Source organism: Limnohabitans sp. 2KL-17, assembly GCF_003063415.1.
GTDB lineage: Bacteria > Pseudomonadota > Gammaproteobacteria > Burkholderiales > Burkholderiaceae_C > Limnohabitans_A.
On the sequence record NZ_NESK01000006.1, the window covers coordinates 56,411 to 112,737 of the forward strand.

The 56,327-nt window shown below is 60.0% G+C and carries 51 protein-coding genes, 2 pseudogenes and 1 riboswitch (1 of these 54 cut by a window edge); of the genes and pseudogenes, 16 read left to right on the plus strand and 37 right to left on the minus strand.

Annotated features, from left to right (window positions below):
• From B9Z45_RS04060 to B9Z45_RS04095, 8 genes are all read right to left on the minus strand, one after another.
• Positions 1-904, minus strand: the 5' portion of a protein-coding gene (locus B9Z45_RS04060; RefSeq protein WP_233252066.1) for an ABC transporter permease. 821 nt of this gene lie to the left of the window's left edge; 904 of the gene's 1,725 nt are visible here — the first part of the coding sequence; the start codon lies at positions 902-904; its stop codon lies off the left edge, out of view.
• A gap of 5 nt (positions 905-909) precedes the next feature.
• Positions 910-2,136, minus strand: coding sequence for an ABC transporter substrate-binding protein (locus B9Z45_RS04065; protein WP_108406014.1), 1,227 nt, complete (start codon positions 2,134-2,136; stop codon positions 910-912).
• Positions 2,137-2,246: 110 nt separating this feature from the next.
• Positions 2,247-2,975 (minus strand): cytochrome c biogenesis CcdA family protein, encoded by a 729-nt coding sequence (locus tag B9Z45_RS04070; RefSeq protein WP_108405955.1) that lies wholly within the window; start codon positions 2,973-2,975, stop codon positions 2,247-2,249.
• Between the two features lie 32 nt (positions 2,976-3,007).
• Positions 3,008-3,403, minus strand: a complete 396-nt coding sequence (locus tag B9Z45_RS04075; RefSeq protein WP_108405956.1) for a thioredoxin family protein — start codon at positions 3,401-3,403, stop codon at positions 3,008-3,010.
• Between the two features lie 33 nt (positions 3,404-3,436).
• Positions 3,437-3,940 (minus strand): DoxX family protein, encoded by a 504-nt coding sequence (locus tag B9Z45_RS04080; protein ID WP_108405957.1) that lies wholly within the window; start codon positions 3,938-3,940, stop codon positions 3,437-3,439.
• Complete coding sequence (locus B9Z45_RS04085) at positions 3,937-4,671, minus strand: DUF2063 domain-containing protein (RefSeq protein ID WP_108405958.1); 735 nt, start codon at positions 4,669-4,671, stop codon at positions 3,937-3,939. Before B9Z45_RS04085 ends, B9Z45_RS04080 begins: the two co-directional genes overlap by 4 nt.
• A complete protein-coding gene (locus tag B9Z45_RS04090) occupies positions 4,671-5,573 on the minus strand; it encodes a DUF692 domain-containing protein (RefSeq protein WP_108405959.1) in 903 nt (300 codons plus the stop codon). Before B9Z45_RS04090 ends, B9Z45_RS04085 begins: the two co-directional genes overlap by 1 nt.
• A 104-nt stretch (positions 5,574-5,677) precedes the next feature.
• The gene (locus B9Z45_RS04095; RefSeq protein WP_108406015.1) at positions 5,678-6,004 is read right to left on the minus strand and encodes a hypothetical protein; all 327 of its coding nucleotides are present in this window, start codon (positions 6,002-6,004) and stop codon (positions 5,678-5,680) included.
• A gap of 184 nt (positions 6,005-6,188) precedes the next feature.
• Here B9Z45_RS04095 and B9Z45_RS04100 point away from each other — a divergent pair, with 184 nt between their 5' ends.
• Both B9Z45_RS04100 and B9Z45_RS04105 read left to right on the plus strand, forming a co-directional pair.
• On the plus strand, positions 6,189-6,749 hold the full coding sequence (locus B9Z45_RS04100; RefSeq protein ID WP_233252067.1) for a sigma-70 family RNA polymerase sigma factor: 561 nt from the start codon (positions 6,189-6,191) through the stop codon (positions 6,747-6,749).
• Positions 6,746-7,384 carry an NrsF family protein gene (locus B9Z45_RS04105; protein ID WP_158270374.1) on the plus strand — a complete coding sequence of 213 codons (639 nt, stop codon included), beginning with the start codon at positions 6,746-6,748 and terminating at the stop codon, positions 7,382-7,384. The genes B9Z45_RS04100 and B9Z45_RS04105 overlap by 4 nt, the downstream gene beginning before the upstream one ends.
• A gap of 12 nt (positions 7,385-7,396) precedes the next feature.
• Here the strand turns inward: B9Z45_RS04105 and B9Z45_RS04110 are convergent, their stop codons facing one another.
• Together B9Z45_RS04110 and B9Z45_RS04115 are read right to left on the minus strand one after the other, a co-directional pair.
• On the minus strand, positions 7,397-8,581 hold the full coding sequence (locus B9Z45_RS04110; RefSeq protein WP_108405961.1) for an FAD-binding oxidoreductase: 1,185 nt from the start codon (positions 8,579-8,581) through the stop codon (positions 7,397-7,399).
• A gap of 101 nt (positions 8,582-8,682) precedes the next feature.
• A complete protein-coding gene (locus B9Z45_RS04115; protein WP_108405962.1) occupies positions 8,683-9,693 on the minus strand; it encodes a LysR family transcriptional regulator in 1,011 nt (336 codons plus the stop codon).
• A 192-nt stretch (positions 9,694-9,885) separates the two neighbouring features.
• Between B9Z45_RS04115 and B9Z45_RS04120 the strand changes: the two genes are divergently transcribed.
• The 4 genes from B9Z45_RS04120 to B9Z45_RS04135 all read left to right on the plus strand — a co-directional run bounded on the left by B9Z45_RS04120 (position 9,886) and on the right by B9Z45_RS04135 (position 15,003).
• Positions 9,886-10,857 (plus strand): TAXI family TRAP transporter solute-binding subunit, encoded by a 972-nt coding sequence (locus B9Z45_RS04120; protein WP_108405963.1) that lies wholly within the window; start codon positions 9,886-9,888, stop codon positions 10,855-10,857.
• Positions 10,854-11,345 carry a DUF1850 domain-containing protein gene (locus B9Z45_RS04125; RefSeq protein ID WP_108405964.1) on the plus strand — a complete coding sequence of 164 codons (492 nt, stop codon included), beginning with the start codon at positions 10,854-10,856 and terminating at the stop codon, positions 11,343-11,345. The genes B9Z45_RS04120 and B9Z45_RS04125 overlap by 4 nt, the downstream gene beginning before the upstream one ends.
• A 10-nt stretch (positions 11,346-11,355) precedes the next feature.
• Positions 11,356-13,536, plus strand: a complete 2,181-nt coding sequence (locus tag B9Z45_RS04130) for a TRAP transporter permease (protein WP_108405965.1) — start codon at positions 11,356-11,358, stop codon at positions 13,534-13,536.
• A gap of 84 nt (positions 13,537-13,620) precedes the next feature.
• Complete coding sequence (locus B9Z45_RS04135; protein ID WP_108405966.1) at positions 13,621-15,003, plus strand: formimidoylglutamate deiminase; 1,383 nt, start codon at positions 13,621-13,623, stop codon at positions 15,001-15,003.
• A 27-nt stretch (positions 15,004-15,030) separates the two neighbouring features.
• On the opposite strand, the gene B9Z45_RS04140 is transcribed toward B9Z45_RS04135, so the two are convergent.
• Both B9Z45_RS04140 and metH read right to left on the minus strand, forming a co-directional pair.
• Positions 15,031-16,101 (minus strand): DUF6352 family protein, encoded by a 1,071-nt coding sequence (locus B9Z45_RS04140; protein WP_108406017.1) that lies wholly within the window; start codon positions 16,099-16,101, stop codon positions 15,031-15,033.
• 5 nt (positions 16,102-16,106) lie between these two features.
• Complete coding sequence (metH, locus tag B9Z45_RS04145) at positions 16,107-18,857, minus strand: methionine synthase (protein ID WP_370445803.1); 2,751 nt, start codon at positions 18,855-18,857, stop codon at positions 16,107-16,109.
• 16 nt (positions 18,858-18,873) lie between these two features.
• Positions 18,874-18,974: riboswitch (S-adenosyl-L-homocysteine riboswitch) on the minus strand.
• Between the two features lie 137 nt (positions 18,975-19,111).
• Between metH and B9Z45_RS04150 the strand changes: the two genes are divergently transcribed.
• Positions 19,112-19,852 (plus strand): tyrosine-protein phosphatase, encoded by a 741-nt coding sequence (locus tag B9Z45_RS04150; RefSeq protein WP_108406019.1) that lies wholly within the window; start codon positions 19,112-19,114, stop codon positions 19,850-19,852.
• Between the two features lie 20 nt (positions 19,853-19,872).
• Here B9Z45_RS04150 and B9Z45_RS04155 read toward each other — a convergent pair whose 3' ends face one another.
• Together B9Z45_RS04155 and B9Z45_RS04160 are read right to left on the minus strand one after the other, a co-directional pair.
• Positions 19,873-20,919, minus strand: a complete 1,047-nt coding sequence (locus B9Z45_RS04155; RefSeq protein WP_108405967.1) for a homocysteine S-methyltransferase family protein — start codon at positions 20,917-20,919, stop codon at positions 19,873-19,875.
• 199 nt (positions 20,920-21,118) lie between these two features.
• On the minus strand, positions 21,119-21,490 hold the full coding sequence (locus tag B9Z45_RS04160) for a nuclear transport factor 2 family protein (RefSeq protein ID WP_108405968.1): 372 nt from the start codon (positions 21,488-21,490) through the stop codon (positions 21,119-21,121).
• Positions 21,491-21,612: 122 nt separating this feature from the next.
• Between B9Z45_RS04160 and B9Z45_RS04165 the strand changes: the two genes are divergently transcribed.
• A complete protein-coding gene (locus B9Z45_RS04165; RefSeq protein ID WP_158270375.1) occupies positions 21,613-22,554 on the plus strand; it encodes a LysR substrate-binding domain-containing protein in 942 nt (313 codons plus the stop codon).
• Between the two features lie 27 nt (positions 22,555-22,581).
• Here B9Z45_RS04165 and queC read toward each other — a convergent pair whose 3' ends face one another.
• Entirely contained in the window at positions 22,582-23,295 is a 714-nt protein-coding gene (gene queC, locus B9Z45_RS04170) for a 7-cyano-7-deazaguanine synthase QueC (protein WP_108405970.1), read from the minus strand.
• Positions 23,296-23,360: 65 nt separating this feature from the next.
• Between queC and recQ the strand changes: the two genes are divergently transcribed.
• Positions 23,361-25,241, plus strand: coding sequence for a DNA helicase RecQ (gene recQ / locus B9Z45_RS04175; protein WP_108405971.1), 1,881 nt, complete (start codon positions 23,361-23,363; stop codon positions 25,239-25,241).
• Here recQ and soxA read toward each other — a convergent pair whose 3' ends face one another.
• The 11 genes from soxA to B9Z45_RS04230 form a co-directional block, all read right to left on the minus strand.
• Positions 25,242-26,030 (minus strand): sulfur oxidation c-type cytochrome SoxA, encoded by a 789-nt coding sequence (gene soxA / locus B9Z45_RS04180; protein WP_108405972.1) that lies wholly within the window; start codon positions 26,028-26,030, stop codon positions 25,242-25,244.
• A gap of 5 nt (positions 26,031-26,035) precedes the next feature.
• Entirely contained in the window at positions 26,036-26,371 is a 336-nt protein-coding gene (gene soxZ / locus B9Z45_RS04185; RefSeq protein WP_108405973.1) for a thiosulfate oxidation carrier complex protein SoxZ, read from the minus strand.
• A complete protein-coding gene (locus B9Z45_RS04190; RefSeq protein WP_108405974.1) occupies positions 26,368-26,853 on the minus strand; it encodes a thiosulfate oxidation carrier protein SoxY in 486 nt (161 codons plus the stop codon). Before B9Z45_RS04190 ends, soxZ begins: the two co-directional genes overlap by 4 nt.
• Complete coding sequence (soxX, locus tag B9Z45_RS04195) at positions 26,850-27,284, minus strand: sulfur oxidation c-type cytochrome SoxX (RefSeq protein ID WP_108405975.1); 435 nt, start codon at positions 27,282-27,284, stop codon at positions 26,850-26,852. Before soxX ends, B9Z45_RS04190 begins: the two co-directional genes overlap by 4 nt.
• Positions 27,281-29,449, minus strand: a complete 2,169-nt coding sequence (locus B9Z45_RS04200; RefSeq protein ID WP_158270376.1) for a xanthine dehydrogenase family protein molybdopterin-binding subunit — start codon at positions 29,447-29,449, stop codon at positions 27,281-27,283. Before B9Z45_RS04200 ends, soxX begins: the two co-directional genes overlap by 4 nt.
• Positions 29,446-29,904 (minus strand): (2Fe-2S)-binding protein, encoded by a 459-nt coding sequence (locus tag B9Z45_RS04205; protein WP_199221842.1) that lies wholly within the window; start codon positions 29,902-29,904, stop codon positions 29,446-29,448. The genes B9Z45_RS04200 and B9Z45_RS04205 overlap by 4 nt, the downstream gene beginning before the upstream one ends.
• Positions 29,905-30,120: 216 nt before the next feature.
• Positions 30,121-31,209, minus strand: a complete 1,089-nt coding sequence (gene hppD, locus B9Z45_RS04210; protein WP_108405977.1) for a 4-hydroxyphenylpyruvate dioxygenase — start codon at positions 31,207-31,209, stop codon at positions 30,121-30,123.
• Positions 31,210-31,426: 217 nt separating this feature from the next.
• On the minus strand, positions 31,427-32,407 hold the full coding sequence (locus B9Z45_RS04215) for a tripartite tricarboxylate transporter substrate binding protein (RefSeq protein ID WP_108405978.1): 981 nt from the start codon (positions 32,405-32,407) through the stop codon (positions 31,427-31,429).
• 57 nt (positions 32,408-32,464) lie between these two features.
• Positions 32,465-33,664: a CaiB/BaiF CoA-transferase family protein gene (locus B9Z45_RS04220; protein WP_108405979.1), complete on the minus strand. Its 1,200-nt coding sequence runs from the start codon at positions 33,662-33,664 to the stop codon at positions 32,465-32,467.
• Positions 33,661-34,626: a hydroxymethylglutaryl-CoA lyase gene (locus B9Z45_RS04225; protein WP_108405980.1), complete on the minus strand. Its 966-nt coding sequence runs from the start codon at positions 34,624-34,626 to the stop codon at positions 33,661-33,663. Before B9Z45_RS04225 ends, B9Z45_RS04220 begins: the two co-directional genes overlap by 4 nt.
• A 139-nt stretch (positions 34,627-34,765) precedes the next feature.
• On the minus strand, positions 34,766-35,023 hold the full coding sequence (locus B9Z45_RS04230; protein ID WP_108405981.1) for a DUF3297 family protein: 258 nt from the start codon (positions 35,021-35,023) through the stop codon (positions 34,766-34,768).
• A 316-nt stretch (positions 35,024-35,339) separates the two neighbouring features.
• Between B9Z45_RS04230 and B9Z45_RS04235 the strand changes: the two genes are divergently transcribed.
• Positions 35,340-36,593: an Hsp70 family protein gene (locus B9Z45_RS04235; RefSeq protein ID WP_108406021.1), complete on the plus strand. Its 1,254-nt coding sequence runs from the start codon at positions 35,340-35,342 to the stop codon at positions 36,591-36,593.
• A gap of 108 nt (positions 36,594-36,701) precedes the next feature.
• On the opposite strand, the gene B9Z45_RS04240 is transcribed toward B9Z45_RS04235, so the two are convergent.
• Positions 36,702-38,939: an NADP-dependent isocitrate dehydrogenase gene (locus tag B9Z45_RS04240; RefSeq protein WP_108405982.1), complete on the minus strand. Its 2,238-nt coding sequence runs from the start codon at positions 38,937-38,939 to the stop codon at positions 36,702-36,704.
• A gap of 288 nt (positions 38,940-39,227) precedes the next feature.
• Between B9Z45_RS04240 and B9Z45_RS04245 the strand changes: the two genes are divergently transcribed.
• Together B9Z45_RS04245 and B9Z45_RS04250 are read left to right on the plus strand one after the other, a co-directional pair.
• Positions 39,228-39,941, plus strand: a complete 714-nt coding sequence (locus B9Z45_RS04245) for a YebC/PmpR family DNA-binding transcriptional regulator (RefSeq protein WP_108405983.1) — start codon at positions 39,228-39,230, stop codon at positions 39,939-39,941.
• A gap of 90 nt (positions 39,942-40,031) precedes the next feature.
• Positions 40,032-40,532 carry a cyclic nucleotide-binding/CBS domain-containing protein gene (locus B9Z45_RS04250; protein WP_108405984.1) on the plus strand — a complete coding sequence of 167 codons (501 nt, stop codon included), beginning with the start codon at positions 40,032-40,034 and terminating at the stop codon, positions 40,530-40,532.
• A 15-nt stretch (positions 40,533-40,547) separates the two neighbouring features.
• Here the strand turns inward: B9Z45_RS04250 and B9Z45_RS04255 are convergent.
• The 8 genes and pseudogenes from B9Z45_RS04255 to B9Z45_RS04285 all read right to left on the minus strand — a co-directional run bounded on the left by B9Z45_RS04255 (position 40,548) and on the right by B9Z45_RS04285 (position 49,578).
• Positions 40,548-42,155 (minus strand): annotated as a pseudogene (locus tag B9Z45_RS04255) (type I restriction-modification system subunit M).
• A 22-nt stretch (positions 42,156-42,177) separates the two neighbouring features.
• A complete protein-coding gene (locus B9Z45_RS04260; RefSeq protein WP_108406022.1) occupies positions 42,178-43,221 on the minus strand; it encodes a UPF0149 family protein in 1,044 nt (347 codons plus the stop codon).
• A gap of 21 nt (positions 43,222-43,242) precedes the next feature.
• On the minus strand, positions 43,243-44,484 hold the full coding sequence (locus B9Z45_RS04265) for a restriction endonuclease subunit S (protein WP_108405985.1): 1,242 nt from the start codon (positions 44,482-44,484) through the stop codon (positions 43,243-43,245).
• Complete coding sequence (locus tag B9Z45_RS17020) at positions 44,481-44,651, minus strand: hypothetical protein (RefSeq protein WP_158270377.1); 171 nt, start codon at positions 44,649-44,651, stop codon at positions 44,481-44,483. Before B9Z45_RS17020 ends, B9Z45_RS04265 begins: the two co-directional genes overlap by 4 nt.
• A complete protein-coding gene (locus B9Z45_RS04270) occupies positions 44,648-45,004 on the minus strand; it encodes a hypothetical protein (protein ID WP_108405986.1) in 357 nt (118 codons plus the stop codon). The genes B9Z45_RS17020 and B9Z45_RS04270 overlap by 4 nt, the downstream gene beginning before the upstream one ends.
• Entirely contained in the window at positions 45,001-45,381 is a 381-nt protein-coding gene (locus tag B9Z45_RS17230) for a helix-turn-helix domain-containing protein (protein ID WP_199221843.1), read from the minus strand. The genes B9Z45_RS04270 and B9Z45_RS17230 overlap by 4 nt, the downstream gene beginning before the upstream one ends.
• Entirely contained in the window at positions 45,371-48,433 is a 3,063-nt protein-coding gene (locus tag B9Z45_RS04280) for a type I restriction endonuclease subunit R (protein WP_108405987.1), read from the minus strand. Before B9Z45_RS04280 ends, B9Z45_RS17230 begins: the two co-directional genes overlap by 11 nt.
• A 62-nt stretch (positions 48,434-48,495) precedes the next feature.
• Positions 48,496-49,578 (minus strand): 3-deoxy-7-phosphoheptulonate synthase, encoded by a 1,083-nt coding sequence (locus tag B9Z45_RS04285; RefSeq protein ID WP_108405988.1) that lies wholly within the window; start codon positions 49,576-49,578, stop codon positions 48,496-48,498.
• Between the two features lie 46 nt (positions 49,579-49,624).
• Between B9Z45_RS04285 and B9Z45_RS04290 the strand changes: the two genes are divergently transcribed.
• Complete coding sequence (locus B9Z45_RS04290; protein WP_108405989.1) at positions 49,625-50,092, plus strand: DUF3237 domain-containing protein; 468 nt, start codon at positions 49,625-49,627, stop codon at positions 50,090-50,092.
• Here B9Z45_RS04290 and B9Z45_RS04295 read toward each other — a convergent pair whose 3' ends face one another.
• Positions 50,093-50,548, minus strand: coding sequence for an Lrp/AsnC family transcriptional regulator (locus B9Z45_RS04295; RefSeq protein ID WP_108405990.1), 456 nt, complete (start codon positions 50,546-50,548; stop codon positions 50,093-50,095).
• A 118-nt stretch (positions 50,549-50,666) separates the two neighbouring features.
• Between B9Z45_RS04295 and B9Z45_RS04300 the strand changes: the two genes are divergently transcribed.
• Positions 50,667-54,248: an indolepyruvate ferredoxin oxidoreductase family protein gene (locus tag B9Z45_RS04300; protein ID WP_108405991.1), complete on the plus strand. Its 3,582-nt coding sequence runs from the start codon at positions 50,667-50,669 to the stop codon at positions 54,246-54,248.
• A 15-nt stretch (positions 54,249-54,263) separates the two neighbouring features.
• Here B9Z45_RS04300 and B9Z45_RS04305 read toward each other — a convergent pair.
• Positions 54,264-55,501 (minus strand): annotated as a pseudogene (locus B9Z45_RS04305) (NAD(P)/FAD-dependent oxidoreductase).
• 155 nt (positions 55,502-55,656) lie between these two features.
• Here B9Z45_RS04305 and B9Z45_RS04310 point away from each other — a divergent pair.
• Entirely contained in the window at positions 55,657-56,067 is a 411-nt protein-coding gene (locus tag B9Z45_RS04310; RefSeq protein ID WP_370445804.1) for a PaaI family thioesterase, read from the plus strand.
• Between the two features lie 69 nt (positions 56,068-56,136).
• A complete protein-coding gene (locus tag B9Z45_RS17525) occupies positions 56,137-56,271 on the plus strand; it encodes a hypothetical protein (protein WP_255561983.1) in 135 nt (44 codons plus the stop codon).
• Positions 56,272-56,327: the final 56 nt, after the last annotated feature.

The window sequence follows — 56,327 nt, forward strand, 5'->3', positions numbered from 1 at the left end:
CACCCTTTGGCCACAGGGGCGGCCTACCACTCAGACCCGCCGCATGAAGGCCCTTGGCTGAATGTGGAAGCGAGCCCTTGCGCGCGAATCTGCGCAAGACGACCGTCGCTTGCAAAACCGCGACAGCACAAGCTGCCAACAGCGCAACGCTGACAGTGAGCCAACCCGCAGCCGCCACCCCCTGCGCCTGTATGGCCGCATCGGCATCGCCCAGCCACTGCCAGGCCAGCACCGCCAATGTGGGCGGTGATGCAGGGCCAATGATCAGCGCCATGTCCACCACTGTCAGGCCATAGGCCAAGACCGCAAGCAACGGCCAGCGCAAGCGCGGAGCCAGCTGCGGCCAGACCACTTGGGCAAAGGCTTGCGCGGGTGTTCGGCCCAAAGTTTGAGCGAGTGCAGATTCAGCCTGCCAGCGGCGACGCAGATCTTCGCGCTGCATTTGCGTGGCAGCGACCCACAGCAAAAAAGGGACTTCTTTGAGCCAGAGTGCCAGGATCAAACCCAGGCCCCACGGGTCTTGCGTGGTCAACCAAGGCGGCGGCGCGTCAAAGCCTGTGAGACCGGGCGATACCCAGCGCAATGCCCAACCGCTGGGCGAGAGCCACAGCACCAGGCCAATGGCCATGGCCGCATGCGGCGTGGCCAGCAAAGCGGGCACAAGGCTCAGCCAGCTGGCCAGCTTTTGGCGGATGAAGCCATTGGCCAGCAACCGTGCCACCGACCACCACACCAGGAGCGTCGAAGCCAGCCCGGTCCACAGCGTCATGCCCCAGGCGCGCAAGCTTTGAGGGTCGGCCCACAGGGCCTGCCAGGCGGACGCGTCAAGGGCCTGCACCAGCGCGGCCCACAGCGCCCAGCCCATGGGCAGGCCAGCGATCAGGGCCAACAACAAGGGGGCCAACGGGCTCAAACGCCGTAGCGGCGAATCCACTCTTTTTCGAGCGCATCGACCCATGAGGCGTGGGGCTCGGGCAACACGGGTGCACTTTGACTCAGTTGCCCAGCACGCATCGCGCCCTGAAAGCGCGCACGCTCAGCGACAGGCAAGCGGGCCACATCCAGCACGGTGGGGTCGCCCCACACGTCGATGTCGGCTTTGCGCGCCTGCGCAGCGGGTGACAACAAAAAGTTGGCCACCACCTGCGCAGCGGCTTTGCTGGGCGCGTTGTACGGGATGGCCACAAAGTGGGTGTTACCGATGGTGCCTTTGGCAAACTGCCAGCTTTGCACGGTGACGGGCAGGCGTTTGGCTGCGATCTCGTTGGCCGCTTCGTTGGGGTTGAAGGTGAGGGCCAGCAGCAACTCACCGTCGGCCATCATCTGGCGCACCGCCGCCGAGTTTTGCGGAAACTGTTTGCCACCGCGCCACAAGTGCGGATGCAGTGCGTCTAGAAAACGCCACAGCGGGGCCGCTTGCGCCTCTAGCGCAGCGGGCGTGACGGGCTGGGCCAGGGCTTTGGCATCGGTTGCGTGTTCGATCAGCGCCTGCTTGATGAAGGTGGTGCCATGAAAATTGGGCGGGCGTGGGTAGGTGATGCGCCCGGGCTGCATGCGGGCCAAGGCCAGTAGCTCGGCCATGCTTTGTGGTGGTTTGGGCAAGCGCTGGCCGTCGGCAAAAAATGTCAGCTGGGCCATGCCCCAGGGCGACTCCAGCCCTTCGGTGGGCACCGAAAAATCCACCAGCGTGGTGGGCTTGCCCAGCGTGTCCACCCACTGGAAATTCGGCAAACCCAGAGCGAACGGCTTGGACAGCAGACCATCGCGCTTCATTGCGGCAAAGTTTTCGCCATTGATCCAGACCAGATCGACCGTACCTTGGGTGTCTTGGCGGCCCGCCTGTTTTTCAGCCCGCACGCGCTTGACCACATCGGCCGCGTCCGTGATTTTGACGTGTTGCAGCTTGACACCAAAATCGCGTTGCAACTCGGCCGCTGCCCATTGCAGGTAAGCGTTGATGCGCTCGCTGCCCGCCCAGGCGTTGAAGTAAACCGTCTGGCCACGGGCCGCGCGCTCGGTGTCAGCCCAGGCCACGGTGGATGCGGGGGCAACGGCCTGCGCGGCCCAGGGGGTCAAGGCGGCAGCACCTGCAAGGGTCAAGGTCTGGCGACGGTTGATCTGAAATGAAGAGCTCATGTTGAAAGGGACCGCCTGCGCGGCGCTGTTCACGGTTAAAAGACAAAGGTATGCATTTTCGCAGCATGCCAATTCGCTGCATGACTCGGGCCATTGGGTCAAAGAAAACCTCAAAACAAGGTGGTCGCACGCAACCAGGCGTCTGGCAATAAGGGTACGACTTGGGCTTCGAGCCATTTGTCAGCGCCCGTAGCAATGGCCACGCCTGCCAGAAAAATCAGGCCACCAAACACCTTCTTGACCCGGTCTCCATGCGCCAGCACCTTCTCGCGCACCGACTGAAAGCCCTGGCGCGATGCATAGGCCACCGCCACCAAGGGGATGGCTGCGCCCATGCCAAACAGCCCCAACACCATGCCGCCGCGAACGGCACCGCCTTCGCTGGCGACCAAGGTCAAGGCCGCGGCCAGCAAGGGGCCTGAGCAGGGGCTCCAGACCAAGCCCAACACAGCGCCCAACAGCAATGCCCCACCCATCGTGTCGCCCTTCAGACGCGATGACGCGCCGTTGGCCCCACTGGCCAGCGGCATCATCCATTGGGTGAAGCGCTCGTTCAACACCGGCACCCACATCATGGCGCCCAGAGCCATCAACAGCACCGCACCGAAGAAGCGCACATGCTCGCTGTCCAACCCCATGGCCGGACCTGCCGCACCCAACACCACGCCGATGCCCGCAAACGACAAGGCCATGCCAACGCCCATCGCCAAGGGCGCCCAGCGATTGCCCTGCGCGGCCCCGCCCAGCACCATGGGCAAGATGGGGAAGACGCAAGGCGACAAAGTGGTCAAGCTCCCGGCCAGCAAACTCAAACCCAGGTGACTAAAGGCCAAATCCATGACGTGCTCGCAAGTGGGTAGAAGGGAATGGCTTACTGAGCTGACAACAACGCCGCCTTCAGCGCTTGCGGGTCGGTCACACCCCCCGAACGGTGCTTTTGTTCCTTGCCTTTGAAGACGATCAAGGTCGACTGCGAACGAATGCCCATCTCGCGCTTGAGTTGGCGCTCTTGGTCGTAGTCCACCACCAGCAAAGTGCCAGGCACCGAAGCGTCGCCTTGGAAGCTGTTGAAGACTTTTTCTTGCACCAGGCAAGTGGGACACCACTTGGCGTGAAAGTGCAGGCTCACGGCTTCGCCCGCTTGCTGTTTCTGCGACAAAGCCTGGGCACTGTAGGCAGAAATATCCAGGGCGTTTGCTGTCCCTCCGAATGTCCATAAAGACAGTGCCAAGCCCCAAGCAGAAAAGGTGGTAATTGGGTGTTTCATGTGTCAAGTCCTTCAAAAATTGTTGTCAAGCGGTCAAACTGGGGCGATCCACCTGCGAACCAGTGCATCCAGCGACAAACGCCCAGGCCCCATGAACACCAGCGGCAGCAACATGGCGAGGTAGATCACGGGCAGCTTGAAGTTGCCATGGCCTTTGTCGGTCAGGGCATAGCCCTTGAGCAACTCGTCGAAGGTGGACCAAGATTCGGGCCAGTGCACGCTCAGCATGGCCACCACCGTGAGGGCGATGAGCGATGCCGAAAAGAACCGTGTGCCCAAACCGATGACCAAGGCGATGGCCCCCACGATTTCAAAGCCCGTGGCCATGGCCCAGTTCAAATCCGCCGGGATCAGATTGAAAGGCCAGGGAAACTGACCCTGAATGTCGGCAAACCAGTTGCTGCCGTGCAGTTTTTCAAACCCAGCCTCGCCAAACTCCCAGGCCAGCAAGAGGCGCAAGCTGAGCAGCCCAATCCACAAACCAATCATGTCGAGAGCAGTGATGGCGTGTCGGCCGATGTTGAAAGCGTTTTTCATGTGCGTGTTCCCAGTAAGACGCCTTGCTCGCGCAGGCTGATGAGGAGTTGTTGTCCAAAGCCTTGCAAAGCATCCGGATCGGGGTGGCCCATCTCATGGGCGAGTTGTGCAAAGGTTTGCTGGCCTGTCAAACCACTGTCCAGCAGGGTGATGACATGGGCCGTGACAGCGTTGATTTCGGTGAATTTCACCTCGTGATGAGCATCACGAAACACGACCAAAAAAGTGGGCTCCGGTTTGCGCGTTTGCCAGTTTTGGCCCATTCGGTGCACCGGCCATTCGCTGACCACATCGATGCGTGCGGGGTTGAGCAGCACAGGTGCTTGCATCAAGTCGCCTCGCGGATCGTGTGCGGGCAGCGATACGTCCATCACATCCACCACCAGTTCGGTCCATTCGTAGTGGGCCAGATCGGCCAACCAGCGTGGCAGCGGTTGGGCGATGGCGTGTTCGCTCAGGTACCTCACAAACTCACGCGGAATCTCGCGGAACCAAGGGGTGTGCGATGGCCAGTCGCGGTAAAAGGTGCGGCACAGCCTGCGCCAAGGGCCTTCGCCCAACATCTGGCGGCAAACTGGAAAGCAGCTGTCCACAAAGCCGCAAATGTTGTTGAACAGCAGTTCGTTGTAAACCGCCATGCGGCGAGCGGGCACACCAAATGGGCGAGGGGTGTGGTGCGGATCGCGCAGGTGTTGCGCCAGATCGTGTTGAAATTTTTGAAATGCCAACATCACGCCACCTGCCTGGTTGCGTTGGGCGCAGGCGCTTGTGACGGTAAACCGTGCAGGCCCAACACTTGTTGTTGCAAGCGGGCGATGTGCTTCACCTCTTGTGTCAGTGTCTGCAGGTCAGGGATGTTGAAGTCGCGTTCCAAGCAGGTGAGCACCGGGTGCCCGATGCGCTGGTAGGCGGCTTGCAGCAGTTGCCACACGGGGTCGATCACGTCGCTGCCGTGGGTGTCGATGAGCAAGCCATCGTCTTCGACATAGTGCCCAGCCACATGCACATAGCAGGTGCGCTCCAGCGGCAGTTGGTGCAAATAGGCATGGGGATCAAAGCCAAAGTTCTGGCTGTTGACGTAAATGTTGTTCACGTCTAAGTGCAGCAGGCAGTCGGCCTGCTCGACCACGGCCCGCACAAATTCGGCCTCGGTCATTTCGGCACCCGGCGGGGCGATGTAGGTGGAAGCGTTTTCTACCCCGATGCGCATGCCCAGAATGTCTTGCGCACGGGCGATGCGTTCGGCCGTGTAACGCACGGCGTCTTCGGTCATGGGGATGGGCAGCAGGTCATACAGGTGGCTGTCGTCAGCGCACCAGGACAGGTGTTCGGTGAACAGGCTCATGCCGTGTTCGCGCATGAAGTCGCGGGTGCGGCGCAGCAAGATGTCGTCAAGTGGCCCGGGGCCGCCCAATGACAAGGACAAGCCATGGCAGACAAAGGGGTAGCGTTCGGTGAAGGCGCGCAAGTCGCGGCCTGCGCGGCCACCCATGCCTGCCCAGTTTTCAGGGGCCACCTCGAAAAAACCGATGGCTTCGGGTACCGCCTGCTGAAGAGCAGGAATCAATTCGCGGCGAAATCCCAAGCCTGACCAAGTGTTGTCAACGCCGATGCTGTGAGTGTGGCGTGCCATATGAATTGCCCACGAATGAAGTTTTGAATGCAGGGCTTCATACCCTCTGCACACCCCCTTGGGTGCGTGCGCAAAGTTCATGAACCCAAAATGGTTGGACCGATTTACTTCTTTTTGTCAGCGCCGCACTTGGCTTCGCCGCACTTGCCGTCTTTGGCTTTGCTGTCCATCTTTTTGTCAGCACCGCATTTGGCTTCGCCACACTTGCCGTCCTTGGCCTTGGCACCCATTTTTTTGTCAGCGCCACACTTGCCTTCACCACACTTGCCGTCTTTGGCTTTGCTGTCCATCTTCATGTCGGCCTGGGCGACTTGGTAGCCCGCATCCAGGGTTTTGGCAGCAAACGGGTTGCCAGCAGCATGGGCAGGCAAAAGGGTGACGGCCGCAAATGCAGTGCCCAAAGCGATGGTGATGAGGTGTTGCTTGTTCATGAAAAACTCCTGGAAGGTTGAAACAATGAAGGTTTTAAATTGACCGCTTTTGTCGGTGCCGTGTAGCACTTGTGAATCGCTGTCATGGTTTAATCCGCTTCCAAGCACTGCAAAGTTACGAAATAATTTGCCTATTTGTTTCCATTTGTATCTGTAACTTTTTCACCCCGCCGGACGAACTGAATTGAGCGAAAGCCTGCAAACCATTGAAGCCGAACTGCACGCGGTGTGGATGCAATCCCTTCAGGGGGATGCCGCCAGCTACCAACGTGCATTGACACTCATGAGTGGTCATTTGCGGCGCTTTCTGCAAAAGCGAATGCAATCTCAATCCAGTGATGTCGAGGACCTTGTGCAAGAAACGCTGATGGCCATCCATCAAAAACGCCACACCTATCAAAGCGACCAGCCCCTGACGGCTTGGATGTACGCGATTGCGCGCTACAAATGGGTCGATCATCTGCGGGCTCACGGTCGCCGAGAAGGACTGCATGACGATATCGATGACTGGGCAGAAACCCTGGCGGTGGACAGCGAAGAACAGGCCAGCGATGCGCACAAGGATCTGGCCATCATGCTGGCCGACTTGCCTGCGCGCCAGCGTGAAGCCATCGAGCACACGCGGCTGATTGGCTTGTCAATCACAGAAACCGCCCAGCGGACCGGACAAAGTGAAGCCTCTGTCAAAGTCAACATTCATCGGGGTCTGAAAACCCTGATGGCCAAATGGGGAGCGAGCGCATGAAGACAAACGACCTGATTGCCTTGCTGGCCAGCGACACGCTGCAGCCGCAAAAACCCGTGCCCCAGCAGTTGCTGCGCAAACTGGCGCTGGGCGCAGTGGTCTGTGGCGTGTTGTTGCTCGCCTTGTTTGGTGTGAACCCGCGCATGGGCGAGATGGCGACACACCCCGCCTTTGCCACCAAGATGCTGTGGTTGGCCGCCTTGATGGGCTTCAGTCTGTACGGCCTGTTTCGCCTGGCCCGGCCCGGCGTGGGGGCAGGTCACACCCTGTCGGGCATCGGCCTGGCGCTTTTGGCCATGCTCAGCCTGGGCTTGGTGCAAGTGCTGCAAACCGAGTCGGGCGCTCGTAACGCGCAGTGGATGGGCGACTCATGGCAGGTCTGCTCAGTGAGCATTACGGCCTTGTCTTTGCCAGTACTGGGTGCTTTACTCTGGGCCTTGCGTCAGCTGGCCCCCACCCGACCCGTGTTCGCTGGCGCGGTGGCGGGTGTGCTGGCGGGCAGCCTGGCAGCGAGCATTTATTCGATGCACTGCCCCGAAACCAGCCTGACGTTTTTCGCCGTCTGGTATGTGCTGGGCATGGCCCTGAGCACGGGCTTGGGTGCGCTGCTGGGCTCGCGCTGCTTGCGCTGGTGACCGATGAAAGGCTCAGGCCACCGCGCCTGAGCCATACCGGCCGTGCAGTAATTGGCCGGTTCTGAAACGCTCTAGGGCATAGGGCGCCAAAGGCACATCGGTGGGCAAGCCCAGGGCTTGTTGGGCCAGCACCCGGCCAACTGCTGGCGAGAGCTTGAAACCGTGGCCTGAAAAACCAAAGCCCACCACCAAACCGGGCACATCCGGCACGCTGCCCAACACCGGATTCCAGTCAGGCGTCACGTCGTACACGCCCGTCCAAGAAGACGCCAGACCGGCTTCGGCAAATGAGGGGAAGCGGTCCGAAACCTGTTCGCCCAAGTGCACCACATCGTCCATGGAAATCTCTCCCTGGGTGTTGTCCGGCCCGCTCAGGGTTTCGCCCGCCGTGCCCTCACTCACCAGCATTTGTCGCCCGCCATAGCTGCGGCAATACAGCATGCCGGGCGAACCCAGGTCTTTGTAAACCGGCATGGCATAGGTGTACGCCTGGGGGCCTTCGAGCGAAATCACCTTGTGCCGCTCGGGCGTCAGAGGCACTTGAATGCCTGTCCATTCGGACAGCTCCTGCGCCCAGATATTTTGCGTGCTGATGACCACGGGTGCGTGGAACACCCCACTGGCCGTCTCGACGCCTGAAACGCGGCCTTGTTGCACCAGCAAACGCGTGACCCGCTCACCTTCCATGAACTTCACGCCCAGTCTGCGGGCTGCACGCGCGTAACTGCTGGCCACCAGGTATGCATCGGCGAAGCCGGCCTCTGGCTCAAAGCCGATCAAAGCCGCATCGTCAAAACGGCAAATGGGCAGGATCTCTGCCGCCTCTTGGGGGCTGAGCCGGCTGACCGCGATGCCGCGTGCCTCTTGCGCGGCCAGGGCATCGCGCAAAGGCGACAGCTTGGGGCCTTCGGGTGAAGCAATCAGATACCCGCAACGCACCAAGCCGGCGCTGGCGTCTTCGTCTTGCAAATGCGCGGCAAAGTTTTCAAAGACGGTCCAGGACTGCTGGGCCAGCGCCATGTTCTCCAGCACCGAATAGTGGGTGCGAAGAATGCCACTGGATTGTGAGGTGGTGCCCGAGCCGATTTGATCGCGCTCCAGCACCAAAACACGTTTGGCGCCCAGGGCCGCCAGGTTGTAGGCCACCGATGTGCCGATCACCCCGGCCCCAATCACAATCGCATCCCAAGAATTCACATCGCACTCCAGTCGTTGAATGCAAGGCTAAGGGCCAAACGCCAGGGTGCTGTCAGTTTTGCATCCGCTGATCATCAGCATCAGCCATGGCATCCAACGTCTCAGGGTCCGGTCTCTTCGTTCACGCTCAACAGCTCGGCTGGTAATTTCAGCTCGGCCACCCATTGGCGTTGCAAATCACGCACCGCCACACGCACCATGGCGGCAATGTCCTGGGCCAATGGCCCCAGCTCATCCGGTCGGTAGACGAGGTAAAAAGTGCGCTTCAAGGGCGGGTACGCCTGGCCCTTGTGGCGCAAGACGCTCAAGGGCACACACTTCAGCCGCATGGCGTGGTAACGCGATTGCCAAAGGCACAAAGGCGTAGTCAGCGCGATGCCGAGGTCTTCGCGCACCAGGCTCAACAAAGGGTCGGTCGCATCAAATTCAAAAACACGTTCGATATCAGGGTCGTGGCGGCTCAGGTAGGCGTCCACCAAGGACCCCATTTTGGAACGGGTGCTGTAGTGCATGAACGGTCTTTGCCGACTGAGCTGGTGCAAAGACGCCAAGGGCGGCACTTGCAGTTCCAGCGGAACAGCCAGCAAAAATTGCTCGGAAAACAAGGCCAGGCATTCGCGCCCTGGAACAGGTTTGGGGTCGTCGGTGGTGATCAAGACATCGAGCTGGTGGTTGTCAAACTGCTCGGCCAAGCCGGGATTGATGCCTGAAATCAGTCTTAAGCGCTGGACGCGCCCCGCCAGGCCACGCACCATTTGCGGACCAATCACTGCGGCAAAAGAGTCGACACATCCCAGTCGCAGCAAAGACTTTTTGCTGCGACTCAAGGCGCGCACAGTTTCGGCCATCTGGCCTGCACGCGAGAGCAGGTCGTGGGCTTGCTCGTACAAGCGTTGCCCGGATGCGGTCGGGTGCGCAGGCCGGGTGGATCGGTCCAGCAAGGAGGCCCCCAGTGATTCTTCAAGCTGCCGCACATGCTGGGAAACACCCGCCTGGGAAATCTCCAGCCGATGGGCTGCGGCCGACACAGAGCCGGTTTCCACCAGCGCCACCCAACTGCCCAATTGCTCCCAGGAGGGTGGCAACACTTTGTCTGCAGAACGTTTTTTCATGGCGGAGGGTGCGGCTGTCTTGGACTGAAAGTGGCTGTATTGGTTTTATTGATGTTGAGCATCAATTTTGGCGAAGGCTTTACAAGGGAGGGCATTCCACACCACACTGTAAGCCTGCGTGCAACCCATGCCTTGAGGCACAGGTTCATGGCTGACATTTTGAACGAATCACCTACTCACAAGGATTCCCCGATGAAAATCACTCGCCGACTGGTCTTGACCCTGGTGGCTTCTGCTGCCGTCCTCTCGGGCGCTGCTGTCGCCCAACAGCGCGTTTTCTTTGGCATCGCCACCGGCGGTACAGGCGGAACTTACTACCCTCTGGGCGGCATGCTGGCGCAGTTGATCTCCAACAAAGCGTCTGTCGACGGCAAAAAAATCACCGCCACCGCAGAAGCCGCTGGCGCCTCGGTGGGCAACGCGAAACTTTTGGGCACCAAGGACATCGAGTCGGCCTTTGTCGCTGCAGACATTCTGGATGCGGCCTACAACGGCAAGGCCCAGTTTGCCAACGCGCCCCTGAAAAACCTGCGCGCACTCGGCGCTCTTTATCCTGAGACCGTGCAGCTGATCACCCGCGCCGATTCGGGCATCAACAGTGTCAAGGACCTCAAGGGCAAAAGCATCTCTTCAGGTGCGCCAGGCTCAGGCCAGTACCAACTGGTGACCGACTTGCTCAAGGTCCATGGCATGGCCCGGACCGATGTGAAGGAAGACAGCTCATCCTTCACACAAGCAGTTGACAAAATCAAGGACGGCAACTTGCACGCCACGCTGATCACCGGCGGTGTGCCAGTGGCCGCCGTGACCGACTTTGCCCAAAGCCATGCCCTGAAGATCATCCCGCTGTCTGGTCCCGAAGTGGCCACCTTGCTCAAAGAGCAGCCCTACTACACCCAGGTGCAATTGCCTGCCAACAGCTACAAGGGGCAGACCGCTGTGGTGCCCACGCTGGCTGTGATGGCGATTTGGGCCACCCATGATGGCGTGCCTGAGAACGTGGCTTACGAAGTGACCAAGGCCCTGTATGAAAACACCGCCATCATGGGTCAGGTGCACGTTCAGGGCAAAAACATCACGCTGAACACCGCCACCGCTGTGGCCAGCGTGCCCCTGCACCCCGGCGCCTTGCGCTACTTCAAGGAAAAGGGCATCGCCAAGTGAGATGCCCCAAGCGCCACGCCCTCTGGGCGTTGGCGCTGGTGGTCGCTGGCTTGGGCATCCCATTGGCAACAACGGCCTGCGAGTTGGTGCTGACTGAACACCGCAGCGGCGTTTTGTTAAGCCGTTTGCCGCTGAACCCGAGCCGGCCTGCCTTTGATGTGGCTTTCACCCATTCTGTTTTGGGCACCCCGGTGCTGGACCGTTATGTCTGGCGCCCCGGCCCGCAAGGTTGGCGCGCCCATTTGGTGGAAGAGCGCTTTGAAGGCGAAGGCTACGGCCTGCCTTCTGCCGCAGCCTCGGGTGAGCGCCTCGAACGGCATGGACCAGGTTGGCGCTTGCTGCTGGACCGGGTGGTCGACCCCCTGGTGGTGTTGCCCTTGCCAGCCCAGGCGATGCGGGTCGTGCTGCCGGATCAACGCGAATTTTTGCTGGGCCAGCTGAGCCAGAAATCAATTGAAATGCGGGCTGAAAATTGCCCATTGCCATGATGGAAAACCCATGACGACCAAGCAGCAAGAAATCGATCGCCTGATTGAACAGTTTGACCCCGAATCGAGTTTTCGCCGCTTGGCCGGGTGGAGTGCCAAGATCGTGATGGTTTTGTGTGCAGGTCTTTCGGCCTGGCACTTCTACACCGCCGGTTTTGGTCTGCACAACGAGATTGCCCACCGTGCGATTCACTTGTCGGTGGTGCTGGGGCTTTGCTTTTTGGTTTTCCCGCGCCAAAAGCGCCTGCCAGGCCACTGGGAGTGGACGGTCTCGATCGGCCTGGTGTTGTTTTACCTGTTCATGGGCTGGAGCCTGCTGGGCAAGATCTCAGAGCCCATACCCGACGCCATGCGCTACGCCTTCATGGCGGTGCTGGTCGCACTGGCTGGCTTGTCCCTGCCCTTCAAGCACTTCGATGGCAGCCATACCCACATCCCATGGCGCGACTGGGTGTTTGCCGCCCTGGCCTCGGGCTTTTCGCTGTACCTGCTGGTTTTCTTTGAACACATCTACATTGAGCGGCCTGGCCAGCACACGCCCCTGGATTTGATGATGGGCGTGATCGCCATTGCCATGGTGATCGAGGCGACCCGCAGAACCATGGGCATCTTTCTGCCCTTGCTGGCCATCGCCGCCATTTTTTACGGCCTGCTCGGGCCTTACCTGCCGGGCGGCCTGTCGCACCGGGGTTACGGCCTGTCGCGCATCGTGGCCCACCTGTACAAAGGCACGGAAGGCATTTACGGCATCCCTGTCGGCGTGGTGGCGACCTTCGTGTTTCACTTTGTGCTGTTCGGCATCATGGCCCAGCTCACCGGGCTGGGACAGTTGTTTGTCAACCTGGCCACGATTGCGGCAGGCCGTTTTTCGGGGGGTCCCGCCAAAGTCAGTGTGGTGTCTTCCGGCCTGTTTGGCATGATCTCCGGCTCGGCCATTGCCAACACCGTGACCACCGGGGTCATGACGATTCCGCTCATGAAGAAAGTGGGTTTCTCGCCGCGCTTTGCGGGCGCGGTCGAGGCCTCAGCCTCTTGCGGCGGCCAAATCACCCCGCCCATCATGGGCGCTGCGGCTTTCATCATGGCAGAGACGCTGGGCATTCCCTACAACACCCTGATCCTGGTGGCCATCGTGCCCGCCATACTGCACTACTTTGCCATCTTGTTCATGGTGCACCTGGAAGCCAAGCGCCTTAAATTGCAGGGCATGAACCCGTCAGACATTCCATCTTTGATGTGGGTGGTGAAAAGTTCATGGCATTTGTTCATTCCGCTGGTGGTCATGGTCACCCTGCTGTTGATGCAGTTCACACCCTTCCTGGCGGCCTTCTGGGGCATCACGCTCACCGTGGCTTGCTCCTGGATTCCACGCTTGCTGGGCCCTTTGGGCAAGAACATGACCGGACTGGCCGTGGGGCCGCAGGCCTTGGTACAAGGCTTCGAAATGGGGGCCAAGGCGGCGCTGGGCATTGGTGCGGCCTGTGCATGCGTGGGCTTTGTGTTGGGCATCACCACACTGACTGGTATGGGCTTCAAGTTCTCCGCCTGGGTGATCGATGTGTCAGGCGTTGCCGCACAAATGTTCATGGTGCTGGACGTATTCGACATGTTTGAACTCAAACAAGTGACCATCTTGTTTGGGCTGTTGTTCACGGCTGCGGCCTGCATCATCATGGGCTCGGGCGTGCCCACCACACCCACCTACATCATCCTGGCGGCCATCGTGGCACCAGCGCTGGCGGGTCTGGGTGTGCCGCAACTGGCCACCCACTTCTTTGTCTTTTATTACGGTGTGCTGGCCGATGTGACGCCGCCTGTGGCGTTGGCCGCTTTTGCCGCAGCAGGCATTGCGCGCAGTGAACCCATGCGCACCGGCATGACGGCGTTCAGGCTGTCCATGGGCAAAGCACTGGTGCCCTTTGCCTTTGTGTACACCCCAGCCTTGCTGATGATTGATTTCACCTGGTCGGCGTTTTTGCTGGCCTCGGTGTGCGCTGTAGTCGCCGTGATGGGCCTGGGTGCGGCCTACACCGGTTTTGTGGCGCGGCCCATCCGAGGGCCCTCGTTTTGGCTGTTGAATGTGCTGTCGCTGTCTTTGGTCTTTGCCAATCCGGTAGCGGCCGCAGTGGCCATTCCAGGTGTGCTGCTGATCTTGCTGTGGCACAACCGGCCCTTGCCCGGCACGGTCTGACTTTCTCCCTCCCGCCTGGCCACTTCACCCGAAAGCACATCTCCACCTGGCTTGCCATTGAGCCGACGACAAGACTGAACGCCGATGACCCACTTACTCTTTGCAGAACACGCCCTGTTGCCGACAGGCTGGGCGCGCGATGTGCTGCTGCAATGGACCCCACAAGGCCAGTGGCACGCCATTGTGGCCGGGCAAACACCTACAGCCGATGTGCCACGCGCACCGGGGCCGGTGGTACCTGGCATGCCCAATCTGCACTCGCATGCTTTTCAGCGTGCGCTGGCGGGCTTGACCGAATTTCGCAGCAACGCTCAAGACAGCTTCTGGAGTTGGCGCACGCTGATGTACCGGTTTGCAGCGCAACTGAGCCCCGCACAACTGGAGGCCATCGCGACAGGCCTGTATGTGGAAATGCTCGAAGCGGGCTACACCAGCGTCTGTGAATTTCACTACCTGCACCACGCTGCGAATGGCCAGGCTTTTGCCGAACCGGCCGAGATGTCACTGGCTTTGCTGCGCGCGGCAAAACGCACGGGCATGGGCCTGACACTGCTGCCCGTGCTGTACCAGACCAGTGGTTTTGGCGGCACGGCACCCACGCCAGGGCAAGGCCGTTTCATCCACAGCACCGACGCCATGATGCGCTTGCTCGAGCGCCTGCAGCCTTTGTGCCAGGCCCAATCTGCCCGACTGGGGCTGGCACCGCATTCCCTGCGTGCCGTGCCGCCAGAGGGTTTGCGCGAGGTGCTCCTTGGCCTGGATGCGATGGACGCCACAGCGCCCGTCCACATCCACATTGCCGAACAACGCGCCGAGGTCGATGCCTGCCTGGCCTGGTCGGGGCAGCGCCCCGTGGCCTGGTTGCTGGACCATGCCCCAGTGAATGCGCGCTGGTGCTTGGTGCACGCCACCCACATGGACGCCCAAGAGTACCGCCGTGCTGCAGCGTCTGGCGCTGTGGCGGGGCTGTGTCCCACCACCGAAGCCAACCTGGGCGATGGCATTTTTGAATTCAATACCTGGCAAGACCACCAAGGCGCCTGGGGCATCGGATCGGACAGCCACATTGCGGTGCATCCTGCCGAGGACTTGATGATGCTCGAATACAGCCAGCGACTTTCTCTGGGTCAGCGCAATGTGGCCGCGCACGCCACGCAGCCAGAGGTGGCCCAGGCCTTGTGGCAAGGCGCTGTGGCGGGTGGTGCGCAAGCGGCCGGCAGGCCGGTGGGCGGCTTGGCCCCAGGGCAGCAGGCCGACTTCATCGTGCTCGACACTTCGCACCCCACACTGGCCGGCTTGTCCCCCGAGATGATGCTGGCCAGCCATGTTTTTGCCAGCAGCCGCAGCAGCGCGGTGGCGCAGGTCTGGTCATCCGGCCAGGCGTTGGTGCAACAGGGCCGGCATGCCCTGCACGAATCGGCCATGGCGGGCTTGGTTCAGGCCCGCAGCCAATTGCTCAAGGGCTGATCCGTTTGCATTGGCGTTCTCGCCAATTCAAACAGAGCCCGCCAGCGGCAAATTGAGCAAAAGGTTTTGCGGTTTGAGTTTGAGCAAGCCCTGCGCGTTCATGGCCAAGCCCAAATAGACCGGCTTGCCCTGTACATCGGCGCGCATGTCTTGCGGGTTGTCAAAGCGCAGCTTGAACAGGCTGATGAGTTGCTGCTGCTGTGTGGCATCCAGCTCGTGGCCCGCGTACAAGTCATTGAGCAGCGCTGTGGCTGTGGCGTCCAGCCCCACGTGCCAACGCCAGCTCGGATCATCCACTTTTTGCACGGCTTCGATCTGCACCGCCACACCCAGAAAGTGTTGCACCCAGCGGGCCAGCACCCAAGACAAAGCTTTCAGGCCAGAACGGGCATTGACCATGCTCAAAATCAACCCGTGGGGCAATTCATTGCGGATTTCATGGGTCATGTCGAGCAAGAACGCGTAACGACCCAGGCCTTCGCGCTGCACAAAATACCGCGCCGCGTTGTCCTGGTGCAGCACCTTCACATCAACCGCCTTGAGCGGGGCACCACCTTCGATCAGCAGGCGGCCCATTTCACCCAGACCCCCTGTGGCTTGCAAGGCGTCCAGCGTGTCGCTGTCACCTGACAACACCCGGCCGGCTTCGACCGTGATGCGCTGCCGCCGAAACAGCAACTCGGCAGCGCGCCAAGTCCAGGCATCCTCTACGCCGTCCAACACATTGCAAACAATGGCCTGGACCACCAAGTCGATGAACAGTGGCGGCAACTGGATATCGCCGCTGCGCATCCAGCCCATGTAGGCCGCTTCGAGAGCGCCGGCCGCCTCCACGTTGTCACGAAAGCGCAAAAAGAGTTCGTAATTCTGCCGCGCATCGTCGTCCTTGACGGCTTTCAGGTCACCAGGCGCTACCAGCGCCAAAGGGGCTGCCAGCAAGGCCTGGTGCAAGCGCTTTTCGGCTTTGCACGATTCGGGCACCAACGCCAGCTCGGGGCGCTGCAACCACAAGCGCCAATAGTCTGGCGTGGGGCTCATCCAGCCGCGCTCGTTGCGCGTCAGGAGCTGGTGACCACAGGCGGTCCAGAAGTGGTGCATGGTGTTCACAGATTTGGCGCCAATAAGCGCTGCAGGGCTTTGATTTCCACACCACTGCGCTGTGCCAAATCCCTGACCTGGTCTTCGCCTAACTTGCCGACACTGAAATACTGCGCATCGGGGTGTGCCAGGTAAAAGCCACAGACGCTGGCTGCAGGGGTCATGGCCAGGCTGTCGGTCAGGCCCATGCCGATGTCTTCGCAATGGAGCAGCTCAAACATTGCTTTTTTGGCGCTGTGGTCGGGACAGGCGGGGTAGCCGGGCGCAGGGCGGATGCCCTGGTATTTTTCAGCAATCAGGTCTTCGTGACTGAACGCTTCACCGGCGGCGTAGCCCCACAGATCGGTGCGCACTTTTTTGTGTAAACATTCGGCCAGGGCTTCGGCCAAGCGGTCGGCCAGCGACTTGAGCATGATGGCGCTGTAGTCGTCGTGCGCAGCCTCAAAGGCCTCGGCGCGTTTGTCAGCGCCAATGCCGGCGGTGACAGCAAACACACCCACATGGTCATTGGCGCTGCCCTGTGGCGCCACAAAATCGGCCAGGCAACGGCTGGGGCGCATCACGCCTTCAATACGCTGCTTCTCGGTCTGCTGACGCAGGCCACGCCAGGTCATGGCCACCTGGCTGCGCGACGCATCGGTGTACAGCGCGATGTCATCGTCGTTCACCGTGTTGGCGGGGTACAGGCCCAGCACCGCGTTGGCAGTCAGCCAGCGGCCATCGATGATTTTTTGCAGCATGGCTTGGCCATCGGCCAACACCTTACGGGCTTGTTCGCCCACGATCTCGTCGTCCAGGATGGCGGGGTAGGGCCCGGCCAAATCCCAGGTCTGGAAGAAGGGGCCCCAGTCGATGTACTGCGCGATCTCGGCCAGGTCGAAGTTTTTAAAGACCCGGCGACCTATGAACTTGGGCGCTGCGGGCACGGCCTTGGCCCAGTCGATGGGCGTCTTGTTGGCGCGGGCTTGCGCCAGCGTCCACAGGGGGGTTTGCTTTTTGTTGGCGTGCAGTTCACGCACCTTGATGTAGTCGGCGTTCAGCTCGGCGATGTATTTGGTCGCTTGCTCGGACAGCAAGCCTTGCGCCACGCTCACACTGCGTGAAGCATCGGGCACATACATCACCGGCCCACTGTAGTTGGGCGCAATTTTCACGGCGGTGTGGACGCGGCTGCAGGTCGCGCCTCCAATCAGCAGCGGCATCTGGCGCTCACGGAAGTAAGGGTCTTTTTCCATCTCGCTGGCCACGTACTGCATCTCTTCGAGGCTGGGCGTGATCAAACCCGACAGGCCGATGATGTCGGCATTTTCTGCCTTGGCCTTGGCCAGAATTTCGTGGCAGGGCACCATCACACCCATGTTGACGACTTCAAAGTTGTTGCACTGCAAAACCACGGTGACGATGTTTTTGCCGATGTCGTGCACATCGCCCTTGACGGTGGCGATCACGATCTTGCCTTTGGCCTTCACGTCATGTCCGGCGGCTTCTTGGGCCAATTTCTCGGCCTCGATGTAGGGCAGCAAATGCGCCACAGCCTGCTTCATCACGCGGGCACTTTTGACCACTTGCGGCAAAAACATCTTGCCCTGGCCGAACAGGTCGCCGACCACGTTCATGCCGTCCATCAGCGGGCCTTCGATCACATGCAGCGGGCGACCACCCGTGGCCAAAATTCCGCGGTAAGCCTCTTCGGTGTCATCGGTGATGAAGTCGGTGATGCCGTGCACCAGAGCGTGCGAAAGGCGCTGGGCCACGGTCACCGGCGCCTCGGGGTTGCCGCGCCATGCGAGTCGGGTGGTTTCGTCCTTGGCCGCGCCTTTGGCGCTGTCAGCGATTTCAACCAGACGCTCACCGGCATCGGGGCGGCGGTTCAGCACCACGTCTTCCACGCGTTCACGCAGCGTGGGCTCGAGGTCGTCGTACACACCCACCATGCCCGCGTTCACAATGCCCATGTCCATGCCCGCCTGGATGGCGTGGTACAAGAAAACGGTGTGGATGGCTTCGCGCACCGGGTCATTGCCGCGGAAGCTGAAAGACACGTTGGACACGCCGCCCGACACCTTGGCACCCGGCAGGTGTTGCTTGATCCAGCGGGTGGCGTTGATGAAATCCACCGCGTAGTTGTCATGCTCCTCGATGCCAGTGGCAATCGCAAAAATATTGGGGTCAAATATGATGTCTTCGGGCGGAAAATCCACCTCGTCCACCAGCACGCGGTAAGCGCGCTCGCAAATTTCGATCTTGCGTTCGTAAGTGTCGGCCTGGCCTTTTTCATCGAACGCCATCACCACAGCTGCCGCACCGTAGCGCTTGACCAGCGTGGCCTGGCGCTTGAACTCTTGCAGGCCTTCTTTCATGCTGATCGAATTGACGATGCCCTTGCCCTGGATGCAACGCAAGCCGGCTTCAATCACCGACCACTTGGAAGAATCCACCATCACTGGCACGCGGGCAATGTCGGGCTCGCCAGCCATCAGGTTCAAAAAACGCACCATCGCCGCCTGGCTGTCCAACATGGCTTCGTCCATGTTGACGTCGATGATTTGGGCGCCGTTTTCCACCTGCTGGCGCGCCACGGCCAAGGCTTGCTCGTACTCGCCATTCAAAATCATGCGGGCAAATGCCTTGGAGCCGGTCACGTTGGTACGCTCACCGACGTTGACAAACAGCGAATCGCTGCCGATGGCGACAGGCTCCAGACCGGACAACTTCAGGGGGGGAACAGAAACGGTTTCAGTAGCGACAACAGACACGGGCTCACCTTGGGCTTACAGGTGAGCGTCGTTGTGCAAGATCATTCAGACATTGAACGGCCCCAAGCCTGACCTGCTGCACCTAGACGGCGGCGGGCTGCAACGCTCCTTGGGGAAGCGCAGATTTTACCCGGGCCGCTGCAATGCTGCAGAAGCTTGAATTCACCAGTGAAAGCAGGGCTTGTCGCCTGCAGCAACCGCGGCGCAAACCTCTGGCCTCGACAATGGTGGAACTCTTCAACCATTTGGCTGTCATGACCCCGTTTACACCCGCCCTGCTGCAAGGCGCCTCGAACTTTCGCGATGTCGGCGGTTACCGCAATGCCGAGGGTCGCCGCGTGCGACGCGGCCATGTGTTTCGGTCGGACCATCTGGCGGGACTGACGCCCAAAGACCTGGGGCATTTGCAGGCACTGGGGGTGCAGCACAGCCTGGACTTTCGGGGGGTGGCCGAATACACGGCCACGCCCTATGCCATTCCTGGTGTGCAGCGCGTCGCGCTGACGATCGAGCCCACTGTGATTGCCCGCATGCAGGCGCTGACAGCTCAAGGCATCGTGCCCACCACCGAAGAAACGGTGGAGCTGATGCGCGAGACCTACCGCAATTTTGTCAACCACAACGCGGACACTTTCGGCCGGTTTTTGAAGCATTTGCTGGCGCAATCCACGCCCCAGGTGTTTCACTGCACGGCAGGCAAAGACCGCACGGGATTTGCTGCGGCCTTGCTGTTGTCAGCCCTGGGGGTGGACCGTCCCACCATCGAGCACGACTATCTGCTCACCAACCAGCTTTACAAGCGCGATGCGCGAATGGAAGGACTGGGGCACCCACATGTGATGCAGGTGCTGTGGCAGGTACAACCCGAATTTTTGAACGCCGCGTTTGAGATGGTGGATGCGCAGCACGGCGGCATGCCCGGCTATTTGCACGGCGCGATCGGGCTGAGCCCGCAAGAGCTGGCGGAGCTGCGGCGGCTGTTGCTGGAAGACTGAGGTCGACCAGCAAATGCCGCTTATGCCGCTTCTTTGTAAAAGAAGCCGCTGTGCACATGGCGCGGCGCCAACGGCGCGACCGCCCGGGTGATGGCGCCGATGTGGTCTGGCGTGGTGCCGCAGCAACCCCCGACGATATTGACCAGGCCTTCGGCGGCAAACTCGTGCAGCAAACGGCTGGTCACTTCAGGGGTCTCATCAAACCCGGTATCGCTCATGGGGTTGGGCAAGCCCGCATTCGGGTAGCAACTGATGAAGGTGTCACCTGCCACTTTGTTCAGCTCCTGGATGTAGGGGCGCATGAGTGTGGCCCCCAGGGCGCAGTTCAGGCCGATGGCCAGCGGGTGCGCGTGGCGCACGCTGTGCCAGAAAGCGGTGACGGTCTGGCCGCTCAAGATGCGGCCCGACGCATCGGTGACGGTGCCGCTGATGATGAGGGGCAAACGCTCACCGCTCTTCTCGAAAAATTCTTCAATCGCAAACAGCGCGGCCTTGGCGTTGAGTGTGTCAAAAATGGTTTCGACCAGCAGCACATCCGAGCCGCCTTCCACCAAGGCCTCGACCTGCTCAAAGTAAGCCGCGCGCAACTCCTCGAAATTCACGTTGCGGGCACCGGCGTCGTTCACGTCGGGGCTGATGCTGGCGGTTTTGGGCGTGGGGCCCAAAGCACCGACCACAAAACGGGGCTTTTCAGGCGTCGAGTACTTGTCGCAGGCAGCGCGGGCTAATTTTGCCGAAGCCAGATTCATCTCCCGGGCCAGGTGCTGCATGTCGTAGTCGGCCTGGGCGATGGTGGTTGCGCCAAAGGTGTTGGTCTCGATCAGGTCGGCACCGGCGGCCAGATAGCCTTCGTGGATGTCACGGACCACATCGGGCCGGGTCATGCTCAGCAGCTCGTTGTTGCCCTTAACGTCTTTGGGGAAGTCTTTGAAGCGCTCCCCCCGGTAGTCGGCCTCGGTCAGCTTGAAGCGCTGGATCATGGTGCCCATCGCCCCGTCGAGGATGGCAATGCGGTGTTTCAGGATCTCGGGCAGCGCCTGGGCGCGGGTGTAGTTCAGGGGTTTCATGGGGTGTCTGCTAAAAAACAATGGCTTGCGCGGTCTGGCGAGCTGCCTCCCGTGTGCCGGTTTTGCGTGCTGCAAAAGTCTTGCTGTTCTTTTTTAAGCCAGTCACAAGCACTGAAGGCTTCAGGCGGCAGATGGGGCATCAGCAAGGGCGGTTCATGGCCGAAATTATAAAGATCCGGGCCACACACCCATTGCCCGCTCAAACCGCGCTGCCAACCCGGTAAAAGTGCTTGGCATAAATCATCCAGCGGCCTTCGTGCAGCATCAGGTTGAGGTGGTCTTCCATGATGCTGTCAAACAGGCGCAGCCGCACTTTGACCAGCGCCATGGTGGGCGACAGCACATCCAGCAGCAGGATTTGCTCATCGCGCGGGTAAGCGCGCGAGGCGGGTGATTGGCGGCCCTGCACCATCTCGCGGTACGCCGCATAAGGGCGCACAACCTGCTGACCATCCTGCTGGGAATACAGCACGCAGTCTTTGTGAAACACCCGGTCAAACAGGGCCATGTCCTGGGTTTGCAGGACTTCAAAATAATCGGCCAGAAAGGCGCGCAGGTCGTCGATGAGCATGTGAGTTTCCTTGTTAAACTTTAAGAGACTGATGGCTTTCGGGCCACCAGACTGACCAGTCTATGCAGCGCAGGCTGCCGCCGACCTCCATTTTTTTCGAGCAATTAGCGAATTCCATTGACATGACCCGCCGCGCCCCGCCCTTGCCCGCATTGCGTGCCTTTGCCGCGTGGGTGCGGCTAGGCTCGGTCAATGCCGCCGCCGAAGAGCTTCAGCTGACGCCAGGCGCAGGCAGCCACCAGATCCGCGCACTCGAAGAATTTTTGGCCGTGCCCCTGATCGAGCGCAACGGCCGCCGCTGGGCCCTGACCGACACCGGCCGCATCTATGGTTACCAAGTGCGACAAGCCCTTCAGGACATCGTGGACGTGACCGAACGCGTGCGCAGCCAACGACCGGTTCAGGCCCACACCCAAGACCTGCGCGTGGCGGTGCTGCCCTCGTTTGCCAACGGCTGGTTGCTGCCCCGGCTGGCCGACTTCACACGCTGGCACCCGCAGGTGCGGCTGCAGCTGCACGGGTCGATGGACTATGTGGCGTTGAACGAAGGACAGGTGGACTGCGCAATCCGCTTTGGTCATGGCCGCTGGTCCGAAGTCGAGGTGCGCCCCCTGATGGGTGACAGCTTGCTGCTGCTGGCATCGCCCACCCTGCTGGGGCCCGAGCCACCGCAAACGCTGCAACAAGTGATGCAGATGCCGTTGCTGCACGCCAGTGAAAACTGGGCCACCTGGCTGGCCGATTTGCCAGAAGCCCACAACGGCGAGCAGCGGCCCGCCATCCACATGGGTTTTACCGACTCGACCCACCTGCTCGAAGCCACCCGCTTGGGGATGGGCGTGGCGCTCAGCCGCCGCTCGATTGCCGATCAGCTGCTGCAACGGCGCGAACTGGTGCAGGCGCATGTCCACGAATGCCCGCATGCGTCGGCCTATTACCTGCTGCTTCCGCAAGTGAGCGGCAAGCACCCGGCCCGCGATGCGTTTGCCGACTGGCTGCAAGGTGCCTGTGCGCGCTTTGCCCAGCGCCATGCGCTGCCCACGGGTGTATTGAGCGCAGGCTGAGCCACAACCTGTGCAAGAAACTCAAGGCTAACGGTAACGCGCAAAGCCCGAGGCCCTGAGCTGACACGCTGGGCACTGGCCGCAGCCATAACCCCAGTCGTGCCGCTGCGTGCGCTCACCCAAGTAGCAGGTGTGGGTGTGTTCCACGATCAAGTCCACCAGCGCTTGCCCGCCTTGCGCCGGGTCGGCTTTTTGGCCCAGGTCGTGTGCCAACTGCCAGGTCTGGGCCTTGTCGATCCACATGAGCGGGGTTTCGATCAGCAGTTTGCGGTCCATGCCCAGCGACAGCGCCACTTGCATGGCCTTCATGGTGTCGTCGCGGCAATCGGGGTAGCCCGAAAAATCGGTCTCGCACACGCCCGTGACAATCACCTGCAAGCCACGCCGGTAAGCCAGGGCTGCGGCCAGCGTCAGGAACAAAAGGTTGCGCCCCGGCACAAAGGTGTTGGGCAAGCCCGAGCTTTGCATCTCGATGGCCGTGTCGCGGGTCAAGGCGGTGTCGCTGATCTGACCCAGAATGCCGGCATCCAGCAAATGGTCTTCCCCCATTTTGGAAGCCCACATCGGAAAACGCCCCCGCATGGCCGCCAGCACGTGCAGGCGGGCGTCCAACTCCACCTTGTGGCGCTGGCCATAGTCGAATGCCAGTGTTTCGACGCGCTCATACCGCGAGAGGGCGTGGGCCAGGCAGGTGGTGGAATCCTGACCACCAGAAAACAGGACAAGGGCAGAGGTGTGCATGGGTTCCGATGGTAAACGCAGTCCAATAGCGGACAATCACCCCTTCAAAAGCTGCCCCACCCCACGTGTCCCCCCACCTCCCCATCCTGCGCGAAATTTTTGGCTACGACGCTTTTCGTGGCCCGCAGCAAGCCATCATTGACCATGTGGCTGCGGGGGGCGATGCGCTGGTGCTCATGCCCACGGGTGGGGGCAAGTCGCTGTGTTACCAGATTCCTGCCATTGCACGCCAGCGGGCAGGCCGTGGCATCACGGTGGTGGTCTCGCCGCTGATTGCGCTGATGCATGACCAGGTGGGCGCACTGCACGAAGCGGGTGTGAGCGCCGCGTTTCTCAACTCCACCCTGACCAGTGAAGAAGCCAGCGACATCGAGCGGCGATTGCTGCGCGGCGACATCACGCTGCTGTATGCCGCGCCCGAGCGGGTGACCAATGGCCGCTTTCTGGCGCAGATGGATTCGCTGCAAGAACGCGGTCTGCTGAGCCTGTTTGCGATCGATGAAGCGCATTGCGTCAGCCAGTGGGGCCACGACTTCCGGCCCGAATACCGGGGCCTGTCGGTGCTGCACGAGCGCTACCCCGGTGTGCCCCGTGTGGCGCTCACGGCCACCGCCGATGCGCTGACGCGCGCCGACATTGTCGAGCGCCTGCAACTCGAAAGCGCCGAGCTGTTCATCAGCAGCTTTGACAGGCCGAACATCCGCTACACCATCGTCGAGAAAAAAGAGGCCAGCACCCAACTGCTTCGCTTCATCGAGCGCGAACACACCGAGGAAGCGGGCGTGGTCTATTGCCAATCGCGCAAGCGGGTCGAAGAAATAGCGGCGATGCTGTGCGAGGCGGGCGTCCATGCGCTGCCTTACCACGCAGGGCTGCCCGCCGACATGCGCCAGCGCCACCAGAACGAATTTTTGCGCGAAGAAGGCGTGGTGATGGTGGCCACCATCGCTTTCGGCATGGGCATCGACAAACCCGATGTGCGTTTTGTGGCGCACCTGGACATGCCCAAAAACATCGAAGGTTACTACCAAGAAACGGGTCGTGCCGGGCGCGACGGGCTGGCGTCCGACGCGTGGATGGCTTATGGCCTGCAAGACGTGGTGAACCAGCGCCGCATGATCGACGAAAGCCCGGCGGGCGAAGAATTCAAACAGGCCATGCGCGGCAAGCTTGACGCGCTGCTGGCCCTGGCCGAAGCAACCGACTGCCGCCGGGTGCGCTTGCTGAGCTACTTTGACGAAACCTACACAGGTCAAACCGAGAGCAGTCAAGGCGTGTACATGCCGTATTGCGGCAACTGCGACAACTGTCTTCACCCCCCCGAAGTGTGGGATGGCACCGATGCGGCGCGCAAACTGCTGTCCACCGTGTACCGCACCCATCAGTCGAGTGGCCACAGCTTTGGCGCAGGCCACACCATGGACATCGTGCGCGGCAAGAAAACCGACAAGGTGGTCCAGCGCGGCCACGAAAGCATCAGCACCTTTGGCTTGGGGGCCGAGTACAGCGAACAACAATTGCGCGCCGTGATGCGTCAATTGATCGCGGTGAGCGCTTTGCAGGTGCACACCGAAGACGGCTTCAGCACACTGCACCTAACCGACGCCTCGCGTGCTGTTCTCAAAGGCGATGTGCCGGTGCAGTTGCGCGAATCCACCAGCCAGCGCGCCGACAAGCGCACGCGCCCTCGCACCCAGAGCCCCGCTGCAGCCAATCTGGGGCAAGACGCGTTGGTGCGCTACATCAACCTCAAGGCCTGGCGGGCCGAGGTGGCCAAGGAACACAACCTGCCAGCGTATGTGATCTTCCACGACGCCACACTGGCCGCGATTGCCGAACACGCACCGCAAAGTCTTGGTGACTTGCAAGGCATCAGCGGCTTGGGCGTGAAGAAGCTCGAAGCCTATGGCGAGCAAGTGCTGCGGGTCTGCAACGGGGCGGTCTGATCACTTGCGCACAGCCGGCACCTCGATGGGCAAACCTTCACCGCGCCACATCAGGTACAGCGCCAATTGCCGCATTTCCGCAGCGCCCCAAGGCGGTATTTCAGCGCGAACGCCGGCATAACAACTGCGCAGACGCCGCTCCAGTGAGCCCGGTTTTTGCCATTCAAGGCGGTACACCGGGTGCGCATTGGGCTGGCCCTGGCTCAACAGATCGGTGTACAGGCGCTGGCCAAAATTTTGGTCGTGACATTGCGCACAGGACAAGTTGAGTTGCCCCTGGCGCTGCACGAACAAACTGGCACCCGCTTGAAAATTGGGACGCGCCGCGCCGTCAATGTCCACGCGCAATGGCAAGCCCTTGGAGGCTTGGGTAACCAGCAAGCTCAGGCCCAGCAAAGCATCTGATTCGGGAGACATGGGCGCTGCCTGCTGGTGACGGGTGCTGCAGTGGTTGATGCGGTCTTCCAGGTTAAACAGCCGGCCGCTCGCAGGGTCAATGGCGGGGTAACGCGTGGCCACGCCTTTCATACTGCTCACGTTGCCATGACAACTCAGGCATGCTTTCCCGTTGACGACACTGGCCCGGCCCCACAGCGCAGCGCCCTGGCTTAACCAGAGCTGGGCCGGGTTGGCAAACTCATCGGCCTGCAGGGTTTGAACATCCTTGCCCGAAAAATACAGCCCCGACTTCAGGTCTGCCAAAGGCAAGGCACGGCTCAAAGGAAGGGGCTGGGCCATGGCGACCTGTAGCGCCATGCACGCCAAGGCCACCAGCCACCAACGGCACATCGGTCTCACCTCGCGGTCGATGGCAGGACCGTCATGGTCTGCCGAAACTCGCCTCGTTTGCCCCGGTCATCCTCCCACTCAACCCGCATTTCGGCTGTTTCTGATGCACGTACGAAAAATTCGAAAAGTGGGTTGGCGGCAATTCCTGAAGAAGGCTCGGCCCGAAACACTTCTTGCTGACCCAATGTGCAGGTCAGCAAAGTGATCACATTGCGCGGCACCAGCTTGCCCAACAGGTCGTACAAATACCCCGTGTCCATGGGGTGCTGAACCAGCAGACGCACCTTCACCACATCACCTGCAGTAATGCGCTCAGGCCATTGGATGCGCGCCAGGTTCATGACGCGTCCACGCAAGCCGACTCGGTGACGATGATGTCCATCTGCCCGAAACGAAACTCACCACTGGACAAACGTGCCAGCGCGACCACGGTTTGCGACCCCGCCAGGCGCACGCGCGTCGAGACCTCGGCACGGCCGCTCCAGGGCCCCAAGTGGAAAACCGCCATGCGCGTGACCGGGTTGCGTTGCGACAGCAAATGCACATGGGTCACATGGTCTTGCGCGGTCATGGGGCTTTGCACCTGGACGCCCAGTGGCACCAGAGAACCGTTGTCGGCCAGGACCGGGGCGTTGATGCGCACATCACGCTCCAGCAGTTTCGCGCCTTGCGTGATCGGCTCGAGCATTTGCGCCAATGTCATCAATTTGCCGGATTCCATCTTCTGGGCCTGTGTGGGCCAACCCTGCAACGCCGCCCAGCTCAGGGCAAGGCGCGAACCGTGCTTCAGCCAAATTCGACGCGAAGTTTGCACAAGTTTCATGGGGCGATCACCGGGGTTCGGGCTGTCGGTTGAAACAGATAAACGAGGATGTCTTCCAGGGACTGCGGGGTCAAGATGGTTTGCCCCTGCAGGCCCGCTGCGACATTGTGCAGGCCTTCGGTGCTGAGGTAGGCGGGCATGATGGTTTGCGGGTTAAAGCGCCGTGCATCAGCAATGTGCAAGCGGGCTTGCGAGAGTGTGCTGCGTTCGGCCAGGCCGTGCAAGGACGGTCCGATTGCCCCGCCTGCGGGCAAGCCCGGAATTTGGTGACACAGCACACAACCCGTGTCCTGCCTTTGCAAAAGCAAAGCGCGCCCCCGCTCCACCGAGGCTGCCGCCCTTTCCGTGGCCACCGGGGCTTGCGCCCAAGCCTGCACAATCCCGGCACAGCCCACCAGGCCCCAGGCCAGTGCGGCTGCAGACAAGTTCATGCGCGCGCCAAACTCAGCCCATGGTTTTTCAGCGGCAAAGAACGGATGCGTTTGCCCAGCGCTGCCGAAATCGCATTGACCAAAGCAGGCGCCAAAGGCGCCTGTGCAGGTTCACCCACGCCACCCCAGAAGCCACCTGTCGGCGCAATCACCACCTCCACCTTGGGCATTTCGTTCAAACGCATCATGCGGTAGTCGTGGAAGTTCGATTGCTCAACACGCCCTTCCTTGATGGTGTTTTCGCCCCAGAAAATGGCCGTCAGCCCATGCACCACGCTGCCCTGGAACTGGGCCACGATGTTGTCGGGATTGACGGCATAACCCGGGTCGATGCCGATCACCACCCGGTGAATCTTGACTTCGTTCTTGGCATTCACCGAGACCTCACACACACACGCCGTCCAGCTGCCATAGCCATCGGTGACGGCCACGCCACGGGACATGCCTGTCGGCGGCTTTTTGTCCCAGCCCGCAGCCTGTGTCACCGCCAGCAAGATCGCCCGGTCGCGGTTGGCTTTTTCGTTGTTGGGCAACATGGCCAGGCGATAGGCCACCGGGTCCTGGCCTGCGGTCTGGGCCAATTCGTCAATGAAACATTCACGCCCGTAAGGGTTTTGTGAATGCCCCACCGTGCGCCAGAAACCCACGGGTACATTGGTGTTGCGCTGCGCGTAATCAACCAAGGTGTTGGGGATGTCGTAGGGATGGTCATTGAAGCAGGCGACCGCCTGGCCATCCACGCCCTTGGGCAAGGGCAGCTTGAGCAGCGTCGCCAGAATGGAGGGTGCACTGACCCGAATGTGCAGCGCATCCACCTTGTCATTGGCGTTCAGCCCCGCCTTGAAACGCATCAGGCTGGCGGGCCGGTACAGGCCATGCTGAATTTCTTCTTCACGGGACCACAGCATCTTGATGGCCTTGCCTGGCATGGCCTTGGCGATCGTGACGGCCTGGCGCGTGAAGTCTTGCGGGCTCTTGCGACCCAAACCACCGCCAAGTTGCATCGGGTGCACTTTGACGTTGGCTTGCGGCACACCTGCAGTGGCCGCACCCACGGCCAGGGTGGCCTCGGGGTTCTGGGTCGAGCACCAGATGTCCAGCTTGTCGCCCTGCAACCAGGCGGTGCAGACCATGGGCTCCATGGTGGCGTGGGCCAGGTAGGGGGTGAAGTACTCGGCCTCGACCACCTTGGCGGCCTTGCCCAGCGCCTCGGCGGTTTGGCCATCGTTGCGGGCCACAGCCAGCTCGGTCTGCGCCATGCCCGCCTTGAAATGGGCCATGATGGCGGCGCTGCTGAGCGTGCCGTGCTCGCCCACATCCCAATCCACAGCGACTTCGCGCAAAGCTTCCTTGGCGCGCCACCAGTTGTCTGCAACCACCGCCACAAAGGTGCCCAGATTGAGCACCTTGACGATGCCCCGTCGGTTTTCAACCTTGGAGGCATCCATGGTCTTGACCGTTCCATTGAAAACGGGGCAGGCAGCGATCGCCGCGTGCAACATACCGGGCACTTGTGCATCTATGCCATAGCGGGTGCGCCCCGTGACAATGTCCGGAATGTCCACACGCGGAATGGGCTTGCCGATCAGCGTCCAGTCTTTCGGGTCTTTGAGCTTGACGTCTTTGGGGGCTTCCAGTTTGGCAGCAGCAGCGGCCAGCTTGCCGTAGCTCAGGCTGCGCTTGCTGGGCATGTGGGTGACTTTGCTCAATGCGGCCTTGCATTCACTGGCGGGCACGCCCCACTGCTGTGCAGCGGCTGCGACCAGCATCTCGCGCCCCGTGGCGCCTGCCTTGCGCAGGTATTCCTGAGAATTGCGGATCGTGCGGCTGCCCACTGAGGCCATGTCGCCATAGGCCCGCTTGGTGCGCAGGTTTTCATGCGCTGTGGCGTATTCCACGCGGACTTTTTTCCAGTCGGCTTCAAGTTCTTCAGCAATGATCATGGGCGCCGAGGTCATGCTGCCCTGGCCCATTTCAGCACGGGCGTAACGGATTACGATGGTGTCGTTGGGTTCAATCTCGACCCAGACATTCAGCTGGGGGGTGTCTGCCGCCTGTGCTGACTGCGGGACGAAAAACCCCACAGACAAGCCTGCGGCAGCGGTGCTGGTGACTTTAAGAAAGTGGCGGCGGTCCATGCCGATGTTCTGGTCCGGGGTGCTCATGCGCGGGTCCCTTTCTTGGCGGCAGCGTGAATGGCGGTACGGATGCGGGCGTAAGTACCGCATCGGCAAATATTGCTCATGGCCGCATCGATGTCTTCGTCGGTGGGTTTGGGCTTTTTCTTGAGCAAGGCCACTGCAGCGAGCATCTGCCCTCCTTGGCAATAACCGCACTGCGGCACCTGGTGGTCGATCCAGGCCTGCTGAACGGCGTGCAGCTTGCCTTTGTCAGCCAGGCCTTCGATGGTGATCACCTTTTGCCCGGCGGCACCCGACACCGGGTAGGCGCAAGATCGAACAGGCTCCCCGTTGACGAGCACCGTGCACGAGCCGCACTGGGCAATGCCGCAGCCAAATTTGGGTCCCTTGATGTCGAGCTCATCGCGCAAAGCCCAAAGCAAGGGCATTTCAGGTTCAACATCGAGCGCGTGATTTTTACCGTTGACGTTCAGCTTCATGTGCGAAATCTCCTGGTGAGCTTGCCAAGCTTCTAATGTGACCAAAAGCGCACGGTCACACAACCGGGATGAAGTGCAGGCGCCGTGTTTGAATCGCCAAAATTGTCACTTTCGCGACTTAGAAAAAGAGCTGCCCGCGCGATTGCGCCGAGCAAGGCCCGGGGAATCCAGTGATCCTGATCGTCATATCCTGGCCAGAGAGGCCTGGCCAGCGCCTCACGATCCCGGGGTGGCCGCCGTGATGACACCACGCAGTATCTGATCGCGCTCCAGGCTTTCAAACAAAGCCTTGAAGTTGCCTTCGCCAAAGCCCTCATCGGCTTTGCGCTGAATGAACTCAAAGAACACCGGGCCGAGCAGCGTCTGGCTGAAAATTTGCAACAGCAAACGCTTTTCACCATTCGCGGTCGAGCCATCCATCAATATGCCCCGTGCCTGCAAGTCGGGCACCGGTTCGCCATGGCCTTTGAGGCGCTCTTCGAGCATCGCGTAATAGATGTCATTGGGTGCGGTCATGAGCGGGATCCCCGCCATCTGCAAAGCGTCCACGCTCTTCAAAATGTCGTCAGTCAAGAGGGCAATGTGCTGGATGCCTTCGCCGTTGAACTGCATCAGGAACTCTTCAATCTGACCGCCCGTCTTGCCCGACTCTTCGTTCAAAGGAATGCGGATCATGCCATCGGGCGCGGTCATGGCGCGGCTGGTGAGGCCAGTGTGTGTGCCCTGGATGTCGAAGTATCGGATCTCGCGGAAGTTGAAGATCTTTTCGTAGAACTGGCCCCAGAAAGCCATGCGGCCCTTGTACACGTTGTGCGTCAGGTGGTCGATGATCTTCAGGCCATGCCCGGGCGGGTGGCGATCCACCCCTTCGATGAATTCAAAATCGATGTCGTAGATGCTCTTGCCGTCTTCGAAGCGATCGATCAGATAAAGCGGCGCACCGCCAATGCCCTTGATGGCGGGCAGACGCAATTCCATGGGGCCAGTCGGAATTTCCACCGGTTGTGCGCCCAATTCGATCGCACGGGAATACGCCAGGTGCGAGTCCTTCACCCGAAACGCCAGCGCACAGGCGCAGGGCCCATGCTCGGCCGCGAAATAGCCCGCCAGGCTTTTGGGTTCGCGGTTGACGATGAAATTGATGTCGCCCTGACGGTAAAGCACGACGTCTTTGGAGCGGTGTTTGGCCACCAGCGTGAAGCCCATTTTTTCGAACAGGGGTTCCAGCGTGTTGGGGACAGGGGATGCAAATTCGACGAACTCAAAACCACACAAACCCATGGGGTTGTCAAACAAATCGGTCATGAAAATCTCCAGTAATGAACCGGGCCACGCTGCTATATGAGCGGGGCCCGACATGAAATCGGTCAAGCAAAAAGGGGGGTGCTTAAAAAGCCCGCGGCGGTGCGCAGGGCTTGCCCCGCGTGCTGCGCGCGAGGTGGATACCGAAAATCAAAACCTGGATGGCCATGAACGCATGGTCGTCGCCTGATCACTAAATGTCAAGCGACGACCACAAGCTTTATTGCGGCTCGATACCGACCTTTTTAACCAACGCGGCAAAGCGCTCCATCTCAGAGCGGAAAGCTTTCTGCGCCTGCTCGACCGAGCTGATGGCAATGGTGTTGCCCTGTTTGGCCATGGCCTCCTTGACGGCCGGGTCATTGAAGGCGGTGACCAGCGCATCGTGGACTTTTTTCACCACGGGTGCACTCATGCCCTTGGGGCCAAGCACGCCAAACCAGGCGTCGATCACGTAACCGGGCAAGCCTTGTTCGACAAAAGTCGGGACGTCGGGCGCGGCGGCGTTGCGCTTGTCACCACACATGCCCACCGCCTTGAGCGCGCCACTCTTGATGTGCTGCTGCACACTGGGCAGGGCCACCACCGCGAAATCAATCTGGCCGCCCAGCAGATCGGCGACCATCGGGCCCACGCCTTTGTAGGGAATGTGGCGGGCTTTGACCCCGGCTTCGTCGACGAACATCTCGGCTGCCAGGTGCAAGATGGTGCCGGTGCCGCCCGAGCCAAAGTTGAAGCCATCGGGTTTTGCCTTGAGTGCAGCGATGAATTCACGGCCACTGGTCGCAGGCACGCGCTGCGGATTAGCCACCAGCACCAGGGGCGTTGCACCCACCAAAGCGATGGGTGTGAAATCGCCCGGCATCTCGAACGGCAGGTTCTTGATCACGCTCGGAAAGATCACCACGTTGTTCGAGACCACCGACAAGGTGAAGCCATCGGGTGCATTTTTAGCCATGGCCTGCAGGCCAATGATGCCGCTGGCACCTGCCTGGTTTTCAACCACCACGCTGGTACCCAGTGCACGGCCCAGTGCCGGTGCCGCAGTGCGGGTGATGGTGTCCACGCCCGAGCCAGTGGCGTTGGGCAAGATGAACTTGACGGGCCGGTCAGCCTGCGCCAGGGCCAATCCGGGCACAGCCATTGCCGCAGCCGATGCCAATGCCGACAAAGCCGTGCGTCGTGTAATGGGGTGTTTCATGGTTTGTCTCTCTTTGTGATGTGAATGGGTCATTTTAAGGACGATGGCGTCAACCGTTCAGGCCACGGCCTTGAGTGCGCGCAGGCGCTCAATTTCGGCGGCGCTCAGGCCCAGACTTTGCAGCAACTCGTCGGTGTTTTCGCCTTGCTTGGGTGGCTGGTGGCGCACACCCAGGCGCTGCCCGTCCATGGTGAAAGGAAACAGCGCAGCGCGCGCGGTTTGCCCCGCCTTGGGGCCATCGGTCAGGCGCACATCGGCCAGGCCGCCCGTGGCCTGCAGGTGCGGGTCGTCGAACAGTTCTTCGGGTTTGACAATGGGCGCAAAAGGCAAACCGGCTTTTTCAAAAACGGCCGTCAATTCGGCAGCGGTGAACACCGCCAGACGGCGGCGCAGTTCAGGAATCAACTCGGTACGCAGCGACACACGGGCGTTGTTGTCGAAGTACCGGGGATCGGCCTTGAGATCGGCATAGCCCAGCACGTCACAGAAGGTGGCCCATTGCGCATCGCTCACAGCGGCCAAAAAGATTTGTTCGTTGTGCTTGACGGTGAACACGTCGTAGACCGCCCAGGCCGAAATCCGATTGGGCATGGGCTCGGCCGCCACACCGGTGATGGCGTATTGCAGCATGTGCTGGCCCACCAGAAAAACGTTGTTTTCAAACAAGGCCGACTGGATCTCTTGCCCGCGCCCGGTGATGCCGCGCTGAATGAGCGCGCCCAACACGCCGATGGCGCCAAACATGCCGCCCATGATGTCGTTCACGCTGGTGCCTGCGCGCAGCGGGTCGCCGGGGCGGCCGGTCATGTAGGCCAGGCCACCCATCATCTGCACCACTTCGTCCAAGGCCGTGCGGTGGTCATACGGGCCAGGCAAAAAGCCCTTGAGGCTGGCATAAATGATCTTCGGGTCCTTGGCCGACAGACTGGCGTAGTCCAGGCCGTACTTGGCCATGGAGCCAGGCTTGAAGTTCTCGGCCACCACATCGGCCGTGGCGCACAGTTTGCGTGCCATCTCGGCACCTTCTGGCGACTGCAAATTCAACTGGATGCTTTTTTTGTTCCGGTTGAACATCGGGAAAAAACCCGCACCCGAACCCAGCAAATGCCTGGTGCGGTCGCCTTCGATGGGCTCCACCTTGATGACCTCTGCCCCCATGTCGGCCAGCACCATGCCGCAGGTGGGGCCCATGACCATGTGGGTGAACTCGACTACCCGAAGGCCTTCGAGCGGGAGTTTTTTGACTGTGGAATTCATGCTGCCTGCAATCCCTGGGGTGATTTCAAATACGTTTTGGGCAAGCCCGCTTGGGCGATGCTGCCATGCAGACATTCTCCCGCAAGCCACTGGGCCACTTGGGCGCGCAGAGTGATCAGGGCATCCCAGTCGATGCCTGTCGCAATGCCCATGCTGCCCATCAGGTACACCAGGTCTTCTGTGGCCACGTTGCCGCTGGCGCCTGGCGCGTGTGGACAGCCGCCAATGCCAGCCAGGCAGGCGTCAAAGCGCGTTTCACCGGCTTGCAATGCGGCCATGACGTTGGCCAGGCCCAAGCCGCGCGTGTCGTGGAAGTGTCCACAGCCAAGCTGGTCGCCCGCCACTTCGCGCGCCCGGGCAAACAGCTCACCGACCTGGCGCGGATCGGCATAGCCCACCGTGTCGGCCAAGCCCACCCGGTCAACCCCATGCCCATGCCCCAGCGCCAACACGGTCTGCAGCAGGCGCAACACCTCGTCCGCATCGACCCGGCCCTGAATCGTGCAGCCAAACGCGGTGCTCATGCCCACTTCGATGCGGATCGCCGAGCCGCGTGCCCGACGGGCTTCGATGATGGCGCCGATTTCAGTCACCACGTCGTCGGGCGCCTTGCGCAGATTGGCCAGACTGTGCGCATGACTGACCGACAAGGGCAGCAGCATCCAGTCGGCGCCACTGTCCATGGCCCGCTCGGCCCCCTTTAGGTTGGGTACCAGCACCGACACGCACAGGCCAGGCAGGCTTTTGGCAAAGGCCACCAACTCGGCCGTGTCGGCCAGTTGCGGCAACAGTTTGGGGGGCACGAACGAGCCCACTTCGATTTCGCGGATGCCTGCGTTGTAAGCGCCCTGAATCCACTGCAGCTTTTGCGCGGTGGGCAGCGTGCGGGCGATGCTTTGCAAACCATCGCGCAGGCCCACTTCGCGGACCGTCACGCTTTGGGGCCATTGAAATGCGTTCATGCCAAATGTCCTTGTCTCAAAGTAGTCCCGTCGTTGTCTGGCGCTCACCTGCAGCAAGCTGCCAAGCCCCCACCGCATCGAACGGAACATGGCCAGTCACAGTCATGGCCGAATCATGGGTGGACGAAACTGCAGCAACTCAGCGGTAAAACACCTCGACCTTGCCCTTGAGCTTGATCAGCAGCGGCTGTCCTTTGCGGTCCAGTGTCTTGCCTGCCGGCACCTTGACCCATCCTTCGCTGATGCAATATTCCTCCACATCCGTGCGGTCCTTGCCATTGAAGCGAATCCCGATGTCGTGTTCAAACACGGCGCGCACGTGGTGCGGACTGCGAACATCGATCGACAGGTGATCGGGCAATTCGGGGCGGGGGGCGGCAGGCTGGATATCGGTCATGGGATTGGGCTTTTTAAAGCCTTCGAATCTATACCAAAAAGAGGCGCTGGTTCGAATTTTGTGCAGTGGTCCCGTCGGAACTGGCCTCAATGCACAAAAACATCGCGCAACTCGGCGTTGCTGAATCTTGCGCTGAATGCAATGCCCAGATCAATTTGTGACGCATGCGCCAGTCAATGGCGCGGCCCCTTGCCAAATGTCAGAGAAGGCCTGGCCGAACAAAGCCAAGTGGCAAAATGCCCAGTCCTCAAAACATGTCGCTGCATGTCATGCCTTTTCACCTCCAGGCTCAAACCCTCGTCCACGCACCCCATCCATGATGTCTCCCCCCTTCGGCACGCTCGGCATTGATTTCGGCACCTCCAACTCGGCCATGGCCTGGGCCAGTGCGCAAGGCGCTGCGCGGCTGATTGCGTTGGAAGGCGAAGCCCTGGCCATGCCCACGGCGGTGTTCTACAACGCCGAGGACCACAGCACCCACTTCGGTCGCGATGCCGTCAAGCATTACCTAGAAGGCACTGAAGGCCGCTTGATGCGGTCGCTCAAAAGCCTGTTGGGCAGCCCCTTGTTGATGGAAACCACGCAGATCAACCACCAGCAGATCAGTTTTCAGGACATCATCGGCACTTTTTTGGCCAGCCTGCGTGAGCGTGCCACCCAAAGCCTGGGCACCGCACCCCGTCGCGTGGTGATGGGCCGGCCTGTGCATTTCGTGGACGACGATCCTGAGCGCGATGCGCAAGCCGAGGCCTCGCTGAGGCAGGCCGTGCAGTCGGTGGGCTTTGACGAAGTGTTTTTTCAACTGGAGCCGATCGCGGCCGCACTGGACTACGAACAACGCCTGAGCCAGGAAAGCACCGTTTTGGTGGTCGATCTGGGCGGCGGCACCTCGGACTTCACCGTGGTGCGCCTCGGGCCGGACCGCATGAGAAACACCGATCGGAGCCAGGACATCCTGGCCACCACCGGCGTGCACATTGGCGGCACCGACTACGACCGCCAGCTCAACCTGGCCAAGGTCATGCCCTTGCTCGGCTACAAGCACCTTGGCCTTGAGCAGCGCGAAGTGCCCAGCCGTGTGTTTTTTGACCTGGCCACCTGGCACCTGATTCATTGGCAATACCAGCCCAAAGCCATCAGCCACGCACAAACCTTGCGCAGCAACTACAGCGACCTGCGCCTGCACGATCGGCTGATGCAGGTGCTGACCGAGCGCCACGGCCACCACATGGCACACAGCGTCGAGCAAGCCAAAATTGATTGTTCGGTGCACGATGCCGATGCAGTGATTGACCTCACGGTCGTCGAGCGCGGACTGCAAGCCACTTTGGCCGTGGCCGACATGCACGATCACCTGCAAGGGTTGATGGCCCGCACGGTGGCTTGCGCACGTGAGTGTGTTCAACGCGCCAGCCTGACCGATGCCTCCTTGGATGCCGTTTACCTCACCGGTGGCTCATCGGCCTTGCGCACTTTCCAGCATGCCTTGCAGTCCGAGTTTCCGGGCGTGCCGCTGGTTGAAGGTGACTTGTTTGGCGGCGTGGCCTTGGGACTGGCCTACAGCCGCTGAGCGAACGGCTCACCGTCGTTTCCTAAGCGCCGCTCCAAGCCGTCAACGGGCACAAAAAAACCACTCGGGTCGTGACAACCCGAGTGGCCTGGATGTGAGCGCAGTCGATCAGCCCTTCATGCTGGCCAAATCCGTGTTGAAGGTCACGCTGGGGCGCATGATCGCGGCCAGTTTGGCCTTGTCGGGCATGAAATAACCGCCGATGTCCACGGGCTTGCCCTGAACCGCATTGAGCTCGGCCACAATTTTTTGCTCATGCTCGGTGAGCGCTTTGGCCAAGGGCGCGAACTGGGCCGCCAACTCGGCGTCTTCGGTTTGCGCAGCCAGCTCTTGTGCCCAGTACATGGCCAGATAAAACTGGCTGCCACGGTTGTCCAGCTGGCCGGTCTTGGGCGAGGGGTTCTTGTTGTTGTCCAGCAGTTTGCCGGTGGCGGCATCCAGCGTCTTGGACAAAACAACCGCTTTTTTGTTGCCGGTTTTCAATCCCAGATCTTCCAGCGACACCGCCAACGCGAGGAACTCTCCCAGCGAATCCCAGCGCAAGTGGTTTTCTTCGACCAGCTGCTGCACATGCTTGGGGGCAGAACCACCCGCACCGGTTTCGTACATGCCGCCACCGGCCATCAAGGGCACGACAGACAGCATCTTGGCCGAGGTGCCCAACTCCATGATGGGGAACAGGTCGGTCAAGTAGTCGCGCAGGATGTTGCCCGTGGCGCTGATGGTGTCCAGGCCACGCACCACGCGCTCCAGGGTGTAACGCATGGCGCGCACCTGGCTCATGATCTGGATTTCCAGACCGGCCGTGTTGTGCTCATGCAGGTACATCTTGACTTTGGTGATCAGCTGCGCTTCGTGGGGACGGTACTGGTCAAGCCAAAACACCACAGGCATGCCAGAGTTGCGGGCACGGGTAACGGCCAGCTTGACCCAGTCACGAATGGCGGCGTCTTTCACCTGGCACATGCGCCAGATGTCACCGGTCTCCACGTTTTGCGACAGCAAGACTTCTCCAGTGTTGATGTCGGTGATGTTGGCCACGCCGTCTTCTGGAATCTCAAAGGTCTTGTCGTGCGAGCCATATTCTTCGGCTTGCTGGGCCATCAGGCCCACGTTGGGCACGGTGCCCATGGTTTTGGGGTCAAACGCGCCATGCCACTTGCAGAAGTTGATCATCTCCTGGTAAATGCGGGCAAAAGTGGACTCGGGCATCACAGCCTTGACGTCTTTCAGGCGGCCGTTGGCGTCCCACATCTTGCCGCCATTGCGGATCATGGCGGGCATGGAGGCGTCCACGATGATGTCGTTGGGCGAGTGGAAGTTGGTGATGCCCTTGGCGGAGTCCACCATGGCCAGCTCGGGGCGGTGCTCGTGGCAGGCGTGCAGGTCACGCTTGATTTCGTCTTGCTTGGACTGCGGCAGGGTGGTGATCTTGCTGTACAGATCGGCCATGCCGTTGTTCACGTTCACGCCCAGCTCTTCAAACAATTTGGCGTGCTTGGCGAACGCGTCTTTGTAAAAGATTTTGACGCAGTGACCGAACACGATGGGGTGGGACACCTTCATCATGGTGGCTTTGACGTGCAGCGAGAACATGACGCCGGTTTTGCGCGCGTCTTCAATTTCTTTTTCGTAAAACTCTTCCAGCGCTTTCTTGCTCATGAACATGCTGTCGATGACTTCACGGTCCAGCAAAGAAACTTTGGGTTTGAGGACGATGGTTTTGCCGCTCTGGGTGATCAGCTCCATCTTCACGTCACGGGGGCGGTCCAGGGTCATGGACTTTTCGCCATGGTAGAAGTCACCCGCGTGCATGTGCGAGACGTGCGAGCGCGAGGCCTGGCTCCACTCGGCCATGCTGTGGGGGTTCTTGCGGGCAAATTCCTTGACGGCGCGGGGCGCGCGGCGGTCCGAGTTGCCTTCACGCAGCACGGGGTTGACGGCGGAGCCGGTGCACTTGGCGTAGCGGGCTTTCAGGGTCTTTTCTTCGTCGGTTTTGGCGTTTTCAGGATAGTCCGGCAAGGCGTAGCCTTTGGCCTGCAGCTCTTTGATGGCAGCCACCAACTGGCCCACGGAGGCGCTGATGTTGGGCAACTTGATGATGTTGGCCGAGGGGTTCAGGGTCAGCTTGCCTAACTCAACCAGGTTGTTGGGTGCGCGCTGCTCAGGCGGCAACATGTCTGAAAACTCGCCCAAAACTCGCCCAGCCAGCGAAATGTCGCTTTCGGCCACTTCGATGCCCGCAGGGGCCGTGAACGTGCGAACGATGGGCAAAAACGCAGCCGTGGCCAACAAAGGGGCTTCATCGGTCAGTGTGTAGATGATCTTGGATTTTTCTGCGGCCATGTTTACTCTCGTTGTCTGTGGTGTGAAAAGAACCCGACGTTCGGCGGTGTGTCGAACCGATTCAAAAATCGCCCTTGTAGGGCGGTTTAGCCCGTCACTTTATCTCAAATAAACCCCCGTTTAGCTGACTGAGCTGTCGGGCCGCCGCCTCATGGGGATTGCAGTCAGGCGCTTGAACACCCGGGCGATTAAACTGGCACCCGTTCTGAACCGCGCCCAGCTCTGTGCTGGGCGCCTCTTTTACCAAGTCTGGGCGTTTGGCGCCGGACCCTCACCAAGGAAGACCCCATGGGCGCCCAATGGAAAGCAAAAGGCAAGGCACAGGCAGCAGACGCCAGAGGCAAGCTGTTTGGCCGACTGGCCAAGGACATCATGATTGCAGCACGCAATGGCGCCGACCCGGCCGCCAACTCGCGTTTGCGTCTGGTGGTCGAGCAGGCCCGCAAGGTGTCCATGCCCAAAGAGACACTGGAGCGCGCCATCAAGAAGGGTGCGGGCCTTTTGGGCGATGCCGTCAGCTTTGAACGGGTCATTTACGAAGGCTTTGCGCCGCACCAAGTGCCCGTGATGATCGAGGTGCTGACCGACAACGTGAACCGCAGTGCATCCGAGATGCGTGTTTTGTTTCGCAAGGGCCAGCAAGGCACATCGGGCTCAGTGTCCTGGGACTTTGACCATGTGGGCATGATCGAGGCCGAACCCGCTGCGGCGGGCGCCGATCCGGAATTGGCCGCCATCGAAGCCGGCGCACAAGACTTTGAACCCGCCGATGAAGACGGCGTGACGGTGTTCATCACCGAGGCGACCGACCTGGACCTGGTCAGCCGCGCCTTGCCCGCACACGGCTTCACGGTGGTGTCGGCCAAACTGGGCTACAAACCCAAAAATCCGGTCGACCCGGCCAGCCTGAGCCCGGAGCACCTGGAAGAAGTCGAGAGCTTTCTGGGTGCTGTCGACAACAACGACGACGTGCAAAACGTGTTTGTGGGGCTGTCAGGCTGAGCCTGCTCGGTATGCCGGGTGAAACAACGCACTGAAACACACAGCCCACCCGACTAAGGTGGACTGGTTTCGTTTTCAGGAGCGTTTTTCATGAACCTGTCCCAACTTTGCCAGCGCGACATCCTCACCGTGAGCGCCGAGGCTTCTGTGCGCAAGGCCGCAGAGATGATGCGCACCCACCATGTAGGCGCACTGGCTTTGACCGACCCCGAAGACCCGACGCGGGTGGTGGGGGTGGTGACCGACCGCGATCTGGTCATCCATTTGCTGGCGCAAGACCGCACGCCGCAAGAACAGAACATCGGCGCGTTCAGCACCGTTCATTTGATTCGGGTGCCCGGCACGGCCACGGTGCACGAAGCGGTCAAGGCCATGAACCAATATGGCGTGCGTCGGGTATTCATCACCGCGCCCAACGGCCGGCTGATGGGCTTGTTGTCCATCGATGATTTGCTGGCCACCTTGGCAGACGAGCTCAGTGGCTTGTCGCAGGCATTGCGCATGGGCATCGACCTGGAAAGCAGCCGAACCTCGCCCATGTTCAACCCGACCGAAGCCGGCAGCATGTACCTGGCGCAGCACGAGCCTTGACGCAGACAGGCCTGGTCAAGGCAACAAATCCAAACCCAGCTCTTTCAAAAAGGCGTTGTGCTTGTCCTTGGCGGCCTTGATGTCCTCTTCAATGCTGACAAGCTGCTGGTGCGTTACCGACAAGTCAATCTCAGCGTCCGCCACCGCCGTGCTGATGTAGCGCGAAATATTGAGGTTGAAATCGTTCTTCTCAATCTCGGCCATCTCCACACGGCGTGAATAACGCGTCTCTTCCTAACGGAACTGGTAGGTCTTGATGATCTTGGCAATGTGCGCTTCGCTCAGTTGGTTCTGGCGCTTGCCTTTGTCAAAGTGATCCGCCGCGTTGATGAACAACACATCGTCCGGCTTTTTGCACTTCTTGAGCACCAAGATGCACACAGGGATGCCGGTGGAATAAAACAGGTTGGACGGCAGACCAATAACGGTGTCGATGTGCCCGTCTTTGAGCAGCTTGGTGCGAATGCGCTCTTCTGCCCCGCCGCGAAACAACACACCGTGCGGCAAGATGATGGCCATCACGCCTTCGTCTTTGAGGAAGTGAAAACCGTGCAGCAAAAAGGCAAAGTCTGCCGCCGACTTGGGCGCTAGGCCGTGATTTTTAAAGCGCACGTCGTCGGCCATGGCCTCGCTGGCGTCCCAGCGCAAGCTAAAGGGTGGGTTGGCCACGATGGCATCAAACGATGGCTTCTTGGCTGGGTTTAGCTCGCGCAGCTTGTCCCATTCGTTGGTGAGTGTGTCGCCGTGAAAGATTTCAAACTCGGTGTCTTTCACCCCGTGCAGCAGCATGTTCATGCGGGCCAGGTTGTAGGTGGTGATGTTTTTCTCTTGGCCGTAAATCTTGCCAATGCCGTGCGGCCCCATGCGCTTGCGCACATTCAGCAGCAGCGAGCCTGACCCACAGGCAAAGTCCATCACGCTCTCTAGCCTTTGCTTATGCCCGGTCTTGGGCTCTTGGCTGTCCAGCGTGACGATGGTGGACAGAATGTCTGAGATTTGCTGCGGCGTATAAAACTCGCCCGCCTTCTTGCCCGAGCCTGCGGCGAACTGGCCAATCAGGTATTCATAGGCATCGCCCAGCGCGTCGGTGTTGGTCGAAAAGTCTGCCAAGCCTTCGGCAATTTTTTGAATGACAGTGCACAGCACGGCATTGCGTTCGCTGTAGCCCTTGCCCAACTTGGATGAGCCCAAATCAATCTCAGAGAACAGGCCTGCAAACGTGCTCTCGAACGATTCGTTCTCGATGTACTTGAACCCAGCTTGCAGTGTGTTCAGTAACTCGCTGTCTTGCGTGCGGGCCATGTTGGCTACGCTGCTCCACAAATGCGCTGGCTTAATCACGTAATGCACCTTGCGGCGCATCTGCTTTTCAAACGCGGGCACGTCGGCGGCGTTGGCGGCATACCAAACGGCCAGCGGCACTTGCTTGGCCTCAGCGTCTACCTTGGGGTAATCAGCACCCAGCTCTTTCTGAGCAGCAGCCTCGTAGTTGTCAGACAGGTAGCGCAAGAACAGGAATGACAACATGTAGTCGCGAAAGTCGTCTGCATCCATCGAGCCGCGCAGCTGGTCGGCAATGGCCCAGAGGGTTTTGCCCAATTGTTTTTGGTTTTGTTCGGTCATGGTGTCTTTGCAACAAAGGGGCTCAATGTAGATCGGCTGGCGAACCACAGCACTTTTTAAACTTTTTGCCGCTACCGCAGGGGCAAGGCTCGTTGCGGCCTACCTTGGTGCCCATGGCTTGCGCGGTCTGTCGCTCGGCCACGGCTTGGCGCACCGGCAGCCAATAAGCGTGTATCTGCAGCACGTTGTCTTCAATCTGCGCGGTCAACTTGGCACGCTGCTCAGGCGTGCGGATCAGATCGTCCCATTCGGGCGGCGCATCCTCGTCGCCCAGCAGCGCAATAGGGTGGTACCACTGCTGGCCTTGCGGGTCACGCAGCAGGGGCTGCCAGGCGGCCAAGCTCAGTTTGACGCCTTCGGTAAAGCCGTGTGCCCATCCTTCTGCATCGTCCTCTTCACGGCCGTTGTGTTCAAAAACAGGCCACATGGGCGCAAACACCGGCGGACTTTGCTCCAGGCCCCAAATGATGCTGTTGTAATGCCGCATGATCAGCCCCATCAGGTGGTTCACCTGCTCCAGGCTGTCCATGGGCGGCATCATGCCCCCATCGTCCAGATCCCACACCTTGGGCAGCCACCGGCTGGGCATCACCGTCTCAGGCCCTATGGCGATGGCGTGCAAAAAGCCATCCAGCGTGTCCAGCGTCATGCCTTGGTCGGCGTCCACCTCCAGCAGCAGGCCATCCAGCTCGTCCAGTTCCTCTTCCGACAGCGCCTCCATCATGTTGTGCGCGAGGGCTTTACTGGCCTTTGGTGATGATTTTTTCAGCGTATCCAGCTTGGCCAACATCTCGGCCTCGCTGGCCATGGCCCCGGCCTGTGCATTGGCATAAAAGCGGTGTATCCCGCCTTCGGTCTCTATCTCGGTCAGTGCCGCGTCCAGCGCTGCTTGGTCGGTGGCAAAACGCTCATCAAACACGGTAGACGTGCCCGTTTCGTCCTCAATTTCTAAAATCCAGTCCGGCTCGTTTGCGCCCCGGTAAATGTCAATGTGCAGGGTGTGCCCCTCGCCACTGAGCATGCGCGCCAGGGGGGAGTGGATGATGTCGTGAGTATCTTCAGTCATGGGTTTTCTTTGTCAGCGCGCTCATGCCGCCACCTTTTGCGCCGAGGGAAACAACTGCTGCATCAAGCCCTTTTTGTGGGTCTTTAAGGTGTCGAGCTGTTGGGTTTCGGCTGTGATTTGGGCGTCGAGGCTGCTCAGGCAGTCGGCGATGCCTTGTTGTTCGGGCGGCTTGGGAATCGCGGTCGCATATCCAAGCAAGTCGTCGCGGTTGATTTTTGGAATCTTCCCTCGGGCGGAACTTCGGATCGCGTGTTCGAGGAACTTATCGGAGAGAAGCAAATACAAGAGGTAACTTCGCAGTACGGCGGCGTTGACAGACCGAATAGGATAAATATCCGCGCTGCAAATGCCTGAGAAATCTGGCGCGGCTGCCTTGTTCAAAGCAGGACGAATCTTCGAGTAGAGAACATCGTTTTCGTCGAAGAGGTAGTTCCCGCTGATTACCCCCTTTTCACCAGCGGATTTCACGTTCACCAATTTGCCAGTATTGGACTCGATGTTCTCGCTGCCGATCTGCGGAAAGCCGCTGTATGTTGGCTGCGTTGGGTCAACTTGGCCGGACGCAACCCGCACGATTTCAGACAGTGCTTTCATCTCCCACTCCCCAGCATTTTGAAACTCAGGAAACCGCAAACGCGGTTGGGTTTCGCCTTCGCGGGGAAAGAGTTGCTGCATCAGTCCTTTTTTATGGGTCTTGAGCGCATCGACTTTGCGCGCTTGCGCTGCGATCAGTTCGTCCACCGAACTCAGACAGTAGGCGATTTTTTGTTGTTCTTGAGGTGCAGGTACGGGAATTTGCAGCTCTGAAAATTGCTTGTAGCTGATCATCTTTCCATCACGAAGACCTTTTAGGTTCTTGGTGAGGATTTGAATGAATCTGTCTGTTTTCAGATAGTGCTTGTAGTAGGCGTCAGAGCCCTCTTTGCGCCGTCTCAAAATGACGTATGCCGGGCTGCAGATGCCGTGGTACTGCGAGTATTCAACACCCCCCTGGAACGAGCGCAGGCTGATGATGAAGTCGCCCACTGAGACAACTTTGTAACTCTCGATGCTCTTGTCTGTGACTGAGACATGGTAGTCAATCATGTCTCGCGGAATGGCTCCGTGCTCTTGCGTGATCGCCAACACTGGCAGACCTGGCTCTGGATTCTTGTTGCTGATCTGCTCAAACAGGTGATTGCCTGAGTATTCTTGCCACCCATCCTCCCCTCGAAACTCCGGAAACTGCAGCTTCGGCACCCGCTTTGTTTTATCGACGCTCATCGCGCCAGCCTCTTGATGTGGTAATCGGCCAGTAGGCTGCGCATTTGCGCGATGACCATTTCAGTGACACTGGCGGGGCTTTTAATTGTGGCGAATTCGCCATCATTCAAAGCGGGGTTGCAAATGGACGCCCAAATGCCCAGTAGCTCCACGGTCTTGCGGTTCATGTATGCACCTCATCGGTGTTGTTCTGGTCATCCTCTTCCCACGTCTCGCGGTAGGCGTGGACGTATCTTGTGGTGGCGTGCGGGTCCAGCGTCCAGTAGTGGCGACACAGGGTTTTGAATAGGGCGAGGCCCTCCGGCAAACAGGCGTGGTCTAAAAGCTGATCAAGTGTGTGCTCGATCTGCTGCACATTGCGGCTGCCACTGCGCACCATTTCTTGAACAGTGGGCGTCAGTGTTTCGATGGCCTGCTCGCGCAGTGTTTGCAAATCGGCCATGTGTTTCTTCAACTCAGCAAGCAGATTTTGGTAAGCGGACGCGTCCGGCTTGGTGGTGTGCTGTTGGCGGATGGTCATTTCGACAAGGTCTTTCCTTGTGCGGTCAGTCGGTATTTTTGTGTGGGGCTACGTGGTGAGTCTGGCTGGGTCATCTGCACAAAATTCTGCTGTAAGGCCGGGTTCAAATAGCCTTCTAAAAAGCTCGGGCGGTGCTTAAGGTTCAGCAACTGCATCAGCTCTTTTGAGCCTTTGCTCTCTTGCCCCAGAGCCATGCACAGGCGACGTACTTGTTCGGTTACGCCCACGCGCTGGCCGGTTTTGTCGATGCCGATGTAGATGAATCCGCCTTCGTGGCTGTTGAAAAAAGCGACGACTTCTTTTTCCAGGTCGAGCTCGGGCGTGAGCTCGCGCTTGAGCTCAACGCGGTGGTTTTCACGCAGAGGTTCAGTGCTCATACGCGCTCAAGCCCGAAATGTCACGCCCTTGGGCGCGTTTGGTCAGCAGCGGAATCAGCTCGGCCATCAATGCGGTCTCGGCTTGGGCGCGGGCTTTCCACCCCAAGTCGAGCGGGGCCATGAGTTCGGTCAAGGCATCGCTGTCCAAAATCAGGCGCTGCAAGGTGCTGTCTACAAAGGCTTGTAGCGTTGCAGGTGCCAAGCCGTGTTGTGCAGCAATGGCGATTAGCTCTGCACTGTCTTTTTCTTTTTTGAAGCGGGCGTAGCCATCGCGGATAGACGCTTCGCTCAGGCCCTCGCCTACCTTTAGGGTGGCAATGTAGGCAGCAATTTCGTCGCGCTCGTTCATAAACTTGGCATCGGCGCTGATGAGGCCAATGAGTTCTTCACGGCTCATCTTCTGCTTGCCCGGCGCTTGGCTAGAGAAGCGCGACATGAGGCCCACGATGTAGTCGTAGTCGATGACGGCGCTGGCAAACAGCACAAATTCAAAGTCGAGCTGGTCCACCTCGTCGGTGATGGTGTGATCGCCTTGGCCGGGTTTGTCTTGCTGTTGTTTGAGGACCTGCGCGGTTTCCAGGTAAGCACCTCGAAAGCCTTGTTGCACTTCGCTGGGCAAAATTTTCTCGATGGCGGCAGCGTTGTCTGGGGTGAGGTCGGTATATTGGTCCAGCTGGGTTTTGAGGCGCTGCACTTCTTTGAACTTCTTAACAAAGGCGGCGCGGGCATCGTCACCCTTGAGGTTGGGCACTGCCTCAGGCGCACAAGCCAGGCCTTGAGTTTGCATAAAGTCGGCCAGCTCTTGCACCGCAGTTTGCAGCTTGTCGATGACGACGGGGGCTTTGTCCACCAGCCAAATTTCACGGGCTTTTTCTTCGCTCTTTTCGCCAGAGAACAAAGCAATGGCAGCATCGACCGCGTCTTTTTGGTGGCGGAAGTCGAGGATGTTGCCGTAGGGCTTGGTGCCGTTGAGCACGCGGTTGGTGCGCGAGAACGCTTGTATCAAGCCGTGGTGCTTGAGATTTTTGTCCACATACAGGGTGTTGAGGTATTTGCTGTCAAAGCCGGTCAACAGCATGTCTACCACGATGGTGATGTCAATCTTCTTGGCTGCTGGGTAGTCGGCATTGGGCCACTGTTGGTCTTTGATGCGCTTTTGAACGTCTTGGTAGTACAGATCGAACTCGCTCAAGCTATGGTTGGTGCCAAAGCGGGTGTTGTAGTCGGCAAGAATAGCTTTGAGCGCGGCTTTTTTGCTGTCGGGGTCAACTTGGTTGTCTTGCTTTTCTTGCGGCAAGTCTTCTTGAATTTGCTGCACGTCGGCATTGCCCTCGGCGGGCGGTGAAAACACGCAAGCGATGCTGAGCGGCACAAAGCCGGCATCAGCGGCGTGCTTGGCCGCTTGTGCTTCTTTAAACAGTGCGTGGTACTCAATGGCGTCGTTGATGCTGGCGGTGGCCAGCACGGCGTTAAAGCGGCGGCTTGCGGTAGCGGTGTCGTGCTTGGCCAAGATGGCATCAATCACGGCTTTTTTGGCTAAAGCCTCGCCCGGCTTGGGCACGTTTTTACCTTCAGGCTTGAAGTAGTCCACACGAAAGCGCAGCACGTTGGCGTCTTCAATGGCGTGGGTGATGGTGTAGGCGTGTAGCTGCTTTTGAAAGAGGTCTTCAGTCGTGCGCAGGCTGGCTTGCTCGTCTTCAATCTGGGTGCGGCTGGCGTTGTCTTCAAAAATGGGCGTGCCGGTAAAGCCAAACAACTGAGCCTTGGGGAAGAACGCTTTGATGGCTTTGTGGTTGTCGCCAAACTGCGAGCGGTGGCACTCGTCAAAGATGAAGACGATGCGCTTGTCTTGCAGTGGCGCGAGCTGTTCTTTGTAGGTGGCTTGGCCGCTGTTGGTGCGTTGCTTGTTGCGCTTGCTGTTTTCATCAAGTGCCAAGCCCAGCTTTTGGATGGTGGTGACGATGACCTTATCGGCATAGTCGTCTGACAGCAGGCGGCGCACCAAACTGGCGGTGTTGGTGTTTTCTTCGACGCAGTTTTCTTGGAAGCGGTTGAACTCTTCGCGGGTTTGACGGTCCAAGTCTTTGCGGTCCACCACAAAGAGGCATTTCTCTATTGTTGGGTTGTCTTTGAGCAGTGTGGACGCTTTGAACGAGGTGAGCGTTTTGCCGCTGCCCGTGGTGTGCCAGATGTAGCCGTTGCCAGAGTTGTCGTGAATGCAGTCCACGATGGCCTTGACGGCGTACACCTGATAGGGCCGCATCATCAGCAGCTTTTGCTCAGACGCCACCAACACCATGTAGCGGCTGATGGTTTCGCCCAGCGTGCATTTGGGCAAGAACTTCTGGGCAAAGTCATCGAGGTGGTTGACTTTGTTGTTGGCTTCGTCGGCGAACTGATAGATAGGCAAAAAGCGCTCGTCTGCATTGAACGCAAAGTGACGCGTGTTGTTGTTGGCGAAGTAATAGGTGTTGGTGCGGTTGCTGACGATGAACAACTGCAAGAAGCACAACAGGGTTTTGCTGTAGCCGTTGCCTGGATCGTTTTTGTAATCAACGATTTGCTCCATGGCGCGGCGCGGATTGACGGTCAGCGTCTTCAGCTCCACCTGAACGCAAGGCACCCCGTTGATGAGGATGAGCACGTCATAGCGGTGGTGGCTGTAATCGGTGTTGATGCGCAGCTGGTTGACCACCTCGAAGGTGTTTTTGCACCAGTCCTTGATGTTGACCAAGGTGTAGTTGAGCGGCGTGCCGTCGTCGCGGGTAAAGGCATTGCGCTCGCGCAGGGTGCGGGCGGCGGTGAACACGTCGGGAGTGACGATGTCTTCTAACAAGCGTTTGAACTCGGCATCGCTGAGGTTGACGCGATTGAGTTCTTGGAATTTCTCGCGGAAGTTTTGCTCAAGGGCTGCGCGGTCGCGAATGTCGTCGCGGTACGCGTATTTGAGGCTTTGCAGTTTGCCGATGAAGCCGTATTCAATTTGCTCTTCCTTGACGCTGTGTCCAGGTGCGCCAGAAGACAAGTCGTAAGTGAACTTCGAGGATGACATAGGCAAGCGCGTGACCAAGTAAGCTGTTTAAATAAAAAGTAACCGTATTGTGACGGTATAAATTACAAAGCAGACTGCCGCCCCCGTCGCTTTTGCACCGCCTTGGCCAGCGCCTCCAGCACGGGCACGGTCTGCTCGAAGCTGATGCAGGCATCGGTGATCGACACGCCATGCGCCAGCGGCTGACCTTCTTTCAGGTCTTGCCGGCCCTCATTCAGGTGACTCTCAATCATCAGGCCCATGATGCGGCGGTCTCCGGCGGCGATCTGCGCAGCCACATCGTGCGCCACCTCGATCTGTTTGCTGTGCTGCTTGCTGCTGTTGGCGTGCGACACGTCCACCATGACTTGCGGCGCGATGCCTGAAGCTTCGAGCGCTTTGCACGCAGCGTCCACATCGGCGGCTGAGTAGTTGGGCGCTTTGCCGCCGCGCAAGATGATGTGCACATCCTGGTTGCCGCGCGTCTCGAAGATCGCGGCCTGGCCCATCTTGGTCATGCCCATGAAGGCGTGCGGGGCCTTGGCGGCCACCACCGCATCGGCCGCGACCTTGACGCCACCGTCGGTGCCGTTCTTGAAACCCACCGGGCAAGACAGGCCGCTGGCCAGTTGGCGGTGACTCTGGCTTTCGGTGGTGCGCGCACCGATGGCACCCCAGGTGACCAAGTCGCTGATGTACTGGGGGCTGAGCAAATCCAAAAATTCGGTGGCCACGGGCACGCCCAGGTCGATGATGTCGAGCAAGAGTTTTCGCGCCATCTCCAACCCCTGGTTCATGGCAAAGCTGCCGTCCAGGTGCGGGTCGTTGATGTAGCCCTTCCAGCCCACGGTGGTGCGGGGTTTTTCAAAATACACGCGCATCACGATCTGCAGGTCCTGGGCGTGCCGATCGGCCTCGACCTTGAGCAGCTTGGCGTAGGCGATGGCCTGGTCATGGTCATGGATCGAGCAGGGCCCGACCACGACCAGCAGGCGGTCGTCTTTGCCCTGCAAGACGTTCGAGATGTCTTGCCGCGAACGCTCGACCAACGCCAGATGCGCAGGCAATGCGGGCAGCTGCTCTTCGAGCAAAGCGGGTGTCATGAGGGGGCGCACCGAAGCAATGCGGGTGTCGTCGATGCGGGTTTTGTCTTGGGTCGAAAGCATTTGTAAAGTCACCTGATAATTCAGACCCAGTTTAAAGGGATCCCCCATGACCTTGCCCCCACCCCAACTCGAACACCTGTGCGACCTGGCCGTGACCATCGCCCCGCCCGTTGAAGTCGGCCACACGCCGGCCGGTCTGCGCCGCATGATCCCGATCACGGGCGGCACCGTGACCGGCTCCCGGGTGAATGGCAAAGTGCTGGCCGGTGGCGCCGACTTCCAGCTGATTCTGGGCGGCGGCACGCAGGCACATCTGGACGCGCGTTATGTGATCGAGCTCGATGACGGCAGCCGGGTGTTTGTGCAAAACACCGCCTTGCGTGTGGCCTCGCTGGAGAACTCCAGGCGCATCATGAGCGGCGAGCCGGTCAACCCCGACGAGATCTACTTTCGCTGCCAACCCAAGCTGGAAGCCACCGCGCCGCAATGGGCCTGGCTGAGCGAGAGCCAGTTCATCGGCACCGGGCGGCGCGCGCCCGATGGGGTTTTCTTGAGTTTTTACCGAGTCCTGTGATCACAACGGCAAGCCAGCACCCTTCTTGACTTCGCGCAGCACGATGCTGGAACGCACATGCGCCACCGCAGGCAACTTGAACAGGGTGCGCATGAGAAATTGCTCGTACTGTTCAATGTCGGTGGCCATGATCATCAGCACATAGTCCGACTGTCCGGTGGTGGAGTAACAGCGCACGATGTGGGCAGTGGCCTCCACGGCGGCTTCAAATTCGGCCACGGTTTTTTCGGTGTGCTGGGTCAGGTTGATCTCGGCCATGACCATCAAATTCAGGCCAACCTTTTTACGATCCACCTGCACGGTGTAGCCCGTGATGACCCCCTTCGCTTCCATCTCCTTGATGCGTTTCCAGCAAGGCGTGGTGGACAAACCCACGCGCTCGGAGATTTGCTGCACGGTCATGCGCGAGTCATCTTGCAAGGCTTCGAGAATTTTAAGACTGTATGCGTCATTCATTCTTCGATTTTATGATAATGCAGAAATTCATTCTTTAAATTAAGGATAAATGGGGACAAATAAGGGATTAATTCCCCAATTGACCGCCTATTCTTACTCCTGAACTTAGGAGACTTTCATGCCCCACACATCCCCTGCCAGCACCAGCACGCCCGCCCTGCGCGACTACCAGCTCAAAGACAACATCTGGGCATCACAAGGGGCGGTCTTTCTGTCGGGCACACAGGCCCTGGTGCGGTTGATGCTGATGCAACGCCAGCACGACGAGCGCCAGCAGTGGAACACCCGGGGCTTCATCAGCGGCTACCGGGGCTCACCGCTGGGCATGGTGGACCAGGTGATCTGGAAGCAGGGCGATAGATTCAAGAACGCGGGCATCGAGTTTGTCCCCGCCATCAACGAAGAGCTTGGGGCCACACAGGTCCTGGGCACGCAGCGGGTGGAGTCGGACCCCGAACGCACGGTCGATGGCGTGTTTGGCCTGTGGTACGGCAAGGGGCCGGGCGTGGACCGGGCGGGCGATGCGCTCAAGCACGGCAACGCATACGGCTCGTCACCCCATGGCGGGGTGCTGGTGGTGGCGGGTGATGACCACGGCTGCGTATCTTCTTCCATGCCGCACCAGAGCGATCAGGTGTTCCAATCCTGGCACATGCCGGTGGTTTCACCTGCCGATGTGTCTGAGCTGGTCAGCTTTGGCCTATATGGCTTTGCACTGTCGCGATACTCGGGCGCCTGGGTTGGCATGACCGCCTTGTCGGAAGTGGTGGAAAGCAGCACCACGGTGGACCTGGGCGCAATCAACGCACAAACCGCAAGCTGGAAAAGTCCACAGGAAGTGCAGGCCCTGACCGGACATGTCGCTCCCGCTGACGGTCTTCACTACCGCTGGCCCGATCTGCCCTCGTTGCGCATCGAGTCGCGCCTGCAGGACAAGCTGGCCGCCGTGGCCGCGTTTGCCAAGGTCAACAGCATTGACCGCACCGTGATCGACAGCCCGCAGGCTCACATTGGCATCGTCACTGCGGGAAAAGCCCACCACGACTTGATGGAGGTGTTTCGCCGACTGAACTTGAGCGAAGACGCGCTGGCTGCGGCGGGCGTGCGCGTGATCAAGCTGGGTCTGACCTTCCCCATCGACGCGTCGCGCATACAGACCTTTGCACAGAGCTTGAGCGACATTCTGGTGATTGAGGAAAAAGCGCCCATCGTGGAGCAGCAACTGCGAGACCTGTTTTACAACGCCAAGGTACGTCCGACCATCATTGGCAAGCGCGATGCCCACGGTCAGGCCCTGCTGTCAGGGTTGGGCGAGTTGCGACCTTCGCGCCTGATCGTGCAGGTGGCGCAATGGCTGCAGCACCACGCTGGCCAGGCACTGAACATCCCTCACCTCAAGGTGCGCGACTTTGTGCCCGCCATGATGCAGAGCAATGCCAGCGATGCGGTCAAGCGTTTGCCATATTTCTGCGCAGGTTGTCCGCACAACACCTCCACCAAGGTGCCCGAAGGCTCCACCGCACGCGCGGGCATTGGCTGCCACTTCATGGCCAACTGGATGGAGCGCGAAACGGCCGGCCTGATCCAGATGGGCGGTGAAGGGGTGGACTGGGTCTCTCACTCGCGCTTCACTCGCACACCGCATGTATTTCAGAACCTGGGCGATGGTACCTATTACCACTCAGGTTACCTCGCCATTCGACAGGCTGTGGCAGCCAAGGCCAGCATCACCTACAAGATTTTGTTCAACGATGCGGTGGCCATGACGGGCGGGCAACCGGTAGATGGCGTCATCAGCGTGGATACGATAGCTCGCCAAGTCGAAAGCGAAGGCGTTTTGGCGTTGGCCATCGTGAGCGATGACATAAAAAAATTCAACCCCATCAAAAAGCAGTTTCCATCCATTGCCACGTTTCACCCCCGTGAGGATCTGGACGCAGTGCAACGCCGATTGCGCGAGGTGTCCGGCGTATCGGTGCTGATTTATGAACAGACCTGCGCCGCCGAAAAACGCCGCCGCCGGAAAAAAGGTGAGCTGGCTGAACCAACGCGTCGGCTGATGATTCATGAAAGCGTGTGCGAAGGCTGTGGCGACTGCGGTGTGCAAAGCAATTGCGTGGCCGTGTTGCCGCACGAAACTCGATGGGGCCGCAAGCGCAAGATCGACCAGACCCATTGCAACAAAGACTATTCGTGCTCGAACGGTTTTTGCCCCAGCTTTGTCAGCGTCACCGGGGGGCGCCTGCGCCACAAAACAGGCGCATCGCCCGAAGCACGTGCGCACCTCATGGCACATGCCGCACGATTGCCCGATGTGCACCCGCGCAGCACCGACAGTCCGTGGGATTTGCTGATCACCGGCGTGGGCGGCACCGGGGTGGTCACGGTGGGCGCGGTGATTGCCATGGCCGCCCACCTGGAAGGTCAGCATGCCAGCGTGCTCGACTTCATGGGATTTGCCCAAAAGGGGGGATCGGTGCTGAGTTTTGTGCGCATCGCAGCTACCCGGCAGCAGCTCAACCAAGTGCGCATTGACACCCAGCAGGCCGATGCAGTGCTGGCCTGCGACGCGGTGGTGGCCGCCTCGCCGGAAGCGCTCCAAACCTTGCGCCATGGCCGCACTCGCGTGCTGGTGAATGTGCATGAAACCCCGGTGGCAGACGCAGTGCGCCACCCCGATATGCAACTGCAGACCGACTTGCTGGTTGAGAAAATGCGCTTTTCCGCCGGCTCAGAGCAAGTTGAAACCTTCAACGCTCAGTTGCTGGCCGACCAGGTGCTGGGCGACACACTGGCCTCGAACATCCTGGCCATGGGCTATGCCTGGCAGCTCGGCCTGGTGCCTGTGAGCCTTGCGGCTTTGGAGCAGGCGATTCGCCTGAACAACGTGGCCGTAGAGTCCAACCTTTTGGCCTTCACGGTGGGTCGCCTGGCTGCTGGGGACCCCGCGGCGCTTAAAGAACAAGCCCTGACCGAGCCCGAGCCCGAAAGCCTGACCGGGTTCATCGCACACGCCATTCGACAGTTGACGGCCTACCAAAACGCGGCCTGGGCACAGCGGTATGAAAACCTGTTGAGCCAAGTCAATGATGTCGCTCAAGCTGCCGATTTGCCCGACGATGCACTGGCACTGACCGTGGCCCGCAGTTTGCACAAGTTGATGAGCTACAAGGACGAGTACGAAGTCGCCAGACTGTTCAGCGACACGGCCTTTCAGCGCCAGCTCGATGCCCAGTTTGAGGGCGACTACCGACTGGCTTTTCACATGTCCCCGCCTTCGTTGTTCAAAGCCCCAGCGGGCAAAGCACCTCGCAAGGTCATGCTGGGAGCCTGGATGCGCCCCGCATTGCGTCTGCTCGCCAAAGGCAAGTTTTTACGCGGCACGGGGTTCGACCCGTTTGGCCGAACCGAAGAGCGGCGTCTGGAGCGCAGGATGGTTGACCAATATGAGGCCCGAGTGCGCTGGGTGTTGTCAGATGTATTGCCTCAAATCCAACCCGGACAAATGCCGGTATTGCTAGACCTGCTGGCGCTGCCCTTGTCGATGCGAGGGTTTGGTCACGTGAAGCTGCGCAACGTGCGGGCCGCGCAAACCCGTGAAACCTGGCTATTGCACCGGATAAACCCGGTGCAATACCCTCGCCCCAAGGAACAGGCCGATGGGCAGCAACTGCGCGGCATCGCGATACGCCGTGCCTGAAATTTGCTGAAAATCTCACATAAAACGCTGGGGCAAGTAGGGCCTGGCGTCTACCCGAGAGGACTCGCCATGCACCATCTCGGCGAGCAATCGGCCCGCCACGGGTCCCAGCGTGAAGCCCTGGTGGGCATGGCCGAAGTTGAACCACAGGCCTTTGTGGCGTGGTGCGGGCCCCATCACGGGCAGCATGTCGGCGGTGCAGGGGCGTGCGCCCAGCCAGGGCGGCTCGGACAGTGGCTCACCCAAATCAAGCAGTTCACCTGCCAGTGCCTCGGCCTTGAGCAGTTGCACGGGCGTGGGCGGTGCATCGATCGGCGCAAATTCGGCACCCGTGGTCAGCCGCAAGCCGCGCTGCATGGGGGCCAGCACATAGCCGCGTTCGGCATCGAGCAGCGGCTGGCGCAACTGCGCAGGCGAGCGGTAGTGCTGGTGGTAGCCGCGTTTGACGAACAACGGAAAACGGTAGCCGAGTGTGCGGATCAAGGCATCGGCCCAAGGGCCCAGCGCGAGTACCGCCTGTTCGGCCTGCACACGGCCTCCGCTGGTTTGCACCGACCAGCCAGCGCCTTGCGACTGCAAACTGGTGGCGTCGCCCGTCAAAAAGCGCCCGCCACGGGCCATAAAAAGATCGGCATAGCGCTGCACCAAAGCGCCCGGATCATGCACAGCCCAGGGATCGAGCCAGTGAACAGCACCTGCCAACGGCAACTGCAAGGCGGGCTCGGCTGCGCCAGCTGGGTGCTGTTTTCTGCGTGATAAAGCACACCAAAACGGTCGTGCAAGGCCGAAGCCCGCTGCTGCGCTTCATCAAATGCGCGAGGTGTGCGGAACACAAAGCGAAAACCCTCTTGCTTCACCAGATCATGGGCACCCGCAGCCGTCATCAGCAGGGCATGTTCATCCGTGGCATGGGCAATCAGGCGGCTGTAGGCCTCGGTGGCGAGGGCGTGCGGCTGTGGACGCGAGTGATTGAAATACCGCCACAGAGACCCAGCCATTTGCCACAGGCCACGCGCATGCCAATTGACCTCTGCACCCCGACCCAAGGCCGCGTTCAACAAGAAACCCGGCTCATGCGGAAAGGCATAAGGCTCGACCGCTTCACGCTGAATCAGGCCCGCATTGCCAAAAGAGGTCTCTTGCCCGGGCGCGCGCCGGTCCACCAACACCACGTCAAAGCCACGCTGCTGCAAGTGCAAGGCGGTGCAGGTGCCGACCATGCCGGCGCCCAGAACGATGATGGAAGAAGTCATGGCGTTTCAGACCGCGTTGCGGGTGTCAATCGGAAGGTGCATGCATGACAAGGCACGCCTCGAACAGACCCAGTATAGAGAGGATGCAGGGTCTGCAAATGGGTCGGGTGAAGGGGGTGGCAACTTGGACCTTTTCATCTGTTTAAACTGTTTGCATGAGCATGACCACTGAAACCCTGCAGCAATCCCTGACCGACCTGTTCGCCCCTTGGGTGCAAGCCCTGAACCTGAAGGTCGAACGCCTTGACGCCGACAGCGTGACGCTGCGCCTGCCGCAAAGCGATCAGCTCTCTCGCGTGGGCGGCATGTTGTGCGGCCAGGCCATGATGGCCGCTGCCGACACGGCCATGGTGCTGGCGCTGATCCAGCACTTCGGCCAGTTCAGGCCTTGCAGCACGGTGCAACTGTCCAGCACCTTCATGAAACCGCTGTCGGGTCAGGACGCACTCGTCACAGCGCGCGTGCTGCGGGTGGGCAAAGCCATGGCATTTGGCGAGATCGACCTGGCCGGGGCCGATGACGGCAAAAGCGTTTTCAGAGCCAGTACCACCTACGCCCTGATGTGATCGGGCACCGTCAGGCCGGTGCCAGCTGCCCTTGGCTACAATACGTGCATTCTTGTTTTGAGGTTCCCCATGTCTGCTCACGACGACACACACACATCTGACGATCCCGTTGAAAACGTGGTCAAGCACATTCCCGTGGTCATTCCGGCCGCTGGCGCCGTGCTGATCTTCTTGCTGGCCTTCATTGCCGTGTTCATGGCCTGAGGCTTTTGCACTCTGAGGTGCCCGCCTTTGGGCTGCACCTTTCAGCAAAAAACCCG

Excerpts from the sequence above, each read along its gene's own strand:
- B9Z45_RS04065 (WP_108406014.1), bottom strand. The coding sequence starts at position 2,136 with ATGAGCTCTTCATTTCAGATCAACCGTCGCCAGACCTTGACCCTTGCA.
- B9Z45_RS04070 (WP_108405955.1), bottom strand. The coding sequence starts at position 2,975 with ATGGATTTGGCCTTTAGTCACCTGGGTTTGAGTTTGCTGGCCGGGAGC.
- B9Z45_RS04075 (WP_108405956.1), bottom strand. The coding sequence starts at position 3,403 with ATGAAACACCCAATTACCACCTTTTCTGCTTGGGGCTTGGCACTGTCT.
- B9Z45_RS04080 (WP_108405957.1), bottom strand. The coding sequence starts at position 3,940 with ATGAAAAACGCTTTCAACATCGGCCGACACGCCATCACTGCTCTCGAC.
- B9Z45_RS04085 (WP_108405958.1), bottom strand. The coding sequence starts at position 4,671 with ATGTTGGCATTTCAAAAATTTCAACACGATCTGGCGCAACACCTGCGC.
- B9Z45_RS04090 (WP_108405959.1), bottom strand. The coding sequence starts at position 5,573 with ATGGCACGCCACACTCACAGCATCGGCGTTGACAACACTTGGTCAGGC.
- B9Z45_RS04095 (WP_108406015.1), bottom strand. The coding sequence starts at position 6,004 with ATGAACAAGCAACACCTCATCACCATCGCTTTGGGCACTGCATTTGCG.
- B9Z45_RS04105 (WP_158270374.1), top strand. The coding sequence starts at position 6,746 with ATGAAGACAAACGACCTGATTGCCTTGCTGGCCAGCGACACGCTGCAG.
- B9Z45_RS04115 (WP_108405962.1), bottom strand. The coding sequence starts at position 9,693 with ATGAAAAAACGTTCTGCAGACAAAGTGTTGCCACCCTCCTGGGAGCAA.
- B9Z45_RS04120 (WP_108405963.1), top strand. The coding sequence starts at position 9,886 with ATGAAAATCACTCGCCGACTGGTCTTGACCCTGGTGGCTTCTGCTGCC.
- B9Z45_RS04130 (WP_108405965.1), top strand. The coding sequence starts at position 11,356 with ATGACGACCAAGCAGCAAGAAATCGATCGCCTGATTGAACAGTTTGAC.
- B9Z45_RS04135 (WP_108405966.1), top strand. The coding sequence starts at position 13,621 with ATGACCCACTTACTCTTTGCAGAACACGCCCTGTTGCCGACAGGCTGG.
- B9Z45_RS04140 (WP_108406017.1), bottom strand. The coding sequence starts at position 16,101 with ATGCACCACTTCTGGACCGCCTGTGGTCACCAGCTCCTGACGCGCAAC.
- B9Z45_RS04150 (WP_108406019.1), top strand. The coding sequence starts at position 19,112 with ATGACCCCGTTTACACCCGCCCTGCTGCAAGGCGCCTCGAACTTTCGC.
- B9Z45_RS04155 (WP_108405967.1), bottom strand. The coding sequence starts at position 20,919 with ATGAAACCCCTGAACTACACCCGCGCCCAGGCGCTGCCCGAGATCCTG.
- B9Z45_RS04160 (WP_108405968.1), bottom strand. The coding sequence starts at position 21,490 with ATGCTCATCGACGACCTGCGCGCCTTTCTGGCCGATTATTTTGAAGTC.
- B9Z45_RS04165 (WP_158270375.1), top strand. The coding sequence starts at position 21,613 with ATGACCCGCCGCGCCCCGCCCTTGCCCGCATTGCGTGCCTTTGCCGCG.
- queC (WP_108405970.1), bottom strand. The coding sequence starts at position 23,295 with ATGCACACCTCTGCCCTTGTCCTGTTTTCTGGTGGTCAGGATTCCACC.
- soxA (WP_108405972.1), bottom strand. The coding sequence starts at position 26,030 with ATGTGCCGTTGGTGGCTGGTGGCCTTGGCGTGCATGGCGCTACAGGTC.
- soxZ (WP_108405973.1), bottom strand. The coding sequence starts at position 26,371 with ATGAACCTGGCGCGCATCCAATGGCCTGAGCGCATTACTGCAGGTGAT.
- B9Z45_RS04190 (WP_108405974.1), bottom strand. The coding sequence starts at position 26,853 with ATGAAACTTGTGCAAACTTCGCGTCGAATTTGGCTGAAGCACGGTTCG.
- soxX (WP_108405975.1), bottom strand. The coding sequence starts at position 27,284 with ATGAACTTGTCTGCAGCCGCACTGGCCTGGGGCCTGGTGGGCTGTGCC.
- B9Z45_RS04200 (WP_158270376.1), bottom strand. The coding sequence starts at position 29,449 with ATGAGCACCCCGGACCAGAACATCGGCATGGACCGCCGCCACTTTCTT.
- B9Z45_RS04205 (WP_199221842.1), bottom strand. The coding sequence starts at position 29,904 with ATGAAGCTGAACGTCAACGGTAAAAATCACGCGCTCGATGTTGAACCT.
- hppD (WP_108405977.1), bottom strand. The coding sequence starts at position 31,209 with ATGACCGATTTGTTTGACAACCCCATGGGTTTGTGTGGTTTTGAGTTC.
- B9Z45_RS04215 (WP_108405978.1), bottom strand. The coding sequence starts at position 32,407 with ATGAAACACCCCATTACACGACGCACGGCTTTGTCGGCATTGGCATCG.
- B9Z45_RS04220 (WP_108405979.1), bottom strand. The coding sequence starts at position 33,664 with ATGAATTCCACAGTCAAAAAACTCCCGCTCGAAGGCCTTCGGGTAGTC.
- B9Z45_RS04225 (WP_108405980.1), bottom strand. The coding sequence starts at position 34,626 with ATGAACGCATTTCAATGGCCCCAAAGCGTGACGGTCCGCGAAGTGGGC.
- B9Z45_RS04230 (WP_108405981.1), bottom strand. The coding sequence starts at position 35,023 with ATGACCGATATCCAGCCTGCCGCCCCCCGCCCCGAATTGCCCGATCAC.
- B9Z45_RS04235 (WP_108406021.1), top strand. The coding sequence starts at position 35,340 with ATGATGTCTCCCCCCTTCGGCACGCTCGGCATTGATTTCGGCACCTCC.
- B9Z45_RS04240 (WP_108405982.1), bottom strand. The coding sequence starts at position 38,939 with ATGGCCGCAGAAAAATCCAAGATCATCTACACACTGACCGATGAAGCC.
- B9Z45_RS04245 (WP_108405983.1), top strand. The coding sequence starts at position 39,228 with ATGGGCGCCCAATGGAAAGCAAAAGGCAAGGCACAGGCAGCAGACGCC.
- B9Z45_RS04250 (WP_108405984.1), top strand. The coding sequence starts at position 40,032 with ATGAACCTGTCCCAACTTTGCCAGCGCGACATCCTCACCGTGAGCGCC.
- B9Z45_RS04260 (WP_108406022.1), bottom strand. The coding sequence starts at position 43,221 with ATGACTGAAGATACTCACGACATCATCCACTCCCCCCTGGCGCGCATG.
- B9Z45_RS04265 (WP_108405985.1), bottom strand. The coding sequence starts at position 44,484 with ATGAGCGTCGATAAAACAAAGCGGGTGCCGAAGCTGCAGTTTCCGGAG.
- B9Z45_RS17020 (WP_158270377.1), bottom strand. The coding sequence starts at position 44,651 with ATGAACCGCAAGACCGTGGAGCTACTGGGCATTTGGGCGTCCATTTGC.
- B9Z45_RS04270 (WP_108405986.1), bottom strand. The coding sequence starts at position 45,004 with ATGACCATCCGCCAACAGCACACCACCAAGCCGGACGCGTCCGCTTAC.
- B9Z45_RS17230 (WP_199221843.1), bottom strand. The coding sequence starts at position 45,381 with ATGAGCACTGAACCTCTGCGTGAAAACCACCGCGTTGAGCTCAAGCGC.
- B9Z45_RS04280 (WP_108405987.1), bottom strand. The coding sequence starts at position 48,433 with ATGTCATCCTCGAAGTTCACTTACGACTTGTCTTCTGGCGCACCTGGA.
- B9Z45_RS04285 (WP_108405988.1), bottom strand. The coding sequence starts at position 49,578 with ATGCTTTCGACCCAAGACAAAACCCGCATCGACGACACCCGCATTGCT.
- B9Z45_RS04290 (WP_108405989.1), top strand. The coding sequence starts at position 49,625 with ATGACCTTGCCCCCACCCCAACTCGAACACCTGTGCGACCTGGCCGTG.
- B9Z45_RS04295 (WP_108405990.1), bottom strand. The coding sequence starts at position 50,548 with ATGAATGACGCATACAGTCTTAAAATTCTCGAAGCCTTGCAAGATGAC.
- B9Z45_RS04300 (WP_108405991.1), top strand. The coding sequence starts at position 50,667 with ATGCCCCACACATCCCCTGCCAGCACCAGCACGCCCGCCCTGCGCGAC.
- B9Z45_RS04310 (WP_370445804.1), top strand. The coding sequence starts at position 55,657 with ATGAGCATGACCACTGAAACCCTGCAGCAATCCCTGACCGACCTGTTC.
- B9Z45_RS17525 (WP_255561983.1), top strand. The coding sequence starts at position 56,137 with ATGTCTGCTCACGACGACACACACACATCTGACGATCCCGTTGAAAAC.